39 protein-coding genes and 2 pseudogenes (1 of these 41 running past the window's edge) are annotated in these 57,671 nt (G+C 73.7%); 35 read left to right on the top strand and 6 right to left on the bottom strand.

Translation table 11 applies throughout. The features are described from left to right. From A6A27_RS21755 to tnpB, 3 genes are all read left to right on the top strand, one after another. Window positions 1-22, top strand: partial view of a carbonic anhydrase gene (locus A6A27_RS21755; RefSeq protein WP_073836487.1) — the 3' portion only. 680 nt of this gene lie to the left of the window's left edge; only the last 22 of its 702 coding nucleotides appear in the window; its start codon lies beyond the left edge, outside the window; its stop codon occupies window positions 20-22. 256 nt (window positions 23-278) lie between these two features. Next, window positions 279-863, top strand: a complete 585-nt coding sequence (locus A6A27_RS21750) for an IS607 family transposase (RefSeq protein WP_073836518.1) — start codon at window positions 279-281, stop codon at window positions 861-863. Beyond that, the gene (gene tnpB / locus A6A27_RS21745) at window positions 860-2,236 is read left to right on the top strand and encodes an IS607 family element RNA-guided endonuclease TnpB (protein ID WP_073836486.1); all 1,377 of its coding nucleotides are present in this window, start codon (window positions 860-862) and stop codon (window positions 2,234-2,236) included. Before A6A27_RS21750 ends, tnpB begins: the two co-directional genes overlap by 4 nt. Here tnpB and A6A27_RS21740 read toward each other — a convergent pair. Continuing rightward, a pseudogene (locus tag A6A27_RS21740) lies at window positions 2,203-2,628 on the bottom strand (macro domain-containing protein); the annotation flags it as partial. The gene tnpB and the pseudogene A6A27_RS21740 overlap by 34 nt on opposite strands. Window positions 2,629-2,811: 183 nt before the next feature. On the opposite strand from A6A27_RS21740, the gene A6A27_RS21735 reads away from it, so the two are divergent. Next, window positions 2,812-3,357 carry a hypothetical protein gene (locus tag A6A27_RS21735; RefSeq protein ID WP_073836516.1) on the top strand — a complete coding sequence of 182 codons (546 nt, stop codon included), beginning with the start codon at window positions 2,812-2,814 and terminating at the stop codon, window positions 3,355-3,357. 326 nt (window positions 3,358-3,683) lie between these two features. Continuing rightward, entirely contained in the window at window positions 3,684-4,466 is a 783-nt protein-coding gene (locus A6A27_RS21730) for an AfsR/SARP family transcriptional regulator (protein ID WP_073836484.1), read from the top strand. Window positions 4,467-4,534: 68 nt separating this feature from the next. On the opposite strand, the gene A6A27_RS21725 is transcribed toward A6A27_RS21730, so the two are convergent. The 3 genes from A6A27_RS21725 to A6A27_RS21715 all read right to left on the bottom strand — a co-directional run bounded on the left by A6A27_RS21725 (window position 4,535) and on the right by A6A27_RS21715 (window position 6,962). After that, complete coding sequence (locus tag A6A27_RS21725) at window positions 4,535-5,215, bottom strand: response regulator (protein ID WP_073836483.1); 681 nt, start codon at window positions 5,213-5,215, stop codon at window positions 4,535-4,537. Next, window positions 5,212-6,297, bottom strand: a complete 1,086-nt coding sequence (locus tag A6A27_RS21720) for a sensor histidine kinase (RefSeq protein ID WP_073836482.1) — start codon at window positions 6,295-6,297, stop codon at window positions 5,212-5,214. Before A6A27_RS21720 ends, A6A27_RS21725 begins: the two co-directional genes overlap by 4 nt. Before the next feature lie 101 nt (window positions 6,298-6,398). Continuing rightward, window positions 6,399-6,962, bottom strand: a complete 564-nt coding sequence (locus tag A6A27_RS21715) for a DUF3995 domain-containing protein (protein ID WP_073836480.1) — start codon at window positions 6,960-6,962, stop codon at window positions 6,399-6,401. A 279-nt stretch (window positions 6,963-7,241) separates the two neighbouring features. Here A6A27_RS21715 and A6A27_RS21710 point away from each other — a divergent pair, with 279 nt between their 5' ends. The 25 genes from A6A27_RS21710 (at window position 7,242) to A6A27_RS21590 (ending at window position 51,393) form a co-directional block, all read left to right on the top strand. Continuing rightward, window positions 7,242-8,450, top strand: coding sequence for a beta-ketoacyl-[acyl-carrier-protein] synthase family protein (locus tag A6A27_RS21710; RefSeq protein WP_073836478.1), 1,209 nt, complete (start codon window positions 7,242-7,244; stop codon window positions 8,448-8,450). Next, window positions 8,447-9,565 (top strand): beta-ketoacyl synthase N-terminal-like domain-containing protein, encoded by a 1,119-nt coding sequence (locus A6A27_RS21705; RefSeq protein WP_083672759.1) that lies wholly within the window; start codon window positions 8,447-8,449, stop codon window positions 9,563-9,565. The genes A6A27_RS21710 and A6A27_RS21705 overlap by 4 nt, the downstream gene beginning before the upstream one ends. Beyond that, window positions 9,543-10,667 carry a beta-ketoacyl synthase N-terminal-like domain-containing protein gene (locus tag A6A27_RS21700; protein ID WP_443189990.1) on the top strand — a complete coding sequence of 375 codons (1,125 nt, stop codon included), beginning with the start codon at window positions 9,543-9,545 and terminating at the stop codon, window positions 10,665-10,667. Before A6A27_RS21705 ends, A6A27_RS21700 begins: the two co-directional genes overlap by 23 nt. Continuing rightward, window positions 10,657-11,583 (top strand): beta-ketoacyl synthase N-terminal-like domain-containing protein, encoded by a 927-nt coding sequence (locus tag A6A27_RS21695; protein WP_073836477.1) that lies wholly within the window; start codon window positions 10,657-10,659, stop codon window positions 11,581-11,583. The genes A6A27_RS21700 and A6A27_RS21695 overlap by 11 nt, the downstream gene beginning before the upstream one ends. Then, on the top strand, window positions 11,580-12,392 hold the full coding sequence (locus A6A27_RS21690) for an alpha/beta fold hydrolase (protein WP_073836476.1): 813 nt from the start codon (window positions 11,580-11,582) through the stop codon (window positions 12,390-12,392). The genes A6A27_RS21695 and A6A27_RS21690 overlap by 4 nt, the downstream gene beginning before the upstream one ends. Next, window positions 12,389-13,291 (top strand): thioesterase family protein, encoded by a 903-nt coding sequence (locus A6A27_RS21685; protein ID WP_073836475.1) that lies wholly within the window; start codon window positions 12,389-12,391, stop codon window positions 13,289-13,291. The genes A6A27_RS21690 and A6A27_RS21685 overlap by 4 nt, the downstream gene beginning before the upstream one ends. After that, window positions 13,288-14,007, top strand: coding sequence for a 2-hydroxychromene-2-carboxylate isomerase (locus A6A27_RS21680; RefSeq protein WP_073836513.1), 720 nt, complete (start codon window positions 13,288-13,290; stop codon window positions 14,005-14,007). The genes A6A27_RS21685 and A6A27_RS21680 overlap by 4 nt, the downstream gene beginning before the upstream one ends. A gap of 22 nt (window positions 14,008-14,029) precedes the next feature. Continuing rightward, entirely contained in the window at window positions 14,030-14,974 is a 945-nt protein-coding gene (locus A6A27_RS21675) for a beta-ketoacyl-ACP synthase 3 (RefSeq protein WP_241825383.1), read from the top strand. A gap of 225 nt (window positions 14,975-15,199) precedes the next feature. Beyond that, window positions 15,200-15,817, top strand: a complete 618-nt coding sequence (locus A6A27_RS21670; RefSeq protein WP_073836472.1) for an IS607 family transposase — start codon at window positions 15,200-15,202, stop codon at window positions 15,815-15,817. 1,039 nt (window positions 15,818-16,856) lie between these two features. Beyond that, the gene (locus tag A6A27_RS47555) at window positions 16,857-17,231 is read left to right on the top strand and encodes a transposase (protein WP_443189989.1); all 375 of its coding nucleotides are present in this window, start codon (window positions 16,857-16,859) and stop codon (window positions 17,229-17,231) included. 430 nt (window positions 17,232-17,661) lie between these two features. After that, window positions 17,662-18,651 carry a 2,3-diaminopropionate biosynthesis protein SbnA gene (gene sbnA / locus A6A27_RS21660; protein WP_073836471.1) on the top strand — a complete coding sequence of 330 codons (990 nt, stop codon included), beginning with the start codon at window positions 17,662-17,664 and terminating at the stop codon, window positions 18,649-18,651. A gap of 10 nt (window positions 18,652-18,661) precedes the next feature. Then, on the top strand, window positions 18,662-19,684 hold the full coding sequence (gene sbnB, locus A6A27_RS21655) for a 2,3-diaminopropionate biosynthesis protein SbnB (protein WP_073836470.1): 1,023 nt from the start codon (window positions 18,662-18,664) through the stop codon (window positions 19,682-19,684). Window positions 19,685-19,700: 16 nt separating this feature from the next. Further along, entirely contained in the window at window positions 19,701-20,663 is a 963-nt protein-coding gene (locus A6A27_RS21650) for an ATP-binding cassette domain-containing protein (protein WP_073836469.1), read from the top strand. Continuing rightward, window positions 20,660-21,448, top strand: coding sequence for an ABC transporter permease (locus A6A27_RS21645; protein WP_073836468.1), 789 nt, complete (start codon window positions 20,660-20,662; stop codon window positions 21,446-21,448). The genes A6A27_RS21650 and A6A27_RS21645 overlap by 4 nt, the downstream gene beginning before the upstream one ends. 118 nt (window positions 21,449-21,566) lie before the next feature. After that, window positions 21,567-30,866, top strand: a complete 9,300-nt coding sequence (locus A6A27_RS21640) for a non-ribosomal peptide synthetase (protein WP_073836467.1) — start codon at window positions 21,567-21,569, stop codon at window positions 30,864-30,866. Between the two features lie 5 nt (window positions 30,867-30,871). Then, window positions 30,872-45,802 (top strand): non-ribosomal peptide synthetase, encoded by a 14,931-nt coding sequence (locus tag A6A27_RS21635; RefSeq protein ID WP_143194100.1) that lies wholly within the window; start codon window positions 30,872-30,874, stop codon window positions 45,800-45,802. After that, on the top strand, window positions 45,799-46,032 hold the full coding sequence (locus tag A6A27_RS21630; protein WP_073836465.1) for an MbtH family protein: 234 nt from the start codon (window positions 45,799-45,801) through the stop codon (window positions 46,030-46,032). Before A6A27_RS21635 ends, A6A27_RS21630 begins: the two co-directional genes overlap by 4 nt. A gap of 9 nt (window positions 46,033-46,041) precedes the next feature. Then, the gene (gene fabG / locus A6A27_RS21625; RefSeq protein ID WP_073836464.1) at window positions 46,042-46,779 is read left to right on the top strand and encodes a 3-oxoacyl-[acyl-carrier-protein] reductase; all 738 of its coding nucleotides are present in this window, start codon (window positions 46,042-46,044) and stop codon (window positions 46,777-46,779) included. A gap of 74 nt (window positions 46,780-46,853) precedes the next feature. Further along, window positions 46,854-47,270, top strand: coding sequence for a 3-hydroxyacyl-ACP dehydratase FabZ family protein (locus A6A27_RS21620; protein WP_073836463.1), 417 nt, complete (start codon window positions 46,854-46,856; stop codon window positions 47,268-47,270). After that, complete coding sequence (locus tag A6A27_RS21615) at window positions 47,263-47,745, top strand: 3-hydroxyacyl-ACP dehydratase FabZ family protein (RefSeq protein ID WP_073836462.1); 483 nt, start codon at window positions 47,263-47,265, stop codon at window positions 47,743-47,745. The genes A6A27_RS21620 and A6A27_RS21615 overlap by 8 nt, the downstream gene beginning before the upstream one ends. Before the next feature lie 36 nt (window positions 47,746-47,781). After that, window positions 47,782-48,039: an acyl carrier protein gene (locus A6A27_RS21610; RefSeq protein WP_073836461.1), complete on the top strand. Its 258-nt coding sequence runs from the start codon at window positions 47,782-47,784 to the stop codon at window positions 48,037-48,039. 78 nt (window positions 48,040-48,117) lie between these two features. After that, a complete protein-coding gene (locus A6A27_RS21605; RefSeq protein ID WP_083672757.1) occupies window positions 48,118-48,933 on the top strand; it encodes an alpha/beta fold hydrolase in 816 nt (271 codons plus the stop codon). A 20-nt stretch (window positions 48,934-48,953) separates the two neighbouring features. Next, entirely contained in the window at window positions 48,954-49,577 is a 624-nt protein-coding gene (locus A6A27_RS21600) for a 2-hydroxychromene-2-carboxylate isomerase (protein ID WP_073836460.1), read from the top strand. After that, window positions 49,574-50,041, top strand: a complete 468-nt coding sequence (locus A6A27_RS21595; protein ID WP_073836459.1) for a cobalamin B12-binding domain-containing protein — start codon at window positions 49,574-49,576, stop codon at window positions 50,039-50,041. The genes A6A27_RS21600 and A6A27_RS21595 overlap by 4 nt, the downstream gene beginning before the upstream one ends. Then, a complete protein-coding gene (locus A6A27_RS21590; protein ID WP_073836457.1) occupies window positions 50,038-51,393 on the top strand; it encodes a methylaspartate mutase in 1,356 nt (451 codons plus the stop codon). Before A6A27_RS21595 ends, A6A27_RS21590 begins: the two co-directional genes overlap by 4 nt. 123 nt (window positions 51,394-51,516) lie before the next feature. On the opposite strand, the gene A6A27_RS21585 is transcribed toward A6A27_RS21590, so the two are convergent. Beyond that, entirely contained in the window at window positions 51,517-52,641 is a 1,125-nt protein-coding gene (locus A6A27_RS21585; RefSeq protein WP_241825386.1) for an RNA-guided endonuclease InsQ/TnpB family protein, read from the bottom strand. A 123-nt stretch (window positions 52,642-52,764) separates the two neighbouring features. Here A6A27_RS21585 and A6A27_RS21580 point away from each other — a divergent pair, with 123 nt between their 5' ends. Then, entirely contained in the window at window positions 52,765-53,316 is a 552-nt protein-coding gene (locus A6A27_RS21580; RefSeq protein WP_073836455.1) for a GNAT family N-acetyltransferase, read from the top strand. A 17-nt stretch (window positions 53,317-53,333) separates the two neighbouring features. On the opposite strand, the gene A6A27_RS21575 is transcribed toward A6A27_RS21580, so the two are convergent. Further along, entirely contained in the window at window positions 53,334-54,050 is a 717-nt protein-coding gene (locus tag A6A27_RS21575; protein WP_073836454.1) for a hypothetical protein, read from the bottom strand. Window positions 54,051-54,217: 167 nt separating this feature from the next. On the opposite strand from A6A27_RS21575, the gene A6A27_RS21570 reads away from it, so the two are divergent. The 4 genes and pseudogenes from A6A27_RS21570 to A6A27_RS21555 form a co-directional block, all read left to right on the top strand. Then, window positions 54,218-54,976, top strand: coding sequence for a hypothetical protein (locus A6A27_RS21570; protein ID WP_073836453.1), 759 nt, complete (start codon window positions 54,218-54,220; stop codon window positions 54,974-54,976). Between the two features lie 470 nt (window positions 54,977-55,446). After that, window positions 55,447-55,758, top strand: coding sequence for a transposase (locus A6A27_RS21565; protein ID WP_073836452.1), 312 nt, complete (start codon window positions 55,447-55,449; stop codon window positions 55,756-55,758). Further along, entirely contained in the window at window positions 55,755-56,426 is a 672-nt protein-coding gene (locus tag A6A27_RS21560) for an IS3 family transposase (protein ID WP_073836451.1), read from the top strand. The genes A6A27_RS21565 and A6A27_RS21560 overlap by 4 nt, the downstream gene beginning before the upstream one ends. Beyond that, a pseudogene (locus A6A27_RS21555) lies at window positions 56,402-57,643 on the top strand (IS30 family transposase); the annotation flags it as partial. The gene A6A27_RS21560 and the pseudogene A6A27_RS21555, both read left to right, overlap by 25 nt. Between the last annotated feature and the right edge of the window lie 28 nt (window positions 57,644-57,671).

Here is a 57,671-nt window from a genome sequence, read left to right as displayed (position 1 = left end):
CGTCACGCTCGTGGACCCGTAACCAGCCGCGACGCCCGGGGCGCGGGACGTGCCTCCGGGCGGGGCTGCTCGTGGCGACCGCGCCGACGTCAGCCGTGCAGCGCCGCGGTCAGCAGGTCGTGCGTGGCTTGGTCGAAGGCGACGAGCCGGACCTGCTCGGCCGTCGTCGGGGTTGCCCGGACGGTCGAGATCGCGATCGTCGCCGCCTGGTCGGCGGGGTTAACAACTGCTCGCGATTGAGTGCTCTCTGGTGTCCTTACGTGTGCTATGGTGACCGGGTGAACTTGAAGGAGTGGGCGGCGTCTCAGGGCATCGCGTACGTCACCGCGCGGCGGCAGTACGCGGCGGGGACGTTGCCCGTTCCTACTTACCGGCTGGGCCGACTCATCATGGTGGGCGAGCCGCTACCTGCTGCCTCGGCTGGCGCCGAGCGGGTGGTGGTGTACGCCCGGGTGTCGTCCGCCGACCAGCGCGCTGACCTTGACCGGCAGGTCGCTCGGGTCGTCACGTGGGCGACCGGGCAGAACCTGCCGGTGTCGCAGGTGGTGACCGAGGTCGGATCCGCACTGAACGGGCACCGCAAAAAGTTCCTCGCCCTGCTGCGCGACCCGACGGTCACGACCATCGTCGTGGAACACCGCGACAGGTTCACCCGCTTCGGTGCCGAGTACGTCGAGGCGGCGCTGACCGCGCAGGGCCGCAGGCTGTTGGTGGTCGACCCGGCGGAGGTCGACGACGACCTGGTCCGGGACGTCACGGAGATTTTGACGTCGATGTGCGCGCGTCTGTACGGCCGTCGGGCTGCTGCGGATCGGGCGCGTCGGGCGGTCGAGGCGGCCACCACGCAGGACCCGCCGTCGTGAAGGTGATACAGGCGTACCGGTTCGCTCTGGACCTGACGCCGTTTCAGGAGCGGGCGGTGCTGGCGCATGCGGGCGCGGCCAGGGTGGCGTACAACTGGGCCCTCGCCAGGGTGAAGGCGGTCATGGACCAGCGCGCCGCGGAACGCTCCTACGGGGTGCCTGAGGAGTTGCTCACCCCGACCGTCGGCTGGAGTCTGGCCAAGTTGCGCAAGGCGTGGAACCAGGCGAAGCCGGAGGTGGCGCCGTGGTGGCCGGAGTGTTCCAAGGAGGCGTACAACACCGGCCTGGACAACCTGGCCTGCGGTTTGAAGAACTGGTCCGACTCCCGGGCAGGCAAGCGCGCCGGCCGGCGCGTGGGATTTCCGCGGTTCAAGTCCCGCCGTCGCGCCACCCCCAGCGTCCGGTTCACGACCGGCGCGATCCGGGTGGAGGCGGACCGCAAGCATGTCGTGCTGCCCCGGCTGGGCCGGTTGAAGCTGCACGAGTCCGCCCGCAAGCTTGCCCGCCGTTTGGAGGCGGGCACGGCTCGGATCCTGTCCGCAACCGTGCGCCGTGACGGCGGCAGGTGGCATGTCGCGTTCTGCGTCGAGGTCGAGCGGGCCGAGCGCACCCCGAAACGCCCGCAGGCGGTGGTCGGCGTCGATGTGGGAATCACCCACCTGGCGGTGCTGTCCACCGGCAAACTCGTCCCCAACCCCCGGCACCTGGACGAGGCGGCCCAGCGGATGCGGCGCCTGGCCCGGCAGATGTCCCGGCGCGTCGGGCCGGACCGGCGCACCGGTCAGCGGCCCTCGAATCGGTGGGAACACGCCCGCCAGCAGGTCGCTCGAGCGCACGCACGGGTGGCGAACCTGCGCCGTGACGGCCTGCACAAACTCACCACCCGCCTCGCCGGCAAGTACGGCACGATCGTGGTCGAAGACCTCAACGTGGCCGGCATGCTGCGCAACCGGCGGCTAGCCCGACAGATCGCGGACGCCGGCTTCGGTGAGATCCGCCGACAGGTCGCGTACAAGGCAGAACGCAACGGCGGCCGGCGGATCCTGGCCGACCGCTGGTATCCCTCCAGCAAAACCTGTTCGGACTGTGGCGCGGTGAAAGCCAAGCTGCCGCTGCGTGTCCGAACCTACATCTGCGACTCTTGCGGCTTGACCCTCGACCGGGACCTGAACGCCGCACGTAACCTCGCCGCGATCGCGCGTGAGGCAACCACCGCCGGGAGTGGCCCGGTGGCAGGACGTGGAGCCGACCGTAAGACCCGCCCCGGCGGGTCGGTGGCTACGAAGCGTCAACCCGGCCCCGCCCAGGCGGACAAGACCGGGACCGTCCCACCGCAAGGCGGGACATGCCGATCAGTCGCTACAACGCACTGACAGGTTACGGAATCCGTAGGCGCCGGTGGTGGTGTGGCGATGGCGGGAAAGGCCACGCTGCGGGCGCCGGTCTCATCGGCGACCTCAAGGCTGCGCCGGTAGCACGACGCCAGGATGCCGGCCTCGCCGTGGTCGCCACCTTCCCACACCGGACCGACCGTGTGGATGACATGGCGTACCGGTGGGTCCAGGTCGAACGCGGGCGTGGCCACCGCCTCGCCCGGTGCGCAGGGTGCCAGCGCGGCACCCGCCCGGGCCAGTCGCGGCCCGGCCGCCCGATGGACCGCCCCGTCCACCCCGCCGCCGCCCAGCAGCGACTCGTTCGCCGCGGCGACGATGGCGTCGACGTCCTCGCTGGTGATGTCACCGAGCGCAACTTCGACCACAGGGATGGGCCGATGATGCCACCCGGCGCTCCCTGGTGCGGGCTCACCAGCCCGTTGTCGCCGGTGGCGTCCGACCGGTCGTCGATGCTGCCTCGACCCGGTCGTGGTCAGGTCGATGCTTCCAGGATCATCCGACCAACGACCGGCGATGGTGCGGCCAGGCCGGTGGGATAGAGGCGATCAGCTGTGTTGCGAGAGAGACTCCGGCGGTGGGACCCCCGGGTGTGGAACGCCACCCCGGAGGAGGTGGCGGCCGACTATCCGTGCGACCGCCACATGGCGGTGCCGTTCCGCTCGTTCGTCCGTGCGGTTGACGTGGCGGCGCCCGTCCCGCTGGTGTACCGGTGGCTGTGTCAACTCAAGGTCGCGCCGTACAGCTACGACCTGGTCGACAACCTGGGCCGGCGCAGTCCCCGGACCCTCACCCCGGGCGCCGAGGAGTTGGCGCTCGGTCAGAAGTTCCTGATCTTCGAAGTGGTGGAGTTCGTCCCGGACGGGCATCTCACCGGGGTGATCGCCCAGCGGCACCGGCGCAGCTACGGCGAGGTGGCGGTCACCTACCGGGTGACGCCGGCCGCGGGTGGCACCCGACTGGTCGGGCGGCTCGACGTCGGTGCCACCACCGTCTTCGAGCAGGCTCGGCGGGCGGCGCTGGCGGTCGGTGACGCGCTCATGGGCCGCAAGCAGTTGCTCACCATCAAGGCTCTCGCCGAGCGGTCTGCCCGGGCGGAGTGAACCGTGGATGTGCCGGCGCCGGTTGGCGGTGGGCGCGTCGGTGAAATGGGAGTGAACGCGAATCGCAATCGCATTCTCCGGCTGCGGGTAGTCGGTTGTCGGTGCCCGGAGGGCTGCTTGGGAACTGTTTGTGAAACTGTCCTACACGCTCAGCAGCTTCGATGCCTGAAAAGTCAAGGCCTTTAGGGGGGTGGTGGCGTACCACCAAAGTAGTATCGATGAGGTCCGATGAGTAGCGCGTACGTTCACCTTGGACGCAGAAGGGCTTGAGACGGGCTCACCGGCAGTTAGCGTCTACGTCAGATGCGTAGAGAAGAGGGTACAAAATGCTCCGCTTCAACATCCTCGGCAGCCTGGAAGTCCGACACCACGGCGTGGATTGCACCCCCACCGCGCCGAAGGTCCGTGCGGTCCTCGCGCTGCTGCTGCTCCGGGCCAATCAGACGGTGAGCCAGGACGCCATCTTCGACTGGCTGTGGGGCAACCGGCCACCCCGGAGCGCCGCCACCACCACCCAGACGTACGTGTACCAGCTCCGGGCGCTATTCGAGCGGGTGGGCGTGGCCGGCTCCGCTGATCAGCTGCTGATCACCCGGCCGACGGGATATCTGCTGTCACTCGACGAGGAGCAGCTCGACGCGACCGTCTTCGCCCGCCTGTGCGAGGAGGGCGGGGCGTTGCTGGACGCCGGGCAGGCGGCGGAGGCGGCCCAGCGCCTGCGTACCGCCCTGTCCCTGTGGCGGGGGCCGGTGCTCGACGACGTCAACGTCGAGGACTGGATGGCCGCCGACCTCGCGCACCTGGCCGAGGTGCGGATGCGGGCGCTGGAGCTGCGCATCGAGGCGGACGCCCGGCTGGGTCGCTACCGGGAACTGATCACCGAGCTGCGAGCCCTGGTCGCGGCGCACCCGTTCAACGAATGGTTCCACGCCCAGCTGATCACCGCGCTGAACCGGTGCGGCCGGCGGGCCGAGGCGCTGCACGCGTACCGGAGCCTGCGGCAGACCCTCTCCGACGAACTGGGCCTGGAACCGACGCCGGAGCTGCAGGAACTTCAGCGGCAGGTGCTGAACGGCAGCCCCGCCCGGCTCCTCGTCGCCGCCGGCTGACCGCCGGGCCGGCGCCCTCGGTCCCGCGTGCGATCGAGGGCGCCGACGGTGTCAGCCGCCGCCCGCGGTCACCCACGTGGCCGCGGGACGGCCGGCTTCTCCGGGCTGACCAGGTTCATGGCGATGGCCTTGTTCACCGCGTCGATCCGGGACACCGCGCCCAGCTTGGTGAACACGTTGCGCAGGTGCCGCTTGACCGTGCCCTCGGTGATGTCCAGCCGCCGGGCGATCTGGGAGTTGCTGTAGGCCTGCGCGACCAGGCTGACGATCTCCACCTCGCGGTCGGACAGGATCCGCGCGCCGGCGTCGCTGACCTGCTCGAAGCTCTCCCGCGAGATCGACAGCATGATCCGGCCGGCGTCGGTGCGCACGCTGCGCAGCGTGGCGACCAGGTCGTCGCGGGTCACGCTCTTCAGCAGGTACGCGCGGGCTCCGGCGCCGAGCAGTTCCCGCACCACGGTGGGCTCGTCGAACATGCTCAGGATGACGATGCGGGTGGCCGGCGCAGTCGCCAGGGTCCGGGCGATGGTGGTGGCGGCGTGGTCGCCGGGGATGCCGACGTCGAGCAGCATCACGTCGGGCCGGTGCGCGGCGGCGAAGGCCACCGCCTCGGCCCCGGTGCTGGCTTCGCCGGCCACGGTCAGGTCCGGCTCCATCGACAGCAGCTCGCGCAGGCCGTGCCGGAACAGCGCGTGGTCGTCGACGAGGAGGATCCTGGTGGGCGCGGGAGGCTGGCCGGACGATGTCATCGCGAGGTCCCTGAGAGTGGGATGAAGGCCTCGACCCGGGTGCCGCGACCTGGCGAACTGTGCAGGAAGAGCTTGCCGCCGAGCAGTTCGACCCGTTCGCCCATGGAGGCCAGCCCGCTGCCGCCGGTGCGGCCGCCGTGGTCGGGGTCGAAGCCCACGCCGTCGTCGCTGACCCAGACTCGGATCTCGTGCGGCGCGATGTCCACGTGGCTCAGGATGGTCTGCGCCTCGGAGTGGCGGAAGGCGTTGCGTAGCGCCTCGCGGACCACCAGGAAGACCTCGGCCAGCACCTCGGCGGGGATCCAGGCTTCGTCCCCGCTGACCGCGAGGTCGACTGCCGCGTTGCCCTCGCCCATGACGTCGAGGAAGCCGCGCAGGGCCTGCTCCAGGTTGTCGAACTTGGACTCCAGCCGCAGGTCGGTGGCCACCCCCCGGACCGCCTCCAGGGTCTGCACGCTGGCCCGGTAGGCGACGTCGACCTTGTCGTGCGACCGGTCCTGGTCGGTGTCCGCGTACGCCTTGGCCAGTTCCAGGTTGCGGGTCACGACGCTGGCCGATCCGCCGACGCGGTCGTGCAGTTCGCGGGCTATCCGGCGCCGCTCGGCGAGCTGCGCCTGCTGGACCCGGTCGAGCAGGAACCCGACGTACGCCTCGGAAGCCCAGCGGACGCGGGTCATGACGCTGCGCTGCAGGGCCTGGGTGGCGGTCCGGACGATGCAGGCGGCGTCCGGCTGGCCGGCGGCGGTCTCGATCACCGCGTCGAGGACCGGATCGAACAGTTCGGTCGCGGCCCGCAGGGACTCGACCGGGTGCAGGTTGCCCATGGCGCGGGCCGCGCCGGCCTGCCAGGCGAGGGCGATCGCCGTCTCGTCGACCTGGATCTGTCCAGTTCGGATGCTCTCAGTGACGTCGGCCAGCACCTGCCGGGCCTGGATAATTGCCTGGTTGAGAAGCGTTTCCTCGATGCCAATCGGGCCGCAGGCCCCGATCAGACGCTTACGGAAAGTGTCCAGAACCGTGTCGTGGCGGGCCTGGAACGCGCTCGCGATAAAGAATCCCGTGGCGAGCGCGCTTGGATCCATTGGTCTCTTACCTTTCGCCGAACTGTCCCCGCGAACGGCAAGTCTCCATTGTTTCGCACCGGATGGGCAAGGTCTTGTGACACATGATCGAACTAGTTTACCTATTTGTGCCGTAGAGTTCGTATGCTAAGCCTCGAGTAGCGGATTGCCGCCAGGGTGAACAGCAGACCACCGGAGAGCCACACCGGATCCCAGAGCAGCAGGTGCCACGGCAGTGCCGCCCGGCCGAGCCCGGCCGGGACCTCGACCACGCCCGCCACGATCAGCAGGTGTTGCGCCAGGTTCGCCACACCGTACAGGGACAGCAGGGCGGCGGCGCCCCAGCCGGCGAGCAGCCGCATCCAGCGCGGCAGCCAGCGGGGGCGCCCGTCGACGAGCGCCAGGGCGAGCGCCGCGGCGACCAGCTTGAGCACCGCGGTGGCCCACAGCAGGGCCACGAAAGCGGGCTCCCGGGCCAGTGCCGGGCCTTCGACGGCCGGGCCGATGGTGCCGGTGCCGACCCGACCCCCGGCCGCCCAGTAGAAGCTGAGCGCGGCGAACAGCACGGACCAGACGCAGGCGCCGTACGCGGCCCAGGGAGCAGCTCGGCCACCGGCCCGCCGCGCCGGATCGGTGGAACCGCCGCCGCGCTGGCCGTCGGTGCTCGCTGCGGTGCTCCGGGTCACCGGTCCTCCCGTGGTCGGGTTCGTCGATCGGCATCGTATCGGTGGACGTCGGTGCGGCCGCGTCCGCCTTCCGTGGCAAGGCTTTTCCGCCGTCCTCGAAGCGGCCTCTACGTTGGCTCGACGGCGCGGCCGGGGGTTCGAGGCGGCGTCGAGGCCGCCGCGAGGCCGTCACAAGGCGGCGGCTCGACGGTGAGAACCCGACCACGCTGCGGATGACGGGGCGGCGCGCGGCGCTCGCCGACGGACGCGGCCCAAGGACTCACGAAGGACTCCTGGGTGATGAACCGACGGGTTGTGGTAACCGGGCTCGGGCCGGTGTCGAGCATCGGCATCGGCGTCGACGCCTTCACGACGGCACTGCGCGCCGGGCGCAGCGGCATCACGCCGATCGCCAGCTTCGACACCACCGGCTTCCTGACCGACCGGGCCGGCGAGGTGCACGAGTTCACGCCGGAGGCCATGCTGACCCGGCTCGACCCGGCGGACTGGGGCCGCAGCAGTCTCTTCGCCGCCGCCGCGGCCCGGCTCGCGCTCACCGACGCGGGGGCCACCGACCTTCCGGACCGGTCCGACCGGATCGGCGTCTGCATGGGTACGACCAGCGGCGAGTCCCAGGTGGTGGAGCGGCTCACCGAGCACTGGTTGGCCCACGGCTACCCGGACACGCCGCAGCGGCTGGCCCGCCAGCTGCCCGCGGGACGCGTCGCCGAGGCGGTGAGCCGGGAACTGGGCCTCACCGGCGCGGCGCTGACCGTCTCGACCGCCTGCTCGGCGAGCAACTACGCCCTCGGCTACGCCCTCGACGTCATCGCCACCGGCGAACAGGACTACATGCTGGTCGGCGGGGCCGACTCGGTGTGCCGGTGGGCCCATGCCGGCTTCTACCGGTTGGGCGCGCTCGCCGCCGAGCGGTGCGCGCCGTTCGACCGCGACCGGGCCGGGGTGATCACCGCCGAGGGCGGCGTGGCGCTGTTCCTGGAGAGCCTGGACTCGGCCCGGGCCCGTGGCGCCCGGATCTACTGCGAGGTGCTCGGCTACGGGCTCACCTGCGACGCCAAGCACCCGACCGCGCCGGACGCGACGAGCGTGGCCCGCTGCATGCGGCTGGCCCACCAGGACGCCGGAGTCAAGCCCGACGAGGTCGACTTCATCTGCGCCCACGGCACCGCCACCCCGGCCAACGACGCCGCCGAGTACGAGGCGGTCCGCGACGTCTTCGGCGACCGGCTGCCGCCGATGAGCTCGGTGAAGTCGATGCTCGGCCACACGATGGGCGCGGCGAGCGGGTTCAGCGCCCTGGCCGGGGCGCTGGCCATCTCGTCCGGCTTCCTCGCGCCGACCATCAACCACGTGACCACCGACCCGGCGATGACCGGCCTGGACGTCGTAGCCAACGAGTCGCGTCCGGAGCAGCCGCGCATCGTCCAGGTCAACGGTTTCGCCTTCGGCGGCAACAACGCCATCACGATCCTTGGACGGCTCGCATGACCGTGACCACCGATTCGCGTACCGACGCCTTCGTGCTCGGCGTCTCCGGGTGGGGCGTGCTCTCCCCGTTCGGGTTGGGCGCCGACGAGTTCACCGCCGGGCTGCGTACCGGGCGGGACGGCACGGTCGACGCGACCGCGCTGACCGAGGAGCCGGTACCGGACCCGCGGGCGTACGGCCTGGTCGGGTTCCGCGCCCGGGACCACCTGGGCCGCAAGGGCACCAGCTTCCTCGACCGGCGGACCGCGTTCGCGGTGCTGGCCTGCGGCCAGGCGCTGGCCGACAGCGACCTCGTGGTCGACGACGGCAACCGGGACCGGGTCGGCGTCGTGCTCGGCACCAGCGTCGGCAGCCTCCAGTCGACCAGCGACTACAGCCGGGACACCCTGGTGCAGGAGAAGCCCTACCTGGTCAACCCGATCCTGTTCCCCAACACCGTGCTCAACTGCGCGGCCGGCCAGGCGGCCATCTGGCACCAGCTGCGCGGGGTCAACACCACCCTCGCCGGCGGCGGCATGGCGACCCTGGCCGCGCTCCGCTACGCCACGACGGTGCTGCGCCGCGGCCGCGCGGAGGCGCTGCTGGTCGGCGCGGTGGACGAGTACACCCCGCAGCTGGCGTGGGCCCAGCACGCCACCGCCGCGCCGACGACCGTCGGCGGCGAGGGCGGCGCGGTCTTCCTGGTCGAGGACGCGGCCGCCATGCGCGCCGCCGGCCGCGAACCGGTCGCCGAGATCCTCGCGGTCGACCTCGGCCACACCGGAGGGCGGACGGACCTCGCCGCGGCGCTCGCCGACCGGGTACGCCGGGTGCTGGACCAGGCCGACGTCGGTCCCCAGGACCTCGCCACCGTGGTCACCTCCGGCGCCGCCACCGAGGAGCAGGCGCTCGACGAGGTGGTCGGCCCGGACGCCGACCGGGTGGCCATCACCGACCTCGCCGGCAACTGCCCGACCGCCGCCGGCGCGCTCCAGGTCGCCGCGGTGCTGGCCCACCAGCGGGGCGCGCCGGAGCACGACGGGTGCCTCTCGCTGATCGTCGCCAGCACCGCCGACGGCTCCGTCGGCGCTGCCGTCCTGAAGGGAACCGGGCGTGCGGCTCGCGATCACCGGTAGCGCGATGCGCACCAGCCTCGGCGACACCGCCGAGACATACCAGGCGTTGCTGGCCGGGGAGTCCGGCCGGCAACCGCTGCGGTACGTCGCCCCGGACGGCGTCAACGTCCGCCACGGCTACCACGTCGACGCGGCCGGCCCGGAACGCCCGTACCGGGCCAGCGCCTGGCTGGCCGAGTGCGTGGCGGCGGCGGCCCGGGAGGCCGGCCTCGACTGCGCCCGGCAGCGCGTCGTCGTGCTGGTCGGCACCGGGCTGCGTGAGCTGCGGGCGGTGGAACGGTGGCGAGGCGACGGGCAGCTGGCGGACCTGGACGCGCTGCACTTCGGCGCCGCGGTGCGCGCCGCGTTGCCCGGCGTCGAGGACGTCGTCACGGTCTCCAACGCCTGCTCGGCCTCGTCGCACGCGCTCGCGCTCGCCGCCGACCTGCTCCAGCTCGACGAGGCGGACGCGGTGCTCGCCTGCGGCGCCGACGCGATGACCGAGAGCATGCTCGCCATGATCGGGCGGGTCGGGGATGAGTCCAGCGACGCGGTACGGCCGTTCGACGCCGACCGCAAGGGGGTGCTGCTCGGCGACGGCGCGGTGGCCGTCGTGCTGCAGCGGGCCCCCGACGACGCCACGGTGCTGCTGCGCGGGGTGGGTATGTCGTGCGACGCGTACCACGAGACGGCGCCCGACCCGGCCGGGCTGCGCGCCGCGATGGACGACGCGTACCGGCGGGCCGGGCTGAGCCCGGCCGACGTCGGGCTGGTGCTGGCCCACGGCACCGGCACCGCGCTGAACGATCCGACTGAGGCCGGCGTGCTGGCCGGGCTGTTCGCCGACGCCCGCCCCGGACCGCTGGTCACCGGGATCAAGGGCGCGATCGGGCACACCTCCGGCAGCGCCGGGCTGATGAGTCTGCTGGTCGCCGTGGAGGCGCTGCGGCACGGCCAGGTGCCGCCGGTGGTCGGACTGCGGACCCCGATCCCCGAGGCGGCCCCGCTGCCCCTGGTGATCGGCGGGCCGGTCGGCACCGACGCTGGGGTGGCCCAGGTCAACGCGTTCGGATTCGGCGGCGTGAACGCCGTCTGCCTGGTGGAGGTGCGGCATGGGCGGTGACCGTGTGGTGGTCGGGGCCGCGGCGGTACACGTGCCCGGGATCGCGCCGGACCGGCTGATCGCCTCGGCCACCGAGCCCGACTGCGGTCCCGACGAGGCGCACACCCTGCTCGGCCGCAAGGGTCTGCTGTTCAAGGAGCCGGCGGTGCGGCTCGCCATGTGCGCCGTACACCGAGCCCTGGGCCTGCCGCCCGGCCGGCCGACCGGGCCGGCGCCGGGCGCCGCCGGGACCGCCGTCGTGGTCAGCTCCAACCTCGGCAACGTCGCCACCGTCTGCGACATCGTCGAGCAGGTACGCGCGGGCGGCCTGCGCGGGGTGAGCCCGATGCAGGCGCCGAACGCGTCGAGCAACATCATCGCCAGCAGCATCGCCATCCGGTACGGCTTCACCGGCCCCAACCTGATGGTCTGCTCCGGCTCGACCGGCGGGCTCGACGCGGTGCGGCTCGGTGCCCTGCTGGTGCGCAGCGGCCGGGCGCACCGTGCCGTCGTGGTGGGCGCCGAACCGGCCGACGAGATCGCGGCCGGGCTGCGCGCCGCCGGCGGGACCCCGCCGGGACCGCCGCAGGGGATGGCCGCCTGCGTGGTGCTCGTCCCGGCCGGGCAGCCGGGCCCGGTCCGGCTGCACTCGGTACGCCGGCACCGGGCCCCGGAGCCGGTCCCGGCCGGCGGGCCGCGGACCATCCGGCTCGCCTGCGGCACCGGCGACGGCCCGGACCAGGACCTGGCCGCCCTGCTCGGCGGCGGATACGGCGCGGCCGGGGTGCTGCAGACCGCGCTCGCCACCCGGTGGCTGACCGACCCGGCGACCCGGCCGGAAGGTGTCGAGGACGCGGTCGAGGCGGTGCTGACCTGCGGCTCGACCGGCGACGGTTTCGCCACCGCACGGCTGTGCCGCGACGGGGACCGGACATGACCTGGCGGCTGCTCGCCACGCCCGGCGCCGCCCCGGAGCACGGGCGGCCCCGGGTGGTGGCGGCCGTGCACGGCCTGGCCGACCACGGGAGCACCTGGCAGGACCTGGCCGTACGACTCGGCCCCGGCTACCGCTGCTACGCCGTCGACGCCCCGTGGAGCGGCGACCCCGGTCGGTCCCTGGTGGACTCGGCCGGTCCCGCTCAGTGGCTGCGACGGGCCCTGGCGGCCGTGCCCGAACCCGTCGACGTGCTCGTCGGCCACTCCTTCGGCGCCAACGCCGTACTGGACCACCTGGCCACCGGAGCGCCGCCGACGGTCTCCGCCGCCGTCCTGCTCGCGCCGCTGGTCCGCCCCGCCGACCAGGCCCCGCACCCGGTGCTGATCGCCCGCACCCGGGCGGCGATCCGGCAGGTGGTGGCCGACGGGCTGCGGGCCCGGCTCGGCCCCCGCGCCGCCCACGTCGCCGACGACCTGCTCGCCACGATGGTCGACAAGGCCCTGCAGCGGGTGCCCGACGGTGCCGCCGACCTGGTGCTCGACCGGCTGCTCGCCACGCCGCGGCCCGCGCTGGGGCAGGTCCGCACCCCGATCCTGGTCCTGGCCGGGCGGGACGACCAGCGGCTGGCCGGGGTGCGGGCCAACTCGCTCGCCGTGCTGCCGGCGGCGCAGGTGCGCGTCCGCCCGCACTACGGCCACTTCTGTCACATCACGCAGGCGACCGAGGTGGCCGCCGAGTGTGCCGAGTTCCTCGACCGCGTCGTGCCGGCACTGTCGCCGGCCGGTCCGACCCTGGAGGTTTCCGCATGACCGTCCTGCTCGACGCCCACCCGACGACCTACCGCGGCCGGCCGCGGTACGAGGGTGCCAACATCGGCACCTGGGTCGGCTTCAAACAGTTCGTCTACCTGGCCGAGGACGCGGTGTTGCAGTACTACCGCGACCGCGGGACGGGCCCCGGCCAGCTGTTCCACGGGGCCGGCGTCCAGCTGTCCATCGTGGAGCACTCGGTGCGGCTGCCCGGCCCCGTCTTCGTCGACGACGAGGTGCACGCCGAGGCGACGCCCGCGCCGCGCGGCAACGACACCGAGGACACCTTCGCCGTCACGCTGACCGTCGAGCGGGACGGACAGCCGGTGCCCGTGCTCAAGGGCAAAGTCCGGGTCGCGTTCGTCGCGCCGACCGGGGTCACCGGGGAGCTGCCCGCGGAGCTGGCCGGCCGGGTGGTGCCCGGCGTCGCCGCCCTGCGCCCACCGGCCGAGCCGCCCGCCGCGTTCCGGCCCGGCTTCCGGTGGAGCGAGACCATCCCGTACCCGCACTGCCAGTTCTCCGACCGGATCCAGCACTCCGGTTACGTGCGCGACCTGGAGGAGGTGGTGCACCGGTACCTGGCCGAGCGGGGCATCTCGATCCGGCGGATGCTCACCGAACGCAACTGGATCCCCGCCGTGACGCGCTCCCAGGTGCGGCTGCTCGCCGACGCGCACCTCGAAGAGGAGCTGCACACCGTCTTCACCGTCGACGACATCGTCAAAGAGGTCATGTTCAGCGGCCGGATGGACTGCTACGTGGTCCGCGACGGCCGGATCGTGCACACCGCCACCGGATCGATCACCCACGGGTACGGGGTGGCCAGCGGCCCCGACGCCGGCCAGGTCGCCGTCATGGACCCGCAGACGCAGGCCGCGCTGCTGTGGAGCGCGCCGTGACCGGCCGGCCGAGGGTGTACTTCTCGTTCCAGAGCCCGTTCAGCTGGATGGCGTTGCGGCAGCTGGAAAAGCGCGTGCCGGACTTCGCGGACCTGTTCGAGTACGTACCCTTCTGGGACCCCGACGCCCGGACCCGCGCCGGCCTCGACGCGCACGGTGCGGACTTCCACTACACCGTGATGAGCAAGGCCAAACACCTGTACATCCTGCACGACACCAAGCGGCTCGCCGCCGGCTTCGGCTACCGCCTGGTCTGGCCGGTGGACGTCGCGCCCTGGTGGGAGCCGTCCGCGCTGGGCTGGCTGCGCGCCCGCGAACTGGGTTGTGAGCGGCGGTTCTACCAGGTCGTCACCGAGGCCCGCTGGGACCGGGGCGACAACATCAGCGACCCGGCAGTGCTGCGGGCCGCCTGCGACGCGGCGGGCCTGCCCGGTGCCGAGCTGATGGCCGCCGTCGACGACGACCGGATCCGCGATCTGGGCGTGGCAGCGCTGGTCAGCGCGCATCACGACGAGGTGTTCGGCATCCCGCTGTTCCTCGTCGACCGCCAGCGCTACTGGGGCGTGGACCGGATCGCCGACGTCGAGGCGGCGGTACTGGCGCTGCGCGGTGCGGGCCCGGCGGTCGAGTCGGCCGACCTGCTGGCGAGCCTCCCGGTGGCGGCGCTCGCCACGGTCGGCTCGTTCGACCACGACGAGCCCGGCGGCTGCGGCTGACCGGGCGAGGGAGGAGATGACTGTGCGCACCTGGCAGGGATCCCGCATCGCCGGGCTCGGCTACTACCAACCGCCGCGGGTACTCACCAACGAGCAGCTCACCCAACTGGTCGACACCGACGACGCGTGGATCCGCAGCCGGGTCGGCATCCAGCAGCGGCACATCGCGGAGGACCAGTCGGTGGCCGACATGGCGGCCGCCGCCGCCGGGAAGGCGCTCGGCGCGGCCGGCATCATGCCCGCCGAGGTGGACCTGGTGGTCGTCGCCACCTGCACGTCCATCGACCGGGTGCCGAATGTGGCGAGCCGGGTGGCGGCGAGCCTGGAGATGGCCGGGCAGGCGGCGTACGACATCAACACCGCCTGCTCCGGCTTCTCGTACGCGCTGGCCACCGCCGACCACGCCATCCGCGCCGGCGCCGCCGGCACGGCTGTGGTGATCGGGGCGGAGCGGCTCACCGACTGGATCGACTGGCAGGACCGCAGCACCTGCATCCTGTTCGGGGACGGCGCCGGCGCGGCGGTGCTGGTCGGGGACGACGACCCGGGCATCGGCCCGGTGGTGTGGGGCGGGTCCGCCCAGCGCGGGCCGGCGATCCGGATCGAGGGCCGGTCGGCGCGGATCGAGCAGGACGGTGCGACCGTGTTCCACTGGGCCACCACCGCCCTCGCGCCGATCGCGGAGGAGGCCTGCCTGCGGGCCGGCATCAAGCCGGCGGAGCTGGCGGGATTCGTGCCGCACCAGGCGAACCTGCGCATCATCAACGCGATCGCCCGGGAGCTCGGGGTGGAGCAGGCCGTGATCGCCCGGGACATCGTGTCGTCCGGGAACACCTCGTCGGCGAGCACCCCGATCGCCCTGGCGAAGCTGGTCGAGCGGCGGGAGGTGCCCAGTGGCGCGCCGGTGCTGCTGCTCGGGTTCGGTGGCGGGCTGACGTACGCCGGCCAGGTGATCCGCTGTCCCTGAGCCACCGCCGACCACCCGGCGCCGCCCGGCGTCCGCCGCCCTGCGGGGCGTCGGGTGCCGGGCGGCGCCGGTTCGCGCCGCGTCCGGGGCCGAAGGGGGAAAGCCCCGGACGGGCGGTCCGGTCCGGACTGGCAACAAGGCGGGCCGCGCCAACCCCGCGAGTGTGTCCGGGGAGCAGCGACTAGTGGTTGCTTCCCTTTCTAGAGCTGTCCATAATTGACTGTCGTGGGCGGTGTCTGCCGGATCGGCGAGTTTGCTAAGCGGGTGGGCCGTTCGGTGAGCACGGTGCGCCGGTGGGAGGCGGAGGGTCGGATCACGGCCCGTCGTCTGCCGTCGGGGCAGCGGTATTTCGACGATTCGGATGTGCGCCGGGTGCTGCAGCCGGGTTTCGACGCCGCCCGGCGGAAGGTGGTGGTGTACTGCCGGGTGTCGTCGCCGGGTCAGAAGCCGGATTTGGCCTCGCAGGTGGCGGCGATGCAGCAGTTCTGCCTCGCTCGCGGTCTGGCCGTGGACGAGTGGATCAGCGAGGTTGGCGGCGGGTTGGACCTTCGCCGCAAGGAATTCCTGGCGTTGATGGATGCCGTCGACCGGGGTGAGGTCGCCACGCTGGTGGTGGCCCACAAGGACAGGTTGGCCCGGTTCGGGTTCGATTTCCTGGAGCATGTGGCGGCGCGCGGCGGCTGCGAGATCGTCGTCGCCAACCAGGAGTCCCTGTCCCCGCAGCAGGAACTGGTCGATGACCTCCTGGCCATCGTGGGCTCCTTCTCTGGCCGGCTGGACGGGCTGCGCCGCTACGAGAAGGAACTCAAGGGAGCGGATCTGACCTTGGAGGGTGACCGGTGAAGGTCACCCGGATCGCCTACTCGGCCCGACTGAATCCGGGCAAGTACGCCGCCCTGGTGGAGCAGGCCCGTCGGTTGGGTCGGGTTCGTAGTGAGGTGTGGCAGCGTTACGGGTCGATTCTCGGTGTCGGGTCTGGGTTGCGGGACCGGCAGGTGCGGGACCGGTGGCTGGCCGACGGCACGTATGCGTCGTTTGGTGTGTTGGCGAATGCGTGGAAGGAAACCGTCCGCGACGCGATGGCCGACATCGCCGCGAACATGGAGGCGGCCAAGGTTGACGTCCGTCGGGCGATCTGTCGGCGCACGAAGGATCCGGCCGAGCGTAAGCGGATGTTCACCGCGTTGAAGGCCGATCAGTGGGCCAGTGACCCGTTCCTGGCTCGGCAGATGCGCAAGCATTGGAAGCGGGGCCGTAACCGCACGCATGATCAGATCGTGGTGCGCGCCGACAAGTACAACACCGCCGTCGATGGGCGGGGTCGGTTGTGGCTGGCGGTTCCCGGCCTCGAACCCCGCAAGCTGGTCCGGATTCCGCTGTCCACGACCGTCGCGCCGGCGGGCACGCTGCGGTTGATCCTGCGCCGGGGCCGGGTCGAGGTGCACTACCAGATCGACGCCTCCCAGATGCGGTCTTCGCGGCGGCCGTGTGGCGAGGCGACGGTTGGTGTGGACAAGGGGTACACCGAAGCCCTCACCGACTCCGACGGCCAGCCCCACGGTGAACAGCTCGGTGAGCTGCTGACCCTTGAGTCGGACCGGTTGAAGGAACGCAACCGGCGGCGGGCGAAGCTACGTTCGATCGCGAACACCGCCGCCGCGCGCGGTGACCACGCGAAAGCGCACCGGATCAAGGCCAACAACCTCGGCACGGCGAAGCGGGACCGGCAGGCCGCCCGGCACCGGGCGCGGGTGCGTTCGGAGATCTTCACCGCCGTGCACGAGGTCGTCGACAAGGCCGCCACCATCGTGGCCGAGGACCTCACCAAACGCTTCACCGGCCGTAAGAAGCTTCCCAAGAACATCAACCGGCGTCTCGCCGCGTGGACCAAAGGAGTCACCGCGGAGGCCCTGAAAGTGTGTCGGAGCGTAGAGGTTCTGCGCTCGTTCCCGTCAACGCCGCCTACACCTCACAAACCTGCCACCGCTGCGGCGACTTCGGCCGCCGTAGCGGGGACAGGTTTCACTGCACTCGGTGCGGGGTGGTGTGGCAGGCAGACGTGAACGCCGCGATCAACATCCTGCACCGAGCCGGCGACCCCGACATCGCCCTGCACACCCCACATCAGCGGGTGAAGCAGATCCTGCAGGACCGGACCGATCGCCACCGGACCAGACTGCCAGTCCAGGACTCCAGCCCAGCCACCGCTGGGCGGAGAGCGAAACATCCGAACTGCTCAGCTATGAGCAACGAGTAGGAAGCAGTCGTCGAGTGCCGGGACCGAGATTTCGGCGCCTGGTCCGCGTCCTCGCCCTGCTGCGGTGCGACCCTGGCCGGACTCCGGTCGGTTCCGGCCCGGGCGGGCCTCTCGTGGCGGCCGCCGGTGTCGCACGGGAACCAGGCTGCCCGGCCACCCTCGAGCCGGGATCGACCGTGGCTCGACGGCGGCGGCCCGGCGGCGGACCTCGGCCCGGCCGCCCGCCCTGTTCGGCCCGGCCGCCCGTGGCCTGACCGGCGGCTCGAGCCGGCTGCTAGCCGTCCCCGACCTCGATCCGAGCCCATCCCGAGCCGGGTAGCCGACCGTGAGCGGCGTTCCCATCCGCCCGCCGGTCCCTGCCGTGAGCCGCCGGGCCTTCATCGAGCCGGACCGGGAGTAGCCGAGATGGACCAGTGCGGAAGTGATAGCCATGAGCCGTGAGGCGCTGCTGGCGCGCCTGGCCATGGTCGGGCGGGCGATGCCCCGCACCCCGGTGGTGCAGCTGCGGCACGACCGGCTGGACCTGTTCGCCAAGCTGGAGTACGTCAACCCGAACGGCAGCTCCAAGGACCGCTCGGCGTACTGGATCCTGCAGCGGGCGGTCGAGCGCGGCGACGTCACCGAGCGGACCACCATCGTGGAGTCCTCGTCGGGCAACTTCGCCATCTCGCTTGCCTCGTTCTGCCGCTGGATCGGGCTGACCTTCGTTCCGGTGATCGATCCGAACGTCAACGCCAGCACCGAGGCGTACCTGCGCCGGCTCTGCGAGCGGGTCGAGAGGGTCACCGAGCCGGACGGGACGGGCGGGTACTTGTCCACCCGGCTGCGGCGGGTGGAGGAGCTGCGGGCGGAGTTGCCCTCGGTCTACTGGCCCAACCAGTACGCCAACCCGGATGCGATCGAGGCGCACGACCGGCTCACCGGCGCGGAACTCTGCGCCGACCTGCCGCACATCGACTACCTGTTCGTCGGGGTGAGCACCGGCGGCACCATCGGTGGGCTGTCCACCCGGCTCAAGCGGCTGCACCCGGACGCCTGGGTGGTCGGCGTCGACGCCGAGGGGTCCGTCATCTTCGGTGGCCCGCCGGCCAAGCGGCGCCTGCCCGGGCTCGGCTCCAGTATCGTGCCGCCGCTGGTGGGCAAGGCCAGCATCGACGACGTGGTGATCGTGCCCGAGTTGGAGGCGGTACGCGGCTGCCACGAGCTGTTCGAGCGGCACGGGCTGTACACCGGCGGATCGACCGGCAGCGTCTACAGCGCGATCGAGCGGTACTTCGCCGATCACCGGGGACCGCGCCCGACCGTCGCCTTCCTGTGTGCCGACCGCGGCACCGGTTACGCCGACACCGTGTACGACCCGGACTGGGTCGACCGGTTCGTCGCCCAACGCGACCGCGGCCAGTCCGTGGCCCTGGTGTGAGAGGAACAGCATGACCGAGACGCACCGACCGACCGTCCGGCCGTTCACGGTGGTGACCGCGGCCGAGGTGGCCGCGGCCATCGAGGCGGACCGGGCGGCCTGCCTGGACGCGGTACGCCGCTGCTACCTCGCCCATGACGAGGCGACCAGCGCGCTGCCGCACAGCAGCTTCCTGCGCTTCCCGCAGCTGCCCCGGGACCGGATCATCGCGCTGCCCGCCTACCTCGGCGGCGAGTTCGAGGTGGCCGGCATCAAGTGGATCGCCAGCTTCCCCGGGAACACCGCGCACGGCATCCCCCGGGCGTCGGCGGTGCTGCTGCTCAACGACCTGGCCACCGGCTACCCGTACGCCTGCCTGGAGTCCTCGCTGATCTCGGCGACCCGGACCGCGGCGTCGGCGGTGCTCGGGGCGGAGGAACTGGTCGGCGGTCGGCGGGTCGGCAGCGTCGGCTTCATCGGCACCGGCCTGATCGCCGAGCATGTCCGCCGGTTCCTGCGCGACCTGGACTGGGAGATCGGCGAGTACCGGCTGTTCGACCTCGACCCGGCGGCGGCCGGGCGGTTCGCCGCCACCGTGCAGGCCGACGGGGTGGCCGCGGCCAAGGTGGTCCCCGAGGCCGCCGACGCCTTCGCCGCCGACCTCGTGGTGCTCGCCACCGTGGCCGGCGAGCCGCACCTGCACGACCCGGCGCTGCTCGCCCACCACCCGGTGGTGCTGCACCTGTCCCTGCGCGACCTGTCGCCGGAGATCGTGCTCGCCGCGCAGAACGTCACCGACGACGTCGACCACGCGGTCCGCGAACGGACCTCGCTGCACCTGGCCGAGCAGCGGGTCGGGCACCGCGACTTCGTCGCCGGCACCCTCGCCGACGTGCTGCGCGACCGGATCCGCCGGGACCCCGACCGGGCCGCGATCTTCGCGCCGTTCGGCCTCGGCGTGCTCGACCTGGCCGTCGGGGCATGGGCCTTCGACCGGGTACGCGCCGCCGGCGCCGGCCGGGAGATCGCCGACTTCTTCCCGCTGGCGAACTGATCTAGGGGGTGGGCACGTGGATGTGACGATCGAGGCCGAAGGGCTGCGCAAGACCTACGGCACGCACACCGCGCTGGCCGGGGTGGACCTCGCTGTGCCGGCGGGCACCGTGCTCGGCCTGCTCGGCCCGAACGGCGCCGGCAAGACCACCATGGTGCGGATCCTGTCGACGCTGCTCACGCCGGACGGGGGTACCGCCCGGATCTGCGGGCACGACGTGGTCCGGCAGCCACGCGAGGTACGCCGGCGGGTCGGCCTCACCGGCCAGTACGCGGCGGTGGACGAGCTGCTGACCGGCCGGGAGAACCTGGTCCTGATCGGCGTGCTGCACCACCTCGGCCGGCGGGCGGCCCGGGCCCGGGCCGACGAACTGCTCGAAAGGTTCCAGCTCACCGACGCCGCAGGCCGGGCCGCGCGGACCTACTCCGGTGGCATGCGGCGCCGGCTCGACCTGGCTGCGAGCCTGGTCGCCGACCCGCCGGTGCTGGTGCTCGACGAGCCCACCACCGGGCTGGACCTCACCAACCGCCGCACCCTGTGGACGATGGTCCGGGAGCAGGTGGCCCGCGGCACCACGGTGCTGCTCACCACGCAGTACCTGGAGGAGGCCGACCAGCTAGCCGACCGGATCCTGGTCCTCGACGGCGGGAAGGTGATCGCCGAGGGCACCCCCGACGAGCTGAAGCGCAAGGTTGGCGACGAGCAGCTGCAGATCCGGCTGCGCGACGGCGGGCAGCGCTCCGCCGCCGTCGCCGCCCTCGCCGCCGTCACGGCGCACCAACCGGTGCCCGACGACGACGAGGCGAGCCTGCGGCTGCCGTTGACCGACGGGCTGGCCGGCATCGCGGCCGTGGCGGCGGCGCTGGACGCCGCCAGGATCGACGTCGAGTCGTTCGCCAGCTGCACGCCGACCCTGGACGACGTCTTCCTGTCCCTGACCGGGCGGAGCACCGCCGAGAAGCCGGAGGCAGCGGCATGACCACCCTCGCCGTCGAGACCTCGGCCCTGGTGGGCCGCCACCTACGGCACCTGGCCCGGGTGCCGATGCGGTTGCTCGGCGTGACCGTGATGCCGGTCGCGTACGTGGTGATCTTCGGGTACCTCTTCGGCAGCGTCATCGAGGTGCAGGGCGGCGGCTACCGGGAGTTCCTGATGGCCGGCATCTTCGCCCAGATGATGCTCACCAACCTGCAGCACACCGCGCTCGGTGTGGTCGACGACCTGGGCAACGGCATCGACGACCGGTTCCGGTCGCTGCCGATCGCCGGGCTCGCCGTACCGCTGGCCCGGACCATGGCCGACCTCACCCGGGTGGTGGTCGCCTGCGTCGCCATGGCCGTGGTGGGCTTCGCGATGGGCTGGCGCACGCACGCCGGCCCGCTGCAGGTGCTCGCCGGCTTCGGGCTGCTGCTGCTGCTCGGCTTCGCCGCCTCCTGGCTCGGGGTCCTCCTCGGGCTGCGGCTGCGCTCGGCCGAGGCGGTCAGCGCCGTGGCCTTCCTCGTCGTGATGCCGATGACGTTCCTGTCCAACGCGTTCATCCCGCTGCACGGGCTGCCGGGCTGGCTGCGCACCGTGTGCGAGTGGAACCCGCTGTCCGCCGTGGTCGCCGCCTGCCGGGACCTGTTCGGCAACCCGGGCTCGGCCGGCGACGCCCTGCCGATGCGGCACCCGGTCGCCGCGTCCCTGCTGCTGATCACCGCGCTGCTGGTGGTCAGCGCGGCCCTGGCCACCCACGCCTACCGGGCCGCCGCCCGGGGCCGCTGACCCCGCCGCCCGGCCAGTCCGCGCGTACGCCGACCGGCCGGGCGGCCACCGCTCGTCACCCCACCGAGCAGCCAGCCACCCCGCGAACACACCACGTCCGTAGCTCCGGAGGACTGCTGTGCCCGACCACGAGGATGTTCACTGCCCGCTGACCACCGCGCAGTTCGGGGTCTGGCTGGCCCAGCGGCTCGACCCGGACAACCCGATCTACCTCCTCGCCGAGTACGCCGACCTGACCGGCACGCTCGACCACGCGGTGTTCGAGGCGGCGCTGCGCCGGACCGTCGCCGACACCGAGGCCCTGCGCATCCGGGTGCAGGAGCCGGTCGAGGGCCGACCCGTGCTGGCGGTGTCGCCGGCGGTCGACTGGCCGCTGCCGGTGCTCGACCTGCGCGGGGAGGCCGACCCGTTCGGCGCCGCCCTGGACTGGATGCACGCCGACGCCACCCGGCCGCTCGACCCGGGACAGGCGCCGCCGTTCCGGTACGCGCTGCTGCGCCTGGCCGACGACCGGACCCTGTGGTACCAGTGCTACCACCACCTGGCCCTGGACGGGTACGGCATGCTCCTGGTGGCCCGGCGGGTCGCCGCGGTTTACACCGCGCTGAGCGGCGGCGACGAGCCGGAGCCGGCGTCGTTCGGGCCGCTGCGGGCGCTGCCCGACGCGGAGGCCGCCTACCGGACCAGCGAGCGGTTCGACCGCGATCGCGGGTACTGGACCGGGCGGTACGCCGACCGGCCCACCCCGGCCAGCCTCGCCGACCGGCGGCCGGCCACCCCGCGCCGGCTCACCCGACGTACCGCCCCGGTGGCACCCGCCACGATGGACCGGCTGCGGGCGGCGGCCCGGGAGCGTGGCGTCGCCGTGCCGGCGGTCGTGGTGGCCGCGATCACCGCCTACCTGCACGGGCTGACCGGCAACGAGGACGTGGTGCTCGCGCTGCCGCTGACCGCCCGGCAGAACGCCGCGGCGCGGGCCACCCCCGGCATGGTCTCTGCGATCGCGCCCCTACGCGTGGCGGTACGCGCCGACGCCACCCTCGGCGCGCTCGTCGCCGGCGCCTCACGGGAACTGCACGACGCGCTGCGCCACCAGCGTTACCGCTTCGAGGACCTGCACCGCGACCTGGGCCTGACCGCCGGGGCGTCGGTGCTCGGCCCGCACGTGAACATCCTGCTCGACGCCGGTGGCGGCGCCGGGACCCGGTTCGGCGCCGCCACCGGCACCGACCACAATCTCGCCGGCGGCCCCGTCGACGACCTGGCCTTCGTGCTCGACGCCCGGCGCGGCGACGCCGACGCCCGGCTGGACCTGGACGCCAACCCCGACCTGTACACCGAGGAGCAGGTCAGCGGGCACGCCCAGCGCCTCGCCGCCTTCCTCGACACCTTCGCCCGGGCTGCGGCGGAAGACCCGGACACCCCGGTCGGCCGGCTCGACCTGGCCGGCCCCGCCGAACGGCGGCTGGTGCTGCACGAGCGGAACGACACCACCCGGCCGGTGCCGGACGTGCGGCTGCCCGTGCTGATCGAGCAGCAGGTGGCGCGTACCCCCGACGCCCCGGCGGTCACCTGCGGGCCGACCACCCTGACGTACGCCCAGCTCAACGCCGCCGCCAACCGGCTGGCCCGGCTGCTGGTCGCCCGCGGCGCCGGCCCGGAGCAACTGGTCGCGCTGGCGCTGCCCCGGTCGGCGGAGATGATGGTCGCCCTGCTCGCCGTCCTCAAGGCCGGCGCCGGGTACCTGCCGGTCGACCTGCGGTACCCGCCGGACCGGGTCGAGTTCATGCTGGCCGACGCGGACCCCCGGCTGGTGCTCACCGTCGGCGGCGCCGGCGACGGGCTGCCGGCTGGCGACCCGGACCGGCTGCTGCGCCTCGACGAGCCCGCCGTCCGCGCCCTGGTCGCCGCGCAGGACGACGGCGACCTGACTGACGCCGACCGGCGGCGACCGTTGCGCGGCGCCCACCCGGCGTACGTCATTTACACCTCCGGCTCCACCGGCCGGCCCAAGGGCGTGGTGGTCAGCCACGACAACGCGGTCGACCTGGCCTGCTGGGCGGTCACGGAGATCGGCCCGGCTGCGCTGTCCCGGGTGCTGGCCAGCACCTCGCTCAACTTCGACGTCTCGGTGTTCGAGATGTTTGGCCCGCTCGCCTGCGGCGGCGAGATCGAGGTGGTCGACGACCTGCTCGCCCTCGCCGAGCGGGCCGACGGCTGGTCCGGCAGCCTGATCAGCGCCGTCCCGTCGGCCTTCGCGCAGCTGCTCGCCGGCGGGGCGGTCGACGCGCACGCCGACCTGGTGGTGCTCGCCGGTGAGGCGCTGTCGGCCCAGGCGGTGCGGGACATCGGCGCCGCGCTGCCCGGCGCCCGGGTGGCGAACATCTACGGCCCGACCGAGGCCACCGTCTACTCCACCGCCTGGTACGGCGGGGACCTCGCCGACGGCGGCGCCCCGCCGATCGGCCGGCCCACCACCAACACCCGGGTGTACGTGCTGGACAACGCGCTGCGTCCGGTGCCGCCCGGCACCGTCGGCGAGCTGTACCTGGCCGGCGCCGGGCTGGCCCGCGGCTACTTCGACCGGCCCCGGCTGTCCGCCGAGCGGTTCGTCGCCGACCCGTTCGGCGCGCCCGGCGCCCGGATGTACCGCACCGGCGACCTGGTGCGCTGGCGGGCGGACGGTCACCTCGACTACCTGGGCCGGATCGACCACCAGGTCAAGGTGCGCGGCTACCGGATCGAGCTGGGCGAGATCGAGTCGGTGCTGCTGGCCCACCCGGCCGTGGCCCAGGCCGCGGTGGTCGCCCGCGCCGACACCGGGGTCACCGCCCAGCTCGTCGGGTACCTGGTGCCGGCCGACCCGGCCACCCCGCCGGCCCCCGCCCAGCTGAGCGACCACATTGCCGCGGCGCTGCCGGAGTACATGGTGCCGGCGGCCTTCGTGCTGCTGGACGCGCTGCCGCTGAACCCCACCGGCAAGCTGGACCGCGGCGCCCTGCCCGCCCCGGACTTCGCCGCGGCGGCCGGCGCCGGCCGGGCCGCGGCCGGTCCGCGCGAGGAGCTGCTGGCCGGGCTCTTCGCCGACGTGCTGGGGCTGCCCGGGGTCGGCGCGGAGGACAGCTTCTTCGACCTCGGCGGGGACAGCATCGTCTCCATCCAGCTGGTCAGCCGGGCCCGGCAGGCCGGGCTGCGGCTCACCCCGCGCGACGTGTTCACCCACCGGACGGTGGCCGCCCTGGCCCGGGTGGCCGGCGAGCTCGGCTCGGCCGAGACCGAGGACCCGGACGCCGCGCTGGGGGAGGTGCCGCTGCCGCCGATCGCCGATTGGCTGCGCGGCCGCGCGGGCGAGGCCCACCCGGTCGACGGGGTGGCGCAGAGCGTCGTCGTGCGTACCCCCGCCGGGCTGCGCGGGGTGGACCTGGCGGCCGGGTTGCAGGCGCTGCTGGACCACCACGACGTCCTGCGGATGATCCTCCACCGCGGCGGCACGGCGTGGCGGCTGGCGGTGCCGCCCCGGGGCACCGTGTCCGCCGCGGACTGCCTGCGCCGGGTGGCCGCCGACGCCACGGTCGGCGCCGCCCGCGCCGACGCCCTGGCCGGGCTGCGCCCGGGCGACGGGCAGCTGCTGCGGGCGGTGTGGGGTGACGCCGGGGCGGACCGCCCGGGCTGGCTGGTGCTCGCCGTGCACCACCTCGCCGTGGACGGCGTGTCCTGGCGGATCCTCCTCGACGACCTGGCCACCGCCGTGGCGGCGAGCGCCGCGGGTGAACCAGCCCGGCTGGCGCCGGTCCCGACCTCGTACCGCACCTGGGCGCGGCGGGTGACGGCCGCAACGCCCACTGGGACCGCGACGGGCGGCGGGAAGGCGGCCGAGCCGGCCCGCTCCATCGTGGACCCGCCGCTCGGGCGCCGACCGGTCGGCCCGGACGACACCGAGGCGGCGGCCCGCCGCCGCACCGTCGGGCTGCCCGTGGCCCGCACCGAGGCGTTGCTGCGCACCGCCGCCCCCCGGTGGTACGCGGGCGTCGACGACCTGCTGCTGGCCGCCCTGGCGGTCAGCGTGGCCGACTGGCGGCGCCGGCACCGGCCCGGCACCGGAGCCGGACTGCTGGTGGACGTCGAGGGGCACGGTCGGGACGGCGTCGACGGGCTGGACCTGTCCCGCACCGTCGGCTGGTTCACCCGGCTGGCCCCGGCCCGGCTCGACCTCGGCGACCTCGACCCGGCCGAGGCGCTGGCCGGTGGTCCGCCGGCCGGCCGAGCGGTGAAGCGCCTGAAGGAACAGCTGCGGGCGCCCGGCCGACGGGGCGGCGAGCCGCAGATCGGGTTCAACTACCTGGGCCGGGTGACCGCCGACGACGGCGCCGACTGGTCGCCGCTGACGGTCGACGGCGAGGTCGCCGCCGGTGGGGCGAGCGCGCTGCCGATGGCCCACCCGCTGGAGATCAACGCGGTGGTGGTCGACGGACCGGACGGGCCTCGGCTCACCGCCGAGTGGAGCTGGCCGGACGGGGTGCTCACCGACGGCGACGTCCGCGAACTCGCCGACGGCTGGCTGGCCGCGCTCGAGGCGATCACCGAACACGCCGCCCGCCCGGGTACCGGTGGGCGTACCCCGTCCGACCTGCCCCTGGTCGAGCTGGACCAGACCGAGGTGGAACGGCTGGAGCGGAGCTACCCGGCGCTGGCCGACGTGCTGCCGCTCGCCCCACTGCAGGAGGGGCTGCTGTTCCTGTCCGCGTACGACGAGCAGACACCGGACATCTACACCGTGCAGTTCGTCTTCGACCTCGACGGCGAGCTGGACCCGGCGCGGCTGCGCACCGCGGCCCAGGCGCTGCTCGACCGGCACCCCGGGCTACGCGCCGGCTTCACCCACCGGGACCTGCGCCGGCCGGTGCAGGTGGTGCTGGACGGCGTCGGGGTGGACTGGCGCGAGCCGGACCTGACCGGGATCGCAGCGGCCGACGTGGACCGCCGGCTCGCCGAGCTGCTCGCCGCCGACCGGGCCGAACGCTTCGACCTGACCCGGCCACCGCTGCTGCGCTTCACCCTGGCCCGGCTGCCCGGCGGGCGGCACCGGCTGGTGCTGACCAACCATCACATCCTGCTCGACGGCTGGTCGATGCCGGTGCTCGCCGGGGAGCTCTTCGCGCTGTACCGCGCGGGTGGCCGTACCGACGGGCTGCCGCCGGTCACCGACGCGCGGGCGTACCCGGCCTGGCGGGCCCGGCAGGACCGGCCCGCGGCCGAGGCGGCGTGGCGGGCGAGCCTCGCCGGGCTGACCGAGCCGACGCTGGTGGCGCCGGCCGCCGAGCGGGGTCCGGTGCCGCCGGCCAAGCTGCTGCGCGAGGTGCCGGCCGCGCTCACCGAGGCGCTCACCGCCACGGCCCGGACGGCGGGCGTCACCCTGAACACCGTCGTGCAGGGCGCCTGGGCGGTGCTCGTGGGCAGCCTCACCGGCCGCGACGACGTGGTCTTCGGCGCCACCGTCGCCGGCCGGCCGGCGGAGCTGTCCGGCGTGGAGACCATGGTCGGCCTCTACATCAACACCGTGCCGGTGCGGGTACGCCTCGACCCGGCCGAACCGGTGGCCACCGCGCTCGCCGGGTTGCAGGAACGGCAGGCCGCCCTGCACCCGCACCAGCACCTCGGCCTGCCCGACATCCAGCGGCTGGCCGGGCACGGCGAACTCTTCGACACCCTGGTGGTCTTCGAGAACTACCCGGTCGACCCGGCCGTGCTCGACCTCGCCGGCACCGGCCTGGCGGTGCGCGGGGTGCACGGGCACGACGCCACGCACTACCCGCTCACCCTGGTGCTGGTCCCCGGTGACCGGCTGGGGCTGCGGTTGGAGTACCGGCCCGACCTGATCGACGCGGACACCGCCGGGGCGCTGCTGGAGCGGATGTGCCGGCTGCTGAGCGACATCGCCGCCGACCCGTCCGTCCCAGTGGGGCGGCTCGACCCGGTCACCCCGGCGGAGCGTCGGCAGGTCCTCGTCGAGTGGAACCGCACCCGGCAGCCGGTCGACCCGGCCACCCTGCCGCAGCTGCTGGCCCGGCAGGCGGCCGCCACCCCGGACGCCAGCGCGGTGGTCTTCGAGGGGAGCAGCCTGACCTTCCGCGAGCTGGACGAGGCGAGCAACCGGCTGGCCCGGGTGCTGGTCGGGTACGGCGCCGGGCCGGAGCGGTTCGTCGCCGTGGCGGTGCCCCGCTCGCTGGAGCTGGTGCTGGCGCTCTGGGCGGTGCTAAAGGCCGGCGCGGCGTACCTGCCGGTCGACCCGGACTACCCGGCCGACCGGATCGCGTACCTGCTCGACGACGCCCGGCCCGCCCTGCTGCTCACCACCCGGGCCACCGCCGCGTTGGCCACCGGCACCGCCACCGCCCTGGTCCTCGACAGCGACGAGGTACGCCGGGCCGTGGCGGAACACGCCGCGGCCGTCATGACCGACGCCGACCGGGCCGGGCCGCTGCGCCCGACCAACCCGGCGTACCTGATCTACACGTCCGGCTCGACCGGGCGGCCCAAGGGCGTGCTGGTGCCGCACCAGGGCATCGTCAACCGGCTGAGCTGGATGCAGCACGAGTACCGGCTCACGCCGCAGGACCGGGTGCTGCAGAAGACCCCGTCCGGCTTCGACGTCTCGGTGTGGGAGTTCTTCTGGGCCACCATCGTCGGCGCCACCCTGGTGGTGGCCCGGCCCGAGGGGCACAAGGACCCCGCGTACCTGGCCGGACTGATCCGCGCCGAGCGGGTCACCACCCTCCACTTCGTCCCGTCCATGTTGCAGGCGTTCCTGGCCGAGCCGGCCGCCGCCGGCTGCACCGGGCTGCGCCGGGTGATCTGCAGCGGCGAGGCGCTCCCTGCCGACCTGGCCGAGCGGTTCTTCACCACCCTCGACCCGGCCGGCGCGCACGGCATCGAGCTGCACAACCTGTACGGGCCCACCGAGGCGTCGGTCGACGTGACGTACTGGGCCTGCCGGCCGGGGGAGCGGACCGTGCCGATCGGGGCGCCGGTCTGGAACACCCGGCTGTACGTGCTGGACGCGTTCCTCCGGCCGGTGCCCCCGGGCGTGGCCGGCGAGCTGTATCTGGCCGGCGTGCAGCTGGCCCGTGGCTACCAGGGCCGGGCCGGGCTCACCGCGCAGCGGTTCGTCGCCGACCCGTTCGCCGCCGCGCTGGCCGCCACGGACCCGTCCGTCACACCCGGGGAGCGGATGTACCGCACCGGGGACGTGGTGCGCTGGCGGGCCGACGGGGTGCTGGAGTACGTGGGCCGGACCGACCACCAGGTCAAGATCCGCGGCTTCCGGATCGAACTGGGCGAGATCGAGGCGACCCTCGCCGAGCATCCGTCGGTGGGGCAATGCGTGGTCCTCGCCCGGGAGGACCAGCCGGCGGTGAAACGCCTCGTCGCGTACGTCGTAGCGGCCGTCGGGCAGCGGGTCGACGCGACCGTCCTGCGCGAGCACGTCGCCGGGCGGCTGCCCGAGTACATGGTGCCGGCGGCGGTGGTGGCCCTGGCCGGCCTGCCGGTGACCCCCAACGGCAAGCTCGACCGGGCGGCCCTGCCGGCCCCCGACTTCGCCGGGGTCAGCGCGGCCGGACGGGCTCCGTCATCGCAGCGCGAGGAACTGCTCGCCGGGCTCGTCGCCGAGGTGCTCGGGCTGCCCCGGGTCAGCGTCGACGACAGCTTCTTCGACCTCGGTGGGGACAGCATCGTCTCCATCCAGTTGGTCAGCCGGGCCCGGCAGGCCGGGTTGGAGCTGACCCCGCGCGAGGTGTTCACCCACAAGACCGTGGCGGCGCTGGCGACGGTTGCCCGGGAGGCGGCCGGCAGCGCGGCGACGGATCCCGACGCCGGCATCGGCGAGCTGCCGCTGACCCCGATCGTGCGCTGGTGGCTGGACCGGGCCGGTCCGCTGACCGGGTTCCACCAGTCGGTGGTGGTGCCCGCGCCGGCCGGACTGACCGCCGACCGGCTGCGTGGCGCGGTGCAGGCGCTGCTCGACCACCACGACGCGCTGCGGATGCGGCTGGCCGGCCCGGCCGGGCAGCGGCGGCTGGTGATCGGCCCACGCGGCAGCGTGGCCGCAGCGGACCTGCTCACGCCCGTGCCCGCCGCGGACACCGGCCCGGCCAGTGCGGACAACGGGTTCGACGTCGGCGGGACCGACGCCGATGGACCCGACCTGAGCGCGCTGGTCGAGGCGGCCCGGGCCGGCCTGGACCCGGTCGCCGGCCGGATGCTGCGGGTCGTCTGGTGTGCCGCCGGCCCCGGCCGGCCCGGCCAGCTGCTGATCCTGGTGCACCACCTGGCCGTCGACGGCGTCTCCTGGCGGATCCTGCTGCCCGACCTGACCGCCGCGCTGGACGCCACCGCACCCGACGGGACGGCCGGCGAGGCCGCCGCCGGCAGCCACGCGCCCGGCACGTCGCCCGCACTCACCCCGGTCGGCACCTCGCTGCGGGAATGGGCGGAGCACCTGGTCCGGGACGCGCACAGCCCAGCCCGGCTGGCCGAGCTGCCACTGTGGACCAAGCTGCTCGACCAGCCGGAGCCGGCCCTGGCCGGGCGGCCGCTCGACCCGGCCCGGGACACCGTCGCCACGCTGGCCGACCTGCACGTGGAACTCCCGGCCGCGCAGACCGAGCCGCTGCTGACCGCCGTACCGGCGCTGTTCCACGCCCGGGTCGACGACGCGCTGCTGGCGGCGCTGGCCCTCGCGGTGGCCCGCCGGCGGCAGCGGCGCGGCCTGGGCGACGACCCGGCGGTGCTGGTGGACCTGGAGCGGCACGGCCGGGTCGACCACGTGCCGGGCGTCGACCTGTCCCGCACCGTCGGCTGGTTCACGAGCCTGGCTCCAGTCCGGCTCGATCCCGGGACGGTGGAGTGGGACCAGGTGCGCAACGGCGGTGCGGCCGTCGGAACCGCACTGAAGCGGGTCAAGGAGCAGCTGCGGGCCGCACCCGACGACGGCCTCGGCTACGGCCTGCTTCGACACCTGAACAGCGAGACCGCGGGCGTGCTGGCGGACCTGGCCGAGCCGCAGATCATGTTCAACCACCTCGGCCGGCTGGGCGGCGCCGAGGGAGGCGGTGCGCGGATCGGCGGCGGCGCGGACCCGGAGCAGCCCGTGGCGTACCCGGTCGAGGTCACCAGCTGGACCGTCGACGGCGCCGACGGGCCGCGACTCACCGCGGTGTGGCGCTGGCCGGGCGGCCTGCTGGATGACAACGACGTCCGTCAGCTCGCCGAGGACTGGCGGACGGCCCTGGCCGGGATCGTGGCGTACGCCGCGGCGGGCGGGACCGGCGGGCACACCCCGTCCGACCTGACGCTGGCCTCGCTGTCCCAGGACGAGATCGACGAGTTCGAGGACGAACTGGAAGCGGAGTGGGAGTAACCGTGGTGAAGCAGTCACGCGTCGAGGACATCCTGCCGCTGTCACCGTTGCAGCAGGGTCTGCTGTTCCACGCGCTGTACGACGGAGCGGGGTCGGACCTCTACACGGTCCAGTTCGCCCTGGACCTGACCGGTCCGGTCGACGGCGACCGGATGCGCCGCGCCCTTGCCGCGATCCTGGCCCGGCACGCCAACCTGCGGGTCGGCATCCGGCAGCGCAAGACCGGGGAGTCGGTCGCCGTGGTGCCGCGCGAGATCGCCCCGGCCTGGCAGGAGCACGACCTGGCCGGCCACGCCGCGGCGGACCGGGACGACGAGGTGGCCCGGCTGCTCGCCGCCGACCGGGCCGCCGGGTTCGACCTGGCCCGCCCGCCGCTGCTGCGGGCCGCGCTGATCCGGACCGGACCGGAGCGGGCGAAGCTGGTGCTCACCAACCACCACGTCCTGCTCGACGGCTGGTCGATGCCGCTGCTGGCCAGGGAGCTGTTCGCGCACTACGTCGCCGGCGGGCACGACCGCACCCTGCCGCCGGTCACCCCCTACCGCGACTACCTCGGCTGGCTCGACCGGCAGGACCGGGCCGCCGCCGAGCGGGCCTGGCGGGACGCCCTGCGCGGGCTGACCGGGCCGACCCTGCTCGCGCCGGCCGACCCGGCGCGCCCGCCGGCCGCCCCCGAACAGCTCACCGTGGCCCTGCCCGCCGAACTCACCGCCGGGCTGACCGCCGCGGCCCGCAAGCTCGGCGTCACCCTCAACACCGCGGTCCAGGGCGCCTGGGCGCTGCTGCTCGGCACTCTCACCGGCGACGACGACCTGGTCTTCGGCGCCACCGTTGCCGGCCGGCCGCCGGAGCTGCCCGGTGTCGAGTCGATGCTCGGCCTGTTCATCAACACCGTCCCGGTGCGGATCCGGCTCGACCCGGCCGAGTCGCTGGCCGCCCTGCTGGCCCGGGTGCAGGACGAGCAGTCGGCGCTGATGGCGCACCAGCACCTCGGCCTGGCCGACATCCGCCGGCTGGCCGGCACCGGCGACGGCGACCTGTTCGACACGCTGACCGTGTTCGAGAACTACCCCCTCGATCCGGCCGCGCTGGATCTGCCCGGCACCGGCCTGCGGGTCACCGCGGTCACCGGGCACGACGCCACGCACTACCCGTTGACCCTGGCCGTGCTGCCCGGGGAACAGCTCACCCTGCGGCTGGACCACCGGCCGGACCTGCTGGACGCGGCGGCCGCCCGGCGCATCGCCGACCGCCTGGTCCGCCTGCTCAGCCAGGTCGTCGACGCGCCGCAGACCCCGGTCGCCGCGCTCGACGTGCTCGACGGCGCCGAGCGCGCCGCCGTGCTCGGCGACTGGGCCGCCGGACCGCCGCCGGTCCCGCCGCGCACCTTCCCCGAACTGTTCGCCGCCCAGGTCGTGGCCCGACCGCAGGCGCCGGCCCTGATCGGCGACGACACCATGTCGTACGCCGAGCTGGACGCCGCCGCCGACCGGCTGGCCCGGCTGCTCGTCGACCGCGGCGTCGGCCCGGAGCGGGTGGTCGCCCTCGCCCTGCCGCGCAGCCCGGAACTGGTCACCGCCGCTCTCGCGGTGAGCAAGGCCGGCGGCGCCTGGCTGCCGGTCGACCCGGACTACCCGGCGGACCGGATCGCGTTCATGCTCACCGACGCCCGGCCGGTGCTGCTGGCCACGCTGGCCGGGATCGACCTGCCCGACACCGGCGTGCCCCGGCTGCTGCTCGACGAACCGGCCACCGTGGCGGACTGGGCGGCCCGGCCCGCCGGCCCGGTCACCGACGCCGAGCGCACCGCCCCGTTGCGGCCCGGGCATCCCGCGTACCTCATCTACACCTCCGGTTCCACCGGCCGGCCGAAGGGGGTGGTGGTCACCCACGCCGGCCTGTCCAGCTTCACCGCCGCGATCGTGGCCGGCTTCGACGTCGACCCGACCAGCCGGGTGCTGCAGTTCTCCTCGCCCAGCTTCGACGCGTCGGTCCTGGAACTCTGCGCCGCCTTCGGCGCCGGGGCGGCGCTGGTCGTACCGCCGCCGGGACCGCTCGTCGGCGACGACCTGGCGGCCGTGCTGACCGGCCAGCAGGTGACCCACGCGCTCATCCCGCCGGCCGCGCTCGCCGGCCTGCCCACCGTGGCGCCGCCGGTGCTGCGCACCCTGGTGGTCGGCGGCGACGCCTGCGGCGAGGACCTGGTCGCCCGGTTCGCCCCCGGCCGGCGCATGGTCAACGCGTACGGGCCGACCGAGATCACCGTGGCCGCCACGCTCAGCGCGTCGCTGGTCCCCGGCGCCGGCGCCCCGCCGATCGGCGCCCCGGTCGCCGGTGCCCGCGCCTACGTCCTCGACCGGTTCCTGCGCCCGGTGCCCCCCGGCGTGCCCGGGGAGCTGTACATCGCCGGGGCCGGGCTGGCCCGCGGCTACCTGGATCGGCCGACGCTGACCGCCGAGCGGTTCGTGGCGGACCCGTTCGCCGCCGAGCCCGGCGGCCGGATGTACCGCACCGGCGACCTGGTGCGCTGGCGCGCCGACGGGACGCTGGAGTTCGTCGGCCGGGCCGACGCCCAGGTGAAGATCCGCGGCTTCCGGGTCGAGCCGGGCGAGATCGAGGCGGTGCTGTCCCGCCACCCGGCCGTCGCGCAGGTCGCGGTCGTCGCACGGGAGGACCAGCCGGGCGTGAAGCGCCTGGTCGGGTACGTGGTCCCGGCTACCGGCGCGCTGGTCGACCCGGCCGCGCTGCGGGCGCACGTCGGCGCGAGCCTGCCGGAGTACATGGTGCCGGCGGCCGTCGTCGGCCTGCCGGCGCTGCCGCTGACCCCGAGCGGGAAGCTGGACCGGCGGGCGCTGCCGGCCCCCGGGTTCACCGGCGCGGGCGGCGGCCGGGCCCCGGCCAACGCGCGCGAGACCCTGCTCGCCGAGCTGTTCGCCGAGGTGCTCGGGCTGGACGCGGTGGGCGTCGACGAGAGCTTCTTCGACCTCGGCGGCGACAGCATCGTGTCGATCCAGCTGGTCAGCCGGGCCCGCAAGGCGGGACTGTCGTTCAGCCCCCGGGACGTCTTCGTGCACCGGACGGTGGCCGGCCTCGCCGCCGCCGCCGCGGACGACGCCGTGCCGGTGCCCACCGACGACGGTACGGGTGAGGTGCCGCTGACCCCGATCGTGCACTGGTTGCGCGAGCGGGGCGGCCCGATCGACGGCTTCCACCAGTCGATGCTGGTGACCAGCCCGGCCGGGCTGCGGCCGGAGCAGCTGGTCGCCGCGGTGCAGGCGCTGGTCGACCACCATGACGCGCTGCGGCTGCGGCTGGTCCGCGACGCGGCGGGCGGCTGGCGGCAGGAGATCGGCCCGCGCGGCAGCGTGGCGGCGGCCGAGCTGGTGACCCGGATCGACGCGGCCGGGCTGGACGCCGACGAGCTGCGCGGGCTGGTCGAGGAGCAGACCAAGTCGGTCCAGGCCCGGCTGGCCCCGGGGGAGGGGCGGGTGCTGCAGGCGCTGTGGTTCGACGCCGGCGCCGACCGGCCCGGCCGGCTGCTGCTGGCCCTGCACCACCTGGTGGTCGACGGGGTGTCCTGGCGGATCCTGCTGCCCGACCTGGCCGCCGCCGCGCAGGCCGTCGCCGCCGGGCGTACCCCCGAACTGGAACCGGTGCGGACCTCGCTGCGCCGCTTCGCGGAGCACCTGGTCGCCGAGGCCGCGCGCCCCGAGCGGACCGCCGAGCTGGCCGGCTGGCTGGACCGGCTCGGCGTCGCCGAGACCCCGCTCGCGGGGCGGCCGCTCGACCCGGCCCGGGACATCGTGGACGCCGGCCGGCTGCTGACCGTCACCCTGCCCGCGGAGCGCACCACGCCGCTGCTGACCCGGGTCCCGGCGGCGTTCCACGGCCGGGTCAACGACGTGCTGCTCACCGCGCTCACCCTCGCGGTCACCCGGTGGCGGCGCCGGCGCGGCAGCCAGGAGGCCGGCCTGCTGGTCGACCTGGAGGGCCACGGCCGGGAGGAACTTGCCGCTGGCCTGGACCTGTCCCGGACCGTCGGCTGGTTCACCACCATGTACCCGGTCCGGCTCGACCTCGGCCGGCTCGACTTGGCCGAGGCGTTCGCCGGCGGTGCCGCCGCCGGGCGCGCGGTCAAGCGGGTCAAGGAGCAGCTCCGCGCGGTGCCCGACAACGGCATCGGGTACGGCCTGCTCCGCTACCTCAACGCCGACACCGCCCGGCAGTTGGCCGACCGGCCGGCCGCGCAGATCGGCTTCAACTACCTCGGCCGGTTCGCCACCGCCGACGGCGGTGACACGGATTGGACGGTGGCCGCCGACGCCCGGGCCCTCGGCGGCGGTGCGGACGGCGCCCTGCCGGTGCCGCATGCCATCGAGGTCAACGCGGTCACCCGGGACCACGCCGATGGTCCCCGGCTGTCGGCGACCTTCTCCTGGCCGCAGACCCTGCTCGGCGAGGCGGACGTCCGCGAGCTGGCCGACGACTGGCTGGCCGCGCTGGACGCCCTGATCGCCCACGTCGCGACCCCTGGCGCCGGCGGGCACACCCCGTCCGACCTGCTGCTGCCCCTGTCCCAGGAGGAGATCGAGGCGATCGAGGCGGCCCAACCGGCCGCCAGCGACCTGCTGCCGCTGTCCACCCTGCAGGAGGGGCTGCTCTTCCACGCCCTGTACGACGGGCCGGACCGCGACGTCTACACCGTGCAGCTCTGCTTCGATCTGGCCGGTGAGCTGGATGCGGCAGCCCTGCGCGGTGCCGCCGACGCCCTGCTGGCCCGGCACGCCAACCTGCGGGCTGCGTTCCGCCAGCGCCCCTCCGGCGAGTCGGTGCAGGTCGTGGTGGACGGGCTCCGGGCCGGCTGGCGGGCGCACGACCTTCGGGAGCTGGCCGGCGCGGAGCAGGCCGACCGGGTCCGCGAGCTGCTCGCCGCCGACCGGGCCGAGGGCTTCGACCTGGCCCGCCCGCCGCTGCTGCGGTTCACTCTGCTGCGGCTGGCCGACACCGCACACCGGCTGGTGCTCACCAACCACCATATTTTGCTCGACGGCTGGTCGGTGCCGACGCTGATGCGGGAGCTGCTGGCCCTGTACGCCGCCGGCGGCGACGACCGGCAGCTGCCCCGGGTGGCGCCCTACCGCGACTACCTGGCCTGGCTCGGCGCGCAGGACCGGGCGACCGCGGAGCGGGCCTGGGCCGAGGCCCTCGCGGGCCTGGCCGAGCCGACCCTGCTCGCCCCGGCCGACCCGGCCCGGGCCCCGGAGCTGCCCGACCGGCTTGTCATCGACCTGCCGGCCGAGCTGACCGCCGACCTGCAGGCGCAGGCCCGGCGGCACGGCGTCACCCTCAACACCATCCTGCAGGGCACCTGGGGGATGCTGCTCGGCGCGCTGACCGGCCGAGGCGACGTGGTGTTCGGCGGCACGGTCTCCGGCCGCCCGCCGGAGATCGCCGGAGTGGAGACCATGGTCGGGCTTTTCATCAACACCCTGCCGGTCCGGCTGCGGCTGGACCCGGCCGAGCCGGTCGCCCGGCTGCTGCTGCGCCTGCAGGACCAGCAGTCCGCGCTGATGGCCCACCAGCACCTGCCGCTGACCGAGGTGCAGCGGCTGGCCGGGCACGGGGAGCTCTTCGACACCCTGGTGGTCTTCGAGAACTACCCCCTCGACCCGAAGCTGCTGACCCTGCCCGGCACCGGGCTGCGGCTCACCGGGGTGTCCGGGCGGGACGCCACCCACTATCCGCTCACGGTCACCGCGATCCCCGGCGAGCGGCTGCGGCTGCAGCTGGACCACCGCACCGACCTGTTCCCGGCCGACGCGGCGCAGCGCCTCGCCGACCGGCTGCTGCGGCTGCTCACCACCGTCGCCGCCGACCTGGACACCCCGGTCGGCCGGCTGGACGTCCTCGACGCGGCCGAGCGGCGGCTGGTGCTGGCCGACTGGAACGCCACCGCCCGGCCCGAGCCGGCGCTGGCCGGCGGGGTGGCCGCCCTCTTCGCCGCGCAGGCCGCCCGCACCCCGGACCAGGTCGCCGTCCGCGCCGCGGACGGCGCCACGCTGACCTACCGGGAGCTCGACGCCCGGGCCAACCGGCTGGCCCAGCACCTGGTGGCGCTCGGCGTCGCCGCCGAGGACCGGGTCGCCCTGCTCCAGGAACGCTCGGTCGACCAGGTGGTGTCGGTGCTGGCCATCCTCAAGGCCGGCGCCGCGTACGTCCCGCTGGACCCGCGCTACCCGGCCCACCGGTTGACCCACATCGCCGCCGACACCGCCAGTACGGTGCTGCTCACCGACCGGGCCATGGCCGGCCTGCGGTTCGACCACGACCTGACCGTGGTGACCGTGGACGGCGATGCCGCCGCCGAGATCGCCGCCCGGCCGGACGCCGACCCGGCCCGGCCCGCCCACCGCCGGCAGCTCGCCTACGTCATGTACACCTCCGGGTCGACCGGCACCCCCAAGGGCGTCGCGGTCACCCAGTACGACGTGCTCAGCCTCGCCGCCGACCGGTGCTGGCGGACCGACCGGCAGCGCCGGGTGCTGCTGCACTCACCGCTGGCCTTCGACGCCTCGACGTACGAACTGTGGGTGCCGCTGCTGAACGGCGGTGAACTGGTCGTAGCCCCGCCCGGGGAGCTGAGCATGGACGACCTGCGGGCCGTCCTCACCGGCGGCCAGGTGACCGCGCTGTGGCTGACGGCCGGCTTGTTCCGGCTGCTGGCCGAGGAGACCCCGGAGGCGTTCGCCAAGGTCCGTGAGGTCTGGACCGGCGGTGACGTGGTGCCCGCGCCGATGGTGCGCCGGGTGCTGGCCGCCTGCCCGGGCCTCGTGGTCGGCGACGGCTACGGCCCGACCGAGACCACCACGTTCGCCTCGCACCACCTGATGCACGCCGTGGCCGAGGTGCCGGACTCGGTGCCGATCGGCCGGCCGCTGGACAACATGCGGCTGTACGTGCTGGACGACTACCTGCGCCCCACCCCACCCGGGGTGGCCGGTGAGCTGTACATCGCCGGCGCCGGGCTGGCCCGCGGCTACCTGAACCGGCCGCGGCTGACCGCGGAGCGGTTCGTGGCGAACCCGTTCGGCGCGGCCGGCACCGGTGACCTCGGCTCCCGGATGTACCGGACGGGAGACGTGGTCCGCTGGCGGCCCGACGGCACCCTGGAGTTCGTCGGCCGCGCCGACGAGCAGGTGAAGATCCGCGGCTTCCGGATCGAACTCGGCGAGATCGAGGCGGTGCTGGCCCGCGACCCCGACCTGGGGCAGGTGGCCGTGGTGGTCCGCGAGGACCGGCCCGGCGACAAGCGGCTGGTCGCTTACGTCGTACCGGCCGCCGGCGCGGCGCCGCCGGACCCGGCCGCGCTGCGCGCCCACGCCGCCGCGGTGCTGCCGGAGTACATGGTTCCCGCCGCCGTGGTGGTGCTGGCCACCCTGCCGCTGACCGGCAACGGCAAGGTGGACCGGCGGGCCCTGCCGGCGCCCGACTACGCGGCCGGGTCCACCCGCCGGGCGCCGCGTACCCCGCAGGAGGAGGTGCTCTGCGGGCTCTTCGCCGACGTGCTCGGCCTGCCCGAGGTCGGCATCGAGGACAGCTTCTTCGCCCTGGGCGGCCACTCCCTGCTGGCCACCCGCCTGGTCAGCCGGATCCGCACCGCGCTCGGCGCGGAACTGGCCATCCGGGACCTGTTCGAGTCGCCCACCGTGGCGGGGCTCGCCGCCCGGCTCGGCGGCGCGAAGCAGGCCCGCCGGGCGTTGGCGCCGATGCCCCGCCCGGAGCGGATCCCGCTGTCGTACGCGCAGAACCGGCTCTGGTTCATCAACCGGCTCTCCGGCGCCGACTCCCCGTACAAGATCCCGATCCTGCTGCGGCTGACCGGCGACCTGGACGTGGCCGCACTGCGCGCCGCCCTGCGCGACGTGCTCGAGCGCCACGAGAGCCTCCGCACCATCTACCCGGACGCGGACGGCGACCCGTACCAGGTGATCCTGACCGCCGACGCGGCCTGCCCGCCGATCACCGTGGAGACCGTCGACCCGGCCGAGGTGCGCGAGCTGATGCTCGCCGAGACCCGGCGCGGGTTCGACCTGGCCGTCGACCCGCCGCTGCGGGCCCGGCTGTTCGACCTCGGCGGCGGCGAGTACTTCCTGCTGCTCGTGCTGCACCACATCGCCGGTGACGGCTGGTCGATGGCCCCGCTGGGCCGGGACTTCTCGGCCGCGTACGCGGCCCGGGTCGCCGGGCGGGCCCCGGAGTTCACCCCGCTGCCCGTGCAGTACGCCGACTACGCCCTCTGGCAGCGCGCGGTGCTCGGCGACGAGTCCGACCCGGACAGCGCCATCGCGGAGCAGGTGCGGTTCTGGCGGGACAGGCTGGCCGGCGCGCCGGACGAGCTGACCCTGCCGGCCGACCGGCCGCGCCCGCCGGTCGCCAGCCACCAGGGCGGGATGCTCGGTTTCGTCGTCGAACCGGCGCTGCACGAGCGGCTCAACGCGCTGGTGCACGCCACCGGGGCCAGCCTGTTCATGGTGTTCCAGGCGGCCCTGGCCGCGCTGCTCACCCGGCTCGGCGCCGGCACCGACGTGCCGATCGGCAGCCCGATCGCCGGCCGTACCGACGACGCCGTCGACGAGCTGGTCGGCATGTTCGTCAACACGCTGGTGCTGCGCACCGACACCACCGGCAACCCCACCTTCCGGCAGCTGCTGGACCGGGTCCGCGAGGCCGACCTGGCCGCGTACTCGCACCAGGACACCCCGTTCGAGCGGCTGGTCGAGGTGCTCAACCCGCCCCGGTCGATGGCCCGCAACCCGCTGTTCCAGGTCATGCTGGTGCTGCAGAACAACGCCACGGTGGACCTGGACCTGCCCGGCCTGCGGGTCGTGGTGGACAACGTCGGGGCGCACGCCGCCCAGTTCGACCTGTCCATCGACCTCACCGAGCGGCCGGCGGGCGCCGGCGGCATCGACGGCCGGCTGGACTACAGCCGCGACCTGTTCGACGAGGACACCGCCGAGCGGATCCTCGCCGGGTTCCTCCGCATGCTGGAGGCCGCCGTCGCCACCCCGGACGCGCCGATCGGCGCCGTCGACGTGGTCGGCCCGGCCGAACGGCAGCGGATGCTGGTCGACTGGAACGCCACCGGCCGGCCGCTGCCCGGCGAGGACCCGGTGACCTTGATCCGGGCGGTGGCCGCCGCGCGGCCCGACGCGGTCGCGGTGACCGACCCGCGGCAGACCCTCACCTACGCCGGGCTGATCGCCCGCGCCGACGAGCTTGCCGCTCGGCTGCGCGCCGCCGGCGCCGGGCGGGGCTCCCTGGTCGCGCTGCTGACCGACCGGGGCGCCGACGCGATCACCGGGGTGCTGGCCGCGCTCACCGCCGACGGCGCCTACCTGCCGCTGGACCCGCGCTCGCCGGTGGCCCGCAACGCTGACCTCCTGGTCGACAGTGGCACCCGCTGGCTGCTGGTCGACCAGGCACACGAGGCGCTGGCCGCCGAGGTGGTCGCCGCCGCCGGTGTTCCGGTCACCGTCCTGCCGCTGGCCCAGGCCGGCCCGCCGGTCAGGTCCGCGCCGCTGGGCGCCGGCCTGGCCGACCTGGCGTACGTCATCTTCACCTCCGGCTCCACCGGCCGGCCCAAGGGCGCCATGGTGCACCGGCGGGGGATGCTCAACCACCTGCTGGCCAAGGTGGAGGACCTGGACCTCACCGAGGCGGACGTGGTGGTGCAGAACGCCGCGCTCACCTTCGACGTCTCGGTCTGGCAGATGCTCTCCTCGCTGCTCACCGGCGGCAGCGTCGACGTGGTCGACGACGACACCGCGCTGGACCCGGGCGCCCTGTTCGGCCGGGTGGAGCGGCACGGGGTGACCATCCTCGAGGTGGTGCCGTCGCTGCTGCGCACCGCGCTGGACGCCTGGGACGCCGACGCCCCGGTGCCCGAGCTGCCGAAGCTGCGCTGGCTGCTGGTCACCGGCGAGGCGCTGCCGCCGCAGCTGTGCCACCGCTGGCTCGCCCGGTTCCCGCAGATCCCGCTGCTCAACGCGTACGGGCCGACCGAGTGCTCCGACGACGTGACGCACGCGATCATCGCCACCCCGACCGACGCCGACTCGGACCGGGTGCCGATCGGCCGGGCCATCCGCAACACCCAGCTGTACGTGCTCGACGCCAACCTGCAGCCGGTGCCGCCCGGCGTGCCGGGCGAGCTGTGCGTCGGCGGCGTCGGGGTCGGCTTCGGCTACCTGGGCGACCCGCGCCGCACCGCCGCGGTGTTCGTCGCCGACCCGTTCACCGACCGACCCGGCGCCCGCCTCTACCGCACCGGCGACCGGGTCCGCTACCGCCCCGACGGGCAGCTGGAGTTCCTGGGCCGCAACGACGACCAGGTCAAGATCCGCGGCCAGCGAATCGAGCTGGGCGAGGTCGAGGCGGCGCTGCGGGCCGCGGCCGGGGTGACCGCCGCCGCCGTGGCGGTGAACACCGACCCGGCCGGCACCAACCGGCTCATCGGGTACGTCGTCGGCGACACCGACCCGGAGGCGGTCCGCGACCACGTGGCCGCCCGGCTGCCGGACGCCATGGTGCCCTCGGTGGTGGTCCGGCTGGACGCGCTGCCGCTGAGCGCCAACGGCAAGGTCGACCGCAAGGCGCTGCCCGCGGTGGACTTCGGCTCGGCCGGCGGGCGGGCCGCCCGCACCCCGCAGGAGGAGCTGCTCTGCGGCGTCTTCGCCGACGTGCTCGGGGTGGCCCGGGTCGGCGTGGACGACGACTTCTTCGCCCTCGGCGGCCACTCACTGCTGGCCACCCGGATCGTCAACCGGATCCGCGCGGTCTTCGGCGTGGAACTGCCGATCCGGGCGGTCTTCGAGACCCCGACCGTCGCCGGCCTCGCCGCGCGGCTGCTGGCCGGCGGGGAGAGCCGCCCGCCGCTGCGCCCCGGGCCGCGCCCGGAGCTGGTGCCGGTGTCGTACGCCCAGCGGCGGCTGTGGTTCCTCAACCGCTTCGACGACTCCGACGTCAGCTACAACGTGCCGCTGGCGCTGCGGCTGCACGGCGACCTGGACCGGGCCGCGCTGCACGCCGCGCTGGCCGACGTGACGGCCCGGCACGAGACGCTACGCACCGTCTTCGTCGAGGTCGACGGCGAGCCGTACCAGCGGGTCCTCGACCCGGCGGCGGCGGTGCCCACCCTGGCCGAGCACGAGGTCACCGAGGCGGACCTGCCCGCCGCGCTGGCCGCCGCGATCGGGCACCGGTTCGACCTGGCCGGCGCGCCGCCGCTGCGCGCCGACCTGTTCCGGCTCGCCGCCGACGAGCACGTCCTGCTGCTGCTCATGCACCACATCGCCAGCGACGGGCAGTCGGCCGGGCCGCTCTCGGCCGACCTGGCCGCCGCGTACACCGCCCGGCGGGCCGGCCGGGCGCCCGACCTGCCCGCCCTGCCGGTCCAGTACGCGGACTTCGCGCTCTGGCAGCGTGCCGTGCTGGGCGCGGAGACCGACCCGGACAGCCTGGTCAGCCGGCAGACCGGCTACTGGGCGCAGACCCTCGCCGGGCTGCCCGAGCAGCTGGAGCTGCCGGTCGACCGGCCCCGCCCGGCGGTGTCCAGCCGGCGCGGCGGCAGCGTCACCTTCGAGGTGCCGGCCGACCTGCACGCCCGGCTGACCGACCTGGCCCGGGAGCGGCAGGCGAGCCTGTTCATGGTGGCCCAGGCCGCCCTGGCCGCCCTGCTCACCCGGCTGGGCGCGGGGGAGGACGTGCCGCTGGGCACCCCGATCGCCGGCCGGGCCGACGAGGCCGTCGACGGGCTGATCGGGTTCTTCGTCAACACGCTGGTGCTGCGCACCGACACCTCCGGCGACCCGACCTTCGGTGACCTGCTGGACCGGGTCCGGGCCATCGACCTGGCCGCGTACGCCCACGCGGACGTGCCGTTCGAGCGGCTGGTCGAGGTGCTGAACCCGGCCCGGTCGGTGGCCCGCCACCCGCTGTTCCAGGTGGTGCTGGCGGTGCACAACCACGCCCGGCTGGACGTGGAGCTGCCCGGCCTGACCGTGTCCGGGCTGCCGGCGGGCACCGGCGGGGCCAAGTTCGACCTGAACGTCAGCCTCGCCGAGCAGGTGGACGACGCCGGCGCTCCGGCCGGCCTGGCCGGCCGGATCGAGTACAGCGCCGACCTCTTCGACCACGGCACCGTCGAGCGGATCGCCGACCGGCTGCGCACCATGCTCGCCGCGCTCGCCGCCGACCCGGACCAGCCGATCGGCGCGGTGGACCTGCTCACCGGGCCGGAACGCGAGCAGGTGCTGGTGACCTGGAACGACACCGCCGCCCCGGTGCCGGCGGCCACCCTGCCGGAGCTGTTCGCCGCGCAGGTCGCCCGTACCCCGGACGCGCCGGCCCTGGTCGACGCGGACACCGAGCTGAGCTACGCCGCGCTGGACGCGTACAGCAACCGGCTGGCCCGGCTGCTGATCGCGTGGGGCGTCGGTCCGGAGCGGTTCGTCGCGGTGGCCCTGCCCCGCTCGGCCCGGCTGGTCGGCTGGCTGCTCGCAGTGCTCAAGGCCGGCGGCGCGTACGTGCCGGTCGACCCGGCCTACCCGGCGGACCGGATCGCCTACATGCTCGCCGACACCGCGCCCGCGCTGCTGCTCACCGACGCGGCCACGGCCGCCGAGCTGCCGGCGGGCGGGGTGCCGCGGCTGCTGGTGGAGGAGTGCGACCCGGACGGCTTCGCCGCCGAGCCGGTCACCGACGCCGACCGGGCCGCCCCGCTGCGGCTGACCAACCCGGCGTACGTCATCTACACCTCCGGCTCGACCGGCCGGCCGAAGGGGGTGGTGATCGAGCACCGCTCGCTCACCGACTACCTCACCTTCGCCGGCGGCGACTACCAGGGCGTACGCGGCAGCGCGCTGCTGCACTCGTCGATCTCGTTCGACCTGAGCGTCACCGGCATGTGGGTGCCGCTGACCGTCGGCGGCACGGTGCACGTCGCCGGCCTGGACGACGACCCCGCGACCCGGGAACGGCTGGGCCGGCACGCCTGCACCTTCCTGAAGGCGACGCCGAGCCACCTGCCGCTGCTGGCCGCGCTGCCGGACGACTACGCCCCGACCGCCGAGCTGCTGCTCGGTGGGGAGCTGCTGCTCGGGGAGGTGGTCGACGAGTGGCGCCGGGAGCACCCGGGCGTGGCGGTGTACAACATGTACGGCCCGACCGAGACCACGGTCAACTGCACCGAGTACCGGATCGCACCGGGTGCGGTGATCCCGCCCGGCCCGCTGCCGATCGGCGGCCCGCTGGCCAACACCCGGCTGTACGTGCTCGACGCCCGGCTGCGGCCGGTGCCGCCCGGCGTGCCCGGTGAGCTGTACGTCGCCGGTGGCGGCCTGGCCCGCGGCTACCTGGCCCGGCTGGGCCAGACCGCCGGGAAGTTCGTGGCCGACCCGTTCGGCGCGCCCGGCACCCGGATGTACCGCACCGGCGACATCGTGCGGTGGACCGACACCGGCGAACTGATGTTCCTGCGCCGGGTTGACGACCAGGTCAAGCTGCGCGGGTTCCGGATCGAGCTGGGAGAGATCGAGGCGGTGCTGGCCGGCCACGACGACGTGGCCCGCTGCGCGGTGATCGTCCGCGAGGACCGCCCCGGCGACCAGCGGCTGGTCGGGTACGTCGTACCGACCCCCGGCCGGAGTCCGCAGCCGGCCGAGCTGCGCGCCACGGTCGCCGCGGCGATGCCGGAGTACATGGTGCCGGCGGCCGTGGTGGTGCTGGCCGAGCTGCCGCTGACCCCGAACGGAAAGCTGAACCGGGGTGCCCTGCCGGTGCCGGACGCGGCCGACACGGGCGCCGGCGCGCAGCGGCGCGCCCCGCGCAGCCACCGGGAGCGGGTGCTGTGCGGGCTGTTCGCCGAGGTGCTCGGCGTACCCGAGGTGGGCATCGACGACGCCTTCTTCGACCTGGGCGGGCACTCGCTGCTGGCCACCCGGCTGATCAGCCGGGTCCGCGCCACCTTCGAGGTGGACCTGGCCCTGCGTACGCTGTTCGAGGCACCGACCGTGGCCGAGCTGGCCGACCGGCTCGACACCGCCGCCGACGACGGCCGCAGCGCCTTCGACGTGCTGCTGCCGCTGCGCCGGCACGGCGCCCGGCCGCCGCTGTTCTGCGTCCACCCGGCCAGCGGCTTCAGCTGGTCCTACTCCGGCCTGATGGGGCACCTCACCGACCGGCCGATCTACGGCCTGCAGTCGCGGGGCCTGGCCGAGCGCGCCGAACTGCCGGGCAGCGTCGGGCAGATCGCCGAGGACTACCTGGCCCGGATCCGGGAGGTCCAGCCGGTCGGCCCGTACCACCTGCTGGGCTGGTCGTTCGGTGGGCTGATCGCGCACGAGATCGCCGCCCGGCTGCGGGCCGACGGCGAGCAGGTGGCGCTGCTGGCGCTGCTGGACTCGTTCCCGAAGACCGATGCGGAGCGGGCCGAGCCGGGCATCCTCGACCGGGCCGAGTTCCTGGCCGGGATGCTGCAGCTGGCCGGCTACCCGGCCGACGCCGCCGCCGCGCAGGTCGACGAGGAGCAGGTCGCCGAGCTGCTCAGCCGGAACGAGGGGGTGCTCGGCCGGCTGGAGGCCCGACACATCACCGCGCTGTACGAGGTGTTCGCCAACAACTCCCGGCTGGCCCGGGAGCACCGCCCGGGGCACGTCGACCTCGACGCGCTGCTGTTCGTCGCCACCCGCGACCGGGCACCCGGGGCGGACCCGCGGGCCGCCTGGCGGCCACACCTGTCCGGCGGCGTGCAGACGCACGACGTCGACTGCCAGCACAACGACATGACCCAGCCGGAACCCCTGGCCGCCATCGGCCGGGTGCTGGCCGAGCGGCTGAGCGCGATCGACACCGAGCGAGAGGGAGAAACGCGATGAGCAGCAACCCGTTCGAGAACGAGGAGGGCCGGTACGTGGTGCTGGTCAACGACGAGGGGCAGCACTCGCTGTGGCCGTCGTTCGTGCCGGTGCCCGACGGCTGGCACACCGCCTTCGGCGACGACAGCCGGCAGGCCTGCCTCGACTACGTCGAGCGCGAGTGGACCGACATGCGCCCGAAGAGCCTGATCGCCGCGATGGCCGCCGACGGCGCCGCCGCCACCCGTTAGGAGGACCGGATGGAGCAGCGCACCGCGCTGGTCACCGGCGGCTCGCGCGGCATCGGCCGCGCGGTGGCGCTGCGGCTGGCCGAGGACGGGTACGACGTGGCGTTCTGCTATCGCAGCGGCGGCGAGGCGGCGGCGGAGACGGCCGACGCGATCAAGCAGCGGGGGGTGCGCTGCTTCCACGCACCCTGCGACGTGGCCGACCCGGACGCGGTGACCGAGTTCGTCGCCGCCGCCGAGGCGGAGCTCGGGCCGGTGGAGGTGCTGGTCAACAGCGCCGGCATCGTCCGGGACAAGCCGTTGGTGCTGATGCCGTTCGCCGACTGGGCGGCGGTGCTGGACACCAACCTCACCGGCACCTTCAACTTCTGCCGGACCGTGGTGTTCGGCTTCATGAAGCGCAAGCGCGGCGTCGTCATCAACATGTCCTCGGTGGCCGGGGTGTACGGCAACGCCACCCAGGCCAACTACTCGGCCAGCAAGGGCGGGATCAACGCGATGAGCCGCGCGCTGGCCAAGGAGCTGGGCCCGTACGGGGTGCGGGTGAACGTGGTGGCGCCCGGGTTCATCGAGACGGACATGACCGCCGCGCTGTCCGAGAAGGCGCGGGCGAAGGCGGTCGGCATGATCCCGCTGCGCCGGCTCGGCCAGCCGGCCGACGTCGCGGAGCTGGTGTCCTTCCTGGCCTCCGACCGGGCCGGGTACGTCACCGGCCAGGTGCTGCAGGTCGACGGCGGGATCGTGCTCTGACGACCCGAGCCGACTTTAAGCCGGTCTCGAGCCGGCGCCGGTGCAATACGGACAGCGAATCGGAGAGGAGGGCCATGAGTCGCAGTTTCGCCGCACCCCTGGACGCGGTCGACGAGGTGCGAACGAGCGCCGACGGCATCACGGCGACCAAGCGCATCGTGGCCACCGACCCGTATCTGGCGGGCCACTACCCCGGCTTTCCCATCTACCCGGGAGTGTTCACCGTGGAGACGGTCCACCAGGCGGCCCGCCGGGCCGTCGAGGCCAGCCGCGGCCCGGACGTCCGGGTGGAGCTGGCGGCGGTGCGGTCGGTGCGGTTCAAGGCGCCGCTGCTGCCCGGTGACGTGCTCACCGTGAGCTGCCAGCTGCGCGACGACCCGGACGACCCGCGCCGGGTCCGGGTGGTCGCCGACTGCCGCCGCGGCGACGGCGCGGCCAGCGCCAAGGTCACCCTGGAGCTGCGCGTGCGGTCGGGGGCGACCGATGCTTGAGTACGCCGACCTCACCGCGATCCTGCCGCACCGGCACCCGATCCTGCAGGTGGACCGGGTCCTCGAGGTGGAGCCCGGCCGGCGCATCGTGGCGACCAAGGCGGTCACCGGCACCGAGCCGTGCTTCGCCGGACTCGCCGAGGGACTGCCGCAGTCCGCGTACGCCTATCCGGCGGCGCTGATCGTGGAGTCGCTCGGGCAGGCCGGGGCGGTGCTCTGGCTGCTCTCCGCCCAGGCCGGCGGCGAGACGCCGGAGGGCACCCTCGTCTTCGGCGCGGCCCGGGACTTCGAGTTCCTCGGCGCCGCGTACCCGGGCGACGTCTTGCGCCACGAGGTGGTGGTGGAGTCGCTCAAACCCAACAGCGCGGTCATGCGCGGCGAGACCTGGGTCGGTGAGCGGCGGATCGCCGTCGTCGGCTCGATGCTCGCGGTCGCCCGGCCGGACACCGAACTGGCCGCCGGGCCGACCGGCTGAGCCATCCAGTCACACCACAGAAGGGAAGGCAGCACGATGACCCAGGTCATGAGCAACCGGATGAACGAGTTGCGCGAGATCGTCGCCGAGGTGCTCGAGGTGGAGCCCGAGGAGATCACCGAGACCAGCCACTTCGTCGACGACCACGAGGCGGACTCGCTGCGGGCGATCGAGATCCTGGCCCGGCTGGAGAAGATGTACAAGATCGAAATCCCGCAGACCGAGCTGCCCAAGATGGAGAACCTGCGCGCCGTCTACGACGTCGTCAAGCAGTACGCCGGCTGGCAGGACTGACCCACGTGACCGCCCCGGTCCCGCCGCGGGCAGCCACCGCCTGGTGGCCCCGCGGCGGGCGAGGCTCGGAGGTACGCCGTGACCTGGTATCCCGTCGTCGAGGCCGAGTGCCACGGCGAACGCCTTGCCGTGCACCGCGGTCCGGGCAGCGGCCCGGCGCTGGTGCTCGCGCACGGCATGGAGGACTCCTGGCACACCTGGCAGCCGTTCCTCGACGCGCTGGGCGCTGACCCCCCCTTCACTCCCTACGCCCTCGACCTGCCCTGGCGCGCCGGCGCCGAGTACGGCTGGGTGCACCGCACCAGCCCCGCAACGCTGCTGCGGCACGCCCTGGACCTGCTCCCCGAACCGCCCGCCCTGCTGGTGGGCCACTCGTTCGGGGCGAACGCGGTGCTCGAACTGCTCGCCGCGGCGGACCGGCCCGCGACCGACGGTGTCGTGCTGCTCGCCCCGTACTTCCGGTCCCCCGACGACCCGGTCAGCTGGCAGCTCTTCGACCGGGAACTCGCCCGGTTCCGCGCCGTGATCGGCGAGGGACTCCGGCTCCGGCTGGGCCGGCGGCGGCACACCCTGGACCCGGACCTGGTCGACACCATGGTCGCCAAGGCCCTCGACCGGGTCGGCCCGCTCGGCTTCGTCGCCCTGCTCCGCCAGTTCATCACCACCGCCGATCTCGGTCTCGACACCGTCACGGTGCCCACCCTGGTGGTCACCGGCGCGCTCGACCCGGCCCTCGCCGGCGCCCGCACCGAGGCGCTCCGCCGGGCGATGCCGGTGGCGTCCGTGCACACCAGGTCCGACGGCGGTCACTTCTGCCACCTGAGGCAGGCCGCCGCGGTGACCGTGGAGATCCGGCGGTTCCTCGCGGCGCTGCCCACCCCGACCGTCGCCTGATCCCGAGGAGACCCCCCGACATGCGTAAGCCTCCCCGGCTCTACTTCTCGTTCCGCAGCCCGCGCAGCTGGCTCGCCGTACGTCAGCTCACGGAACGCTGGCCGGAAGCGCCGGACGCCATCAACTTCGTGCCGCACTGGGTGCCGGAGGACGGGCTGCGCGCCGCGTTGGCCGAGGCGGACTCGAGCTTCCTGGACACCCCGATCAGCCGGGCGAAGCACGAGTACCTGCTGACCGACACCAACCGGCTGGTGCACCGGATCGGGTACCGGATGGTGTGGCCGGCCGACATGGACGTCGACTGGGCGGCACCCCACCTGGCCTGGCTGTACGCCCGCCAGCAGGGGCGCGCCTGGGAGTTCTACCAGGCGGCGGTCCGCGCCCGGTGGGAGCAGGGCGAGAACATCAGCGACCCGGGCGTGCTGGCCGGCCTGGCCACCGAGGCGGGGATCGATCCGGCCGAGGCGATCGGCGCCGCGACCGACCCGAGCCTCCGCGAGGCGGCGGTGCAGGCCCTGGCGGGCGCGTACGACGACGACATCTTCGCGGTGCCGTACTTCATCGTGGGCCGGCACCGGTTCTGGGGCCTGGAGCGGCTGGACGGCTTCCTCGACGCCCTGCACGCCGCAGGGGTACGCCGGTGACCGTGCTGGCCCCGGTCCAGCCGGCCGCGACCGGCGGCGGCCGCACCGTGCTGCTCGGCACGGTCTCCTCCGACGCGCACACCTGGAACCTGGTCTACCTGCAACTGCTGCTGGAGGAGGCCGGGCACCGGGTGATCAACCTGGGTGCCTGCGTGCCGGAGGAGCTGTTCGCCGCCGAGTGCCGCCGGAGCAACCCCGACCTGGTGGTCGTCTCCAGCGTCAACGGGCACGGCTGCACCGACGGCAAACGGCTGGCCGCCGTGCTGCGCGCCGACCCGGCCCTGGCCGACGTGCCGATCGTCATCGGCGGCAAGCTGGGCGTCGACGGCAGCCTGACCGGGGCGCAGGTTGCCGAGCTGTTCGCCGCCGGCTACACGGCCGTCTTCGACGACGGCGCCGACCGGGACCGCTTCCTGGAGTACCTCGGCCGGCTCGAACTCGTCGCGGCGGACCGGTCGGCATGACCGAGCGGAGCGCCGCCGGGGTGCCGCGCGGCCCGTTCGCCGCGGCCGTCGCCGCCGCCAGGGCGCGGGGCGAGCTGGTCGTGCAGCCCCGGATGGGCTTCGGCGACCCGGCCGCCATGCGGGCCGGGCTGGACGCGGTGGCGCGGGCCCGGGCGGCGACCGCGGCCACGGTCACACTGGACAGCTACACCCGGGTCGGTGACCACGCTGCCGCCCGGCGCGCGCTGGCCGACGGATCACCCCTGAACGGGTATCCGATCGTCGACCACCCCCCGGAGGTGACCCGCTGGGTGCTCGCCGCCGCGCACCGGCACGACGTGCCGGTGCAGGTGCGGCACGGCTCGGCGCGGCCCGAGCAGATCTTCGCCGCCCTGCTGCGGACCGGAGTGGACGCGACCGAGGGCGGCCCCGTCTCGTACTGCCTGCCCTACAGCCGGGTGCCGCTGCGGGACGCGGTGGACAGCTGGGCGCGATGCTGCGCCGGCTACACCCGACTACGGGACCTCGGCGTCGAACCGCACCTGGAGAGCTTCGGTGGCTGCCTGCTCGGGCAGCTCTGCCCGCCCAGCCTGCTGCTCGCCGTGGCCGTGCTGGAGGGCATGTTCTTCCGGCAGCACGGGCTGCGCAGCGTCTCGCTGAGCTATGCCCAGCAGACCTCGCCCAAGCAGGACGAGGAGGCGCTGGCCGCGCTGCGCCGGCTGATCGACGAACTGCTGCCCGACCTGGACAGCCACGTGGTGCTCTACACCTACATGGGGGTGTATCCACGGACCACCGAGGGGGCGCTGCGGCTGCTCGGCACCGCCGCCCGGCTGGCGGTACGCGGCGGAGCGGCCCGCCTGATCGTGAAGACCCCGGCCGAGGCGCACCGCATCCCGACGGTCGAGGAGAACGTGGCCGCGCTGGAGCATGCCGCCCGGGCCGCCGCCGCCGAACAGCCGGCCCCGGCCGAGGTGCCGGACACCGGCATCTACGCCGAGGCGCGGACCCTCATCGAGGCGGTCCTGGAGCTCAGCGAGGACGTGGGCATCGCCCTCCGCCGCGCCTTCGCCCGCGGCTACCTCGACATCCCGTACTGCCTGCACCCCGACAACGCCGGACAGGCCCGCGGCTACATCACCGACCGGGGCCGACTGGCGTGGTCCCGAGCCGGCCGGATGCCGGTGACCGTCGACCGTTCGGCCGCCGGGCGGCCGGTGGAGATGACCAGCGACGGGCTGCTCGCCGCGCTGTCGTACGTGGCCAACCGGCACGACTCGGTCCCGCCGCCGGTGGTCGGACCCGGGCCCACCACAGCCCTGCCGGCCACGGAGTTCAACCGCCAGCGGGCACAGAAACCGGCCGTACCTTGACATCCTCCCGGCCCTGAATGGGGCCGGGATTCCCACGGTCGCCCGTGAGGTTTCCTGTTTCATCGCCGACTGCCTTTCCGGGAGGATCTTCCCTTGAGGTCTTACATCAGCTCCGCAGGCGTTTTACCTCTCCGCCAGCCCGGCGGCGAGAATGTTGCGAGCAGCGTTGATGTCCCGATCGTGCTCAACCCCGCAACCCGGACACGTCCAAGCGCGGACATTGAGGGCGAGGGTGGTGTTGATCCGCCCGCACCCGGAGCAGGTCTTGGACGAGGGCAACCACCGGTCGACGGGGATCACCTCACGCCCGTACCAGGTGGCCTTGTACTCCAGCATGCTGCGGAACTGACCCCAAGCCGCGTCGGAGATGACACGGGCCAGGCGGCGGTTGCGGAGCATGTTCCGCACGCTGAGGTCTTCGATCGCGACCGTTTGAGTCTCACGGACGAGTCGAGTGGTCAGCTTGTGCAGGTGGTCCCGACGCCGGTCGGCGATACGGGCATGAATCCGGGCCACTCTGAGCCGGGCCTTCGCCCGGTTCGCGGAGCTTTTCTCCTTGCGGGACAGGTCGCGCTGCGCCTTGGCCAGCTTGCGCCGGTCGGCCTGCCCGTAACGCGGGTTGGCCACCTTGCCCTGCCCGTCGCTGATTCCGGGGATCGGGTGGGACAGGGTGAGCAGACTGGTGATGCCCGCGTCCACACCAACCACGGGCGCGACCGACGGCAGCGGCTTCACCGCCGTGTCCTCCACCAGGATGGACACGAACCAGCGGCCAGCGGCGTCCCGGGACACCGTGACCGTCGACGGTTCCGCCCCCTCCGGCAGAGGCCGCGACCACACGATGTTCAGCGGGGTGGTCATCTTGGCCAACGTGAGCCGGCCGTCACGCCAGCGGAACGCGGAGCGGGTATATTCGGCCGACGCCCGCGACTTGCGCTTGGACTTGAACCTCGGATACCGGGACCGCTTGTCCCAGAACGCTACGAATCCGGCCTGCAGATGCCGCAGCGTCTGCTGCAACGGCACCGACGACACCTCATTCAGGAACGCCAGGTCATCGGTGCGTTTCCACTCTGTCAGCCACGCCGACGACTGCACATAGGTGCTGCGCCGACGGTCGACCGCCCACGCCCGGGTGCGGGCTTCCAACGCCCGGTTGTACACCACACGCACGCACCCGAATGTGCGGTTCAACTGCTCAGCCTGTTCAGGAGACGGGTAGAAGCGGTACTTGTAAGCCCGCTTCACCACATCACCCACGCCTCACACCCTACCAACCGTCCACGTAAGACGATCACCGATGGGAGGAAGCGGCGTTTCCTCCCGGCCGTAAACGGCCGGGTTTCCACGCCGCAATTCCGATGACCGTCCATGACTCGTTCCACACCGATCGCGCCGCCCGCCGCGCCGCTGACTGACGGCACGGTCGCCCTGCGGCCACGGCGGGAGTCCGACGTCGAGGCGATCGCCGCGGCCAGCCATGATCCGGAGATCCGCCGCTGGCTGGACGACGAGCCGATGGACGCACCGGCGCGCCGCGACTATGTAGCACGGGGCGAGGAGATTTGGCGCAGCGGGAAGGCCGCCCCGCTGGTGATCGCGGACGCGGTGACCGATGAACCGGTCGGGAGCATCAACCTGCAGTTCCGCAGCGACGCGGTCGCCACCGTGGCGTACGGGGTGTTCCCGCATTGCCGGGGGCGGGGTGCCGCGCTCCGGGTGGTCCGGCTGCTGGCCCGTTGGGCGCTGTCCGAACTCGCTCTGGAGCAGGTGATCCTGGAGGCGGACGAGGCGAACACGGCCTCGATCCGGGTCGCCGAGAAGTGCGGGTTCCAGCGGGCCGGCACCCGTACCGAGCCGCCGGGCGACGGCGGCGGGCGGACCGTCGTCATCTTCGCGCTCCCCGAACCCGCCGCGGACTGACCGACGGCGCGGCCGGGTCAGGCGGGGGTCAGCCGGGCGTCGGTCAGCATCACGACCCCGGCCGGTTCGCCACAGTCCACCCGTATGGTCAGCTTTTCGGCCTTCTCCACGACGGCGGTGAGCGTGCGGGGTGCACCCGGTCGCGACCGCTGCTGCGCGCCGGCCTCGCTGGTGGTCAGGCTCCCGTCCCGCTGCCGGACGCCTTGGATCGCGGTGACATAGGTGGCCGCTTGGACGTCTGAGTCGGGCGGGTAGTAGGGGTGCACGGTCGCGTCGAACTGCCGATAGTGCCGGGAGAGCAGGTAGGTCACCTCCGTGACCGGCTCGTCGCTGGCGTTGCTCGGGCACCGGATCGCGATGGCGTGCCTGTTGTAGTCGGGGCGACCCCGGACCGCGCGTGGGATGTCTACCAGCTTGTCGCCGCCGGCCTCGGGGGTGAGGTCGTCGGCCAGGAAAACCCCCGGCCCGGCGGGGGCGCTCGGCGTCGGCTGCGGCGTGCTCGTCGGGCCGTTCGGCGGGCTGGCCGTCGTCCCGGCCGGCGGGCTGGTGTTGGCGCTCGGTGGGGCCGGCGTGGCATCGGCCGCAGGGTCCCTGGGCCACTGCCACGCCAGGATCGACACCAACAGCCCCGCCGCACCGATGATCGTGCCGACCGTGGTCGCGCGGTCACCCCGGCGTCGACCGTCGGACACCGCGCCGGAACCGGCCGGATCGTGCTGGGAGGATGTGCTCACCGCTCGCCACCTGAGTCAACGAAGCGCCGTTGCGCGGCGTCATTCTGCCGGATCATGACAAGGTACAAGGGACGCTCGGCCTTCGGATCTCGCACAACCTATCGGATGCTCCGGTGCGATACCGTGTCGGCGACCACAGCGGATGATCCAAAGGACACGGACGGGCGATGAGCACACCGGATTCCTTCGCCGCGCCGAACGACGGCGCTGCGGGCCCGTCGACCAGCGGCGGCCCTGGTCGGGCCCGCTCCGGTGCCGGCCTGGTGGCCATGGCGGCCGCTGGGGTGGCGGTGTTGCTCGCCGTCATCTCAATGCTGCTGTCCTGGCGGGCCGCGGACCGGGCGAACGAGGCGCTCGACAAGCTTTCCGCCGTGGTGTCGCCATCCGGCGCGGGGGCCGCGCCGAGCTCGCCGACGACGTCGGATTCGCCCAGCGCGGACCAGACGACCGATGCGCCGGCGCCCACCGAGTCCGGTGCTGTGCCCGAGCTGAACGACCGCACCCGGTATGAGGACAAGTACACGGGGGAGACCCTGCGGGTGCCCGTCGGTTCCAACTGTAGCGACACGGTCTACATCGACCTGGACGAGCCGCGTGTGCAGACCGCGGCGGGCGTCGCGGAGTTGGAGTTCCACCGGCCGTGCGGTTCGGGATCCCCCTACCTCAACCTCACGTCTGGCGTCCACGCCAGCGAGGTGAGTTCGACCACCGTCAAGCCGAGTGAGTGCGCGGACCAGATCCGCACCAGCCCCATCGCGGGCGAGGAGCAGCCGCTGCGGCGTGGCCAGGTCTACTGCATCACCACCTCGTACGACGACGCGCGCTCCTCGGCCAACACCTGGAAGATGGTGGTCCTCTCGGTGACCGCCACCCCCCAGGACGGTTCGGTCACCTTCACGGCATCCGCCTGGAACATCCCCGACTGATTCCCTATCGGGGATCGGCTGTCAAGGTGCTGGCTTGACCGTGTAGGTCGGTTGGTTGGACGATCGTTGGTGGGGAAGGTCGCCTCGTTTGTCGGCGCTTCGCGCGTCTGACCTGACATGTCCCGTGAGGACTCGTTGAGGGGCCTTCCCCGCCTTCGTGGTGGTGGTTTTGGTGCTGCGTCGGCGGGCGCGGACGTTGGCGGGAACGGTCCACTGCTCGGCGATGGTGATCTTGGCCTCGCTGGAGGTGATCGGTGTGCCGTCGGTGTCGCAGATGACGTAGGCATGCCGCGGCGCATGACGGTCCAGACGCGTTCGGCGAGGCGGCCGGCGACGACGCAGAGGGCTTTGAGGTGTTCGGCGCCGCGTTCGACCATCTGCGTGTAGTAGATCTTGGCTAGTTGTGAGCCACCCCCGCTTTCATGGAGCTTCTTGATCATGGTCTGATGGCCGTGGGGAGGAAGTCGTCCGTGGCAGCACCGAAGAAGTACCCCGATGAGCTGCGCCAGCGTGCCGTGCGCTTGTATCGGGAGTCGGATCCGAAGCCGGTGATCCGGCGCCTGGCCGAGCAGTTGGGCGTGCATCACGAGGCATTGCGGAACTGGATCCGTCAGGCCGAGGCTGACGCGGGTGAGCGTCACGACCGGCCCACCAGTGAGATGGCCGAGGAGAACCGTCGGCTGCGCAAGGAAGTCGCCGAGCTGCGGCGGGCGAACGAGATCCTGAAGGCGGCGAGCGCGTACTTCGCGGCGGAGCTCGACCCGACCCGGCGACGGTCATGACGTTCATTTATGAACACCGTGACCAGTTCGCGGTCGCGCTCCTGCTACGGGTCGTCAACGTCGGCGCCTCGACGTACTACGCGTGGGCCAAGCAGGTCGAGCAGCCTTGCGACCGGAACGTGGTCGATCTGGGGTTGTTGTCCAACATTCACGAGATCTGGGAAGCGTCCGGGCACACGTACGGCGCGGACCGGGTGCACGGGCAGCTCCGCCGTGACGGCATTCGCGTGGGCCGCAAGCGGGTGGAGCGGTTGATGGCGGCCCAGGGCTGGCAGGGTGCGTTCCTGCGCCGAGGCTGGCGCGGCGGCTCCACGAAGCAGGACCCACGGCACACGCCGGCGCCGGATCTGGTCAACCGGCAGTTCACCGCAGCCGGTCCGAACCGGCTCTGGGTCGCCGACGCCACCCGCATCTCCTGCGGCGAAGGCGTGTTCTGGCTGGCCGCGGTCCGTGACGCGTTCTCCCGCCGGATCGTCGGGTGGAAGACCTCCGACCGGTGTGACACCGACCTGATCCTCGCCGCCCTCGAATACGGGATCTGGTCCCGCGACGTCCGCGACGGCGAGTTGATTCATCACAGCGACCGCGGGTCGAACGGCGGATTCCAGTGGTCGTCGCAACACCTCGATCAAGGGGTGTGGACATGGGTAGGCCATCGGGCTGGGTGACGGCGGTGACGGGCAGGCCGGCGATGCGGTCGCCGGGCCGCCCGGGTGTGAATGAGCACCGGGAGGTGCGGCGGAAGTTCTGGCGGCGGATCGCTGAAGGTCTGTCGAGCGAGGAAGCTGCGGCGGCGTGTGGTGTGTCGCAGCCGGTGGGCGGGCGTTGGTTTCGTCAGGGTGGCGGTATGTCGCCTTTGTCGCTGGTCCCGGTGTCGGGCCGGTATCTGTCGTTCGCTGAGCGCGAAGAGATCGCACTGCTCAAAGCGCAAGGTAAGGGCGTTCGGGAGATCGCTCGGGCGGTAGGGCGTGACGCGTCGACGATTTCGCGGGAGTTGCGCCGCAACGCCGCGACTCGTGGCGGCCGCCTGGACTACCGTGCCTTGGCCGCGCAGTGGCACGCCGAGCGCCGTGGCCGTCGCCCGAAAGTTGCCAAGCTGGCCGCGAATCAACGACTGCGCGACTATGTGCAGGACCGGCTTGCCGGCACGATCACGGACGGCGAAGGCCGGCCGATTCCGGGCCCGAACGTGCCGTGGAAGGGACGCCGGCATGGACGCCGCGCGGATCGGCGCTGGGGCACAGCCTGGAGCCCGGAGCAGATCAGCAGGCGCCTGCGGCTGGACTTCCCGGACGATGAGTCGATGCGGATTTCGCACGAGGCGATCTACCAGTCGCTTTACGTTCAGGGCCGCGGCGCGCTGCGCCGCGAGCTGACGGCGTGCCTGCGCACCGGCCGGGCGTTACGGGTGCCGCAGGCCCGCACCCGCAGGCGAGGCAAGAACTTTCTGAGCCGGGAGGTCATGATCAGCCAACGACCGGCGGAGGTCACTGACCGGGCCATGCCGGGCCACTGGGAAGGCGATCTGATCATCGGCTTGGAACGCTCGGCCATCGGCACGCTCGTCGAGCGCAGCACCCGGTTCACGATGCTGCTGCACCTGCCCCGCATGGAAGGCCACGGCCAGCAGCCCAGAGTGAAGAACGGCCCGCCGCTGGCAGGGCACGGCGCCCAAGCGGTCCGCGACGCGATCGCCGAACAGATCACCACCCTGCCCGAGCAGCTACGCCGCTCGCTGACCTGGGACCAGGGAGCCGAGATGGCCCAGCACGTCCAGTTGCGTCTGGACACGGGCATCGAGGTCTACTTCTGCGACCCGCACAGCCCTTGGCAACGCGGCACGAACGAGAACACCAACGGGCTGCTGCGCCAGTACTTCCCCAAAGACATCCCAAGAGCTTGAATGTCAAGCA

It is taken from the genome of Micromonospora sp. CB01531 (genome assembly GCF_001905095.1).
Lineage (GTDB): Bacteria > Actinomycetota > Actinomycetes > Mycobacteriales > Micromonosporaceae > Micromonospora.
The sequence above is the reverse complement of the archived record's forward strand: the minus strand, read 5'-3'. Positions and strand labels throughout refer to the sequence as shown.

Coding starts and splice junctions, on each gene's coding strand:
- A6A27_RS21725 (WP_073836483.1), bottom strand. CDS start 5,215: ATGACATCGTCCGGCCAGCCTCCCGCGCCCACCAGGATCCTCCTCGTC.
- sbnB (WP_073836470.1), top strand. CDS start 18,662: ATGACCGAGACGCACCGACCGACCGTCCGGCCGTTCACGGTGGTGACC.
- A6A27_RS21615 (WP_073836462.1), top strand. CDS start 47,263: ATGCTTGAGTACGCCGACCTCACCGCGATCCTGCCGCACCGGCACCCG.
- A6A27_RS21580 (WP_073836455.1), top strand. CDS start 52,765: ATGACTCGTTCCACACCGATCGCGCCGCCCGCCGCGCCGCTGACTGAC.
- A6A27_RS21705 (WP_083672759.1), top strand. CDS start 8,447: ATGACCGTGACCACCGATTCGCGTACCGACGCCTTCGTGCTCGGCGTC.
- sbnA (WP_073836471.1), top strand. CDS start 17,662: ATGAGCCGTGAGGCGCTGCTGGCGCGCCTGGCCATGGTCGGGCGGGCG.
- A6A27_RS21690 (WP_073836476.1), top strand. CDS start 11,580: ATGACCTGGCGGCTGCTCGCCACGCCCGGCGCCGCCCCGGAGCACGGG.
- fabG (WP_073836464.1), top strand. CDS start 46,042: ATGGAGCAGCGCACCGCGCTGGTCACCGGCGGCTCGCGCGGCATCGGC.
- A6A27_RS21560 (WP_073836451.1), top strand. CDS start 55,755: ATGACGTTCATTTATGAACACCGTGACCAGTTCGCGGTCGCGCTCCTG.
- A6A27_RS21695 (WP_073836477.1), top strand. CDS start 10,657: ATGGGCGGTGACCGTGTGGTGGTCGGGGCCGCGGCGGTACACGTGCCC.
- A6A27_RS21710 (WP_073836478.1), top strand. CDS start 7,242: ATGAACCGACGGGTTGTGGTAACCGGGCTCGGGCCGGTGTCGAGCATC.
- A6A27_RS21685 (WP_073836475.1), top strand. CDS start 12,389: ATGACCGTCCTGCTCGACGCCCACCCGACGACCTACCGCGGCCGGCCG.
- A6A27_RS21630 (WP_073836465.1), top strand. CDS start 45,799: ATGAGCAGCAACCCGTTCGAGAACGAGGAGGGCCGGTACGTGGTGCTG.
- A6A27_RS21600 (WP_073836460.1), top strand. CDS start 48,954: ATGCGTAAGCCTCCCCGGCTCTACTTCTCGTTCCGCAGCCCGCGCAGC.
- A6A27_RS21610 (WP_073836461.1), top strand. CDS start 47,782: ATGACCCAGGTCATGAGCAACCGGATGAACGAGTTGCGCGAGATCGTC.
- A6A27_RS21620 (WP_073836463.1), top strand. CDS start 46,854: ATGAGTCGCAGTTTCGCCGCACCCCTGGACGCGGTCGACGAGGTGCGA.
- A6A27_RS21730 (WP_073836484.1), top strand. CDS start 3,684: ATGCTCCGCTTCAACATCCTCGGCAGCCTGGAAGTCCGACACCACGGC.
- A6A27_RS21645 (WP_073836468.1), top strand. CDS start 20,660: ATGACCACCCTCGCCGTCGAGACCTCGGCCCTGGTGGGCCGCCACCTA.
- A6A27_RS21720 (WP_073836482.1), bottom strand. CDS start 6,297: ATGGATCCAAGCGCGCTCGCCACGGGATTCTTTATCGCGAGCGCGTTC.
- A6A27_RS21590 (WP_073836457.1), top strand. CDS start 50,038: ATGACCGAGCGGAGCGCCGCCGGGGTGCCGCGCGGCCCGTTCGCCGCG.
- A6A27_RS21570 (WP_073836453.1), top strand. CDS start 54,218: ATGAGCACACCGGATTCCTTCGCCGCGCCGAACGACGGCGCTGCGGGC.